The sequence below is a fragment of the Dryocola mayonis genome, assembly GCF_051307045.1.
Lineage (GTDB): Bacteria > Pseudomonadota > Gammaproteobacteria > Enterobacterales > Enterobacteriaceae > Dryocola.
This window is the reverse complement of sequence record NZ_CP150452.1, coordinates 2,125,709-2,183,379: the sequence shown is the minus strand read 5'-3', so window position 1 is coordinate 2,183,379 and position 57,671 is coordinate 2,125,709. Positions and strand designations below refer to the sequence as shown.

The following is a 57,671-nucleotide window of genomic DNA, read 5'->3' as shown; positions in this document are numbered from 1 at the left end:
GCCCATCCGTTATTTGTTTGACCAGAAGACATGCTTTTAATCCTTATGCGTTAATTTTCTTCATAAATTTACATCTATCTAGCTGGCCGGGCCAGCCCACATCCATCAGGAGAATGTATGCCACTTAAGTATCAGCTTACCGCTGAGGAATACGCTCAGCTCGATGAGGCTAAACAGGCGCTGTACGCGCTGCAGGGCGATGTTTATATCTGCCAGATCGAGGGGTTACCTCAGCAGGAAGATGTATCAGGCCTGAAGCGCCAGCGCGACGGACTGCTGGCCGAGAAGAAGGCGGAGCAGGAACGCCGCCGTCAGGCCGAGCTCGAGCGTCAGCGTCAGGGTCGCGCTGACCTGCAGCGCAGCATTGAGCAGCGCGATATCAACCTCGCAGCCACGCGCATTGCAACGGCCATCGCTGACGGCGACAACGCCGATATCCTGAAAGACTTTATCGCCCGGCGCCTGAAGGTGGCAGAAGGGCAGGTACGCGTAACGGACGATTCAGGGAATCTCACCGTTAGCAGTATCGCCGATCTTCAGAAAGAGTTTGAAAACGCTTCGCGTTACGCATCCCTCGTGTGCGGTAGTCAGGCCGGCGGCGGGCCGCGCCGAAAAGTGGTGACCGGGTTACCAAAACATGGGAGCAACTAACCGGCATGGAGCGCGTTGAGCTTCGCCGAAATAACCCCGCCGAGCATGCCCGCCTCAAAGCGGCGCATGAGGCATCTAAATAAGGATTTAAGCAATGCCAACCATTCTTTCTGACGTCGTATTCCGCGACGAGCTGCGCGACTATATGCAGGTGAATACCGCCGAGCGTACCGCGTTCTTTGAGTCGGTCATCCTGACTAACAACAGCGACATGTCCACACTGCTGGCTTCACCGTCCAACACCTTTACGATCCCGTGGTGGGTTGATCTGGATGCGTCTATCGAGCCGAACTACTCGAACGACGTGTATACCGACATCGCTGTGCCGCTGTCCGTCACCTCCGCCAGCATGCAGGCGCGCGCCGCGTACCTGAACGAAGGTTGGAACGCGATGAACCTGGTGAAGAACATCGCCAATCAGGATCCGCTGGAGTTCGTGGCCGGTCGCCTGACCAGCTACTGGCAGCGCCAGGCACAACGCCGAGCCATCGCCATCACCATCGGATCTATAACGACAACTTAGCTAGCAAGGGAAGCTATAAACGCGTGCGTCAGGCTATGACTCGTTAAATATCGTTGGCATGCATGAAAAAAGGCCACCGGATGTGGCCTTTTTACGTTTACGCATTAGTCTGTTTTGCTTTTCATCTCGCTCAGCAGCTCAGGCATCTGCTTGAGTGCGGTCTGTAAAACCTTTTCTCCATCTAACGAGGCGAAGGGGTAGCTTTCGATAATAGCGATGGGACGCGCCTCGCCAATCTCCTGTTTAAGTTCATCCAGCTTGTACTGAACGTGCGGCGCGACCAGAAAGCAGTCAAATGCCGGCGCGACGCTTGCGAAGTTATCTAACCCTACCGCGCTTATGAGCATCTGATAACCATGTTCATTGGCGGCTTTTTGCATCTTTTTTGCCAGCGCGTTAGCGGTATTGCCGAACAGACAACATATGAGTAGTTTTTTCATGGACCTGTCCTCGTGAAAACTGCTCATACACTATTCCTGCTGCCTGCCGGAAAATGAGGGCTGGCTCAATATTTATGAGTTAATCAGACGAATATTTAGCCTTTTTATCGGCTGGGGCGGTTTATCAACCGGCGTATTTTGCTGGCCGATTAAAGGAAGGGGAACTGATAATTATTAAACTGAATATCGATAACCATAGAACAAATAATATAAAGCCTCTCCCGCAGAATAATGACAGGAAAGGCTATTAAACTAATCTTGACTCTTTAAACGGCGGGCTTGCTATGACTTGCGTCCGCCGCCATGGCTGTTTTCACCGCCTTTTTTGCCAGCCTCTGAGGCGCGTTCGGGATCGTTTTTAAAGTTCCCGCCGCCGTGCTGACCGCCTTTTTTACCAGCGTCAGAAGCTTTTTCACGGTCTTCTGAGAAATTACCTGAACCACCACGATGTTCGGCCATATAAACCTCTTCGTTAAGTTGTAAATTTCACATTAAGCAGCTTTAAATAATGAAAAATTGCTGCCGCGTCATTAAATATAGCGCCTGCGCCGGGGTCTGCAAGTTTATTTATCTTGCGTCGCGCTTTGCGCCGGTTGCGATATGTTGCAAATGTGAATTAAATTGTTTACTTGTAACAGGATGATTTTTTACCCGCGGTTTCTCTTAACCCTTTTTTTGATTTTATTTTGTTGAAGATGAAAGGGTTATTGCTTTTTAATATTTTGCCGCTTCGTTAAGGATAAATAAACGCAGCGGCTGTTTTTCTTTGTGAAAATATTTTTTTGGCGACAAGGATTAATTATTTGATATTTTTGTGCGTTTTTAATGAGTAGTGAATTTAAGGGCGCTTAACCCATTGACAGGGCAAGGAGCTTTAGCTTTTATCCCGGTACAGGCGTGCGGCCAGCAAAAAATCCGTTACGTTTAAGCCAGCCATCCTGTTACCGATAGCCTCCGGCTCTGGTGAACCTGCGGTTAGTTATCGCAGCAATAGAGATAACCATCCTGTGTGAGGCTATCCGGTAGGTCTATTATCTGTGTGGGCTTTTTTCGGGAGCGCCAGGCATGGACATGGACAAATACAAGAATTTTTCGGCCTATTTGAAACTGCTTGTAAAAGACGAGCGTGAACTGTTTGTTATTGATAAAAAAGTTATTTTGACGGCCTCAGCCGTTATTGACGAGCTGCTGCTCAAGGCTTTTACAGCAAAAAGCGCATCCCCTGTGGATAAACTCGCTAACGAGCCGCCGGGGGCGGAGCATCTCACTCTTCCACCATAAACGAGTTTTGAGGGGCTACCTGGCGGGTAGCCCTTTTGCTTTCGCTCAGCTGTAAAAAAGGCAATGCCCGCTTTTGCGTCAGAAACCGTTGCGGATCTGACTATGTCGGATGATCGTCTGCTGTTTCTTTTTGCCAGGCATGCAATTCCTTTCCCCCAGACGTCGGTTGAAAATCTATAGCCCAGATTATTGGTCAGCGCGCCGTTGAGAGTGCGCACGCAGATGCCAGCAAACCCAATGATACGTTCGGGCTCGTCCCGCAAAGCAACCGGCCGGTTACCCTGGCCCGCTTCCCGCCGTTCGCCTAAGCTCATAGCCTTGTGCCATGGCGCGCTTAAAAAATTGTGCTAGTTTTTCTAGGGGCATTAAAAAGAGAGCAGGTGAATGAGCCAGGATGAAGAACGTGCGCAGCTGATAGGCTGCGCCATTGGGGCCGCGGTGGTCAGCCTGATAGCCGAAGGAACCATAATCAATCGCGACAACCTCATTGATGAGCTGCGCCGGCAGGGAAAAATAATCGGCGATGGGCTGGGAAGCATAATAAGTCACGAAGCGGCGAAGATTGTGATGCGGGGGCAATAAAAGAGGGCCCGGCTGAAATCCCCGCCGGCATGATGCTATCCTGTCAGGCGAATTTAAAAATGGAGCGAGCATGGGAAACCAGACCAAAGATGAAGAGCTGTACCAGGAAATGTGCCGCGTGGTAGGCAAGGTGGTGCTGGAGATGCGCGATCTGGGCCAGGAACCCAAACATATTGTTATCGCTGGCGTATTGCGCACCTCGCTGGCGAATCAAAAAATCAAACGCTCCGAATTAACAACCCAGGCAATGAGTAGCGTAATAAACGCCTTATCCGGCGATAAATGAGGGGATAAATGACCCTGCCAGCCGAAGCTGCTAGAATGCGCGCCAGTCGCTGACCGACAGCCCATTTATCGAGAGTATAATTGTGACCTCTTTTTCTACCTTAAACATTCTGCCTGCGGAACAACTCGCTAACCTTAACGAACTGGGCTATCACGCCATGACCCCCGTTCAGGCTGCCGCATTGCCCGCCATCCTCGCAGGAAAAGATGTCCGGGCTCAGGCTAAAACCGGCAGCGGCAAAACCGCCGCCTTCGGTCTTGGGCCTGCTGCAGCACATTGATGCCAGCCGGTTTATCACTCAGTCTCTGGTGCTCTGCCCGACGCGCGAACTCGCCGATCAGGTTGCCAAAGAGCTGCGCCGCCTTGCGCGCTATATGCCAAATATTAAAGTGCTGACGCTGTGCGGCGGGCAGCCGTTTGGCGTGCAGCGAGATTCGCTGACGCATGCGCCGCACGTCATTGTCGCAACCCCGGGCCGTCTGCTCGATCATCTGAAAAAAGAGACGGTAAAGCTGGACGCGCTGCAAACGCTGGTGCTCGATGAGGCCGACCGCATGCTGGATATGGGCTTTGCCGAAGCCATCGATGAAGTTATCAGCCACGCGCCCGCTAAACGCCAGACGCTGCTTTTTTCCGCCACCTGGCCGACCGCCATCGCCGCCATCAGCAAACGCGTGCAGCAGGATCCTCTGTCTATCGAAATCGATTCTGTAGACGAACTCCCGTCCGTGGAACAGCAGTTCTATGAGGTTTCCCGCGGCGGCAAAATCGGCCTGCTGCAAAAATTACTCAGCAAGCATCAGCCTGCTTCCTGCGTGGTGTTCTGCAACACCAAAAAAGATTGCCAGGCCGTGTGCGACGCGCTGAGCGAAAGCAATCAGAGCGTGCTGGCGCTGCACGGCGATATGGAACAGCGCGACCGCGACCAGACGCTGGTGCGCTTTGCCAACGGCAGCAGCCGCGTACTGGTGGCGACCGACGTCGCCGCGCGCGGCCTGGACATTAAAGCGCTGGAGATGGTGATCAACTACGAGCTGTCCTGGGATCCGGAAGTGCACGTTCACCGTATCGGGCGTACCGCCCGCGCCGGCGAAAGCGGTCTGGCCATCAGCTTCTGCGCGCCGGAAGAGGCGCAGCGCGCAAGCGTGCTGGCGGAGATGCTAAACCTTTCTCTGAACTGGCAGCAGGCGCCAACGGGCATCAGCATCAAGCCGCTGGAAGCGGAAATGGCGACCCTGTGCATCGACGGCGGCAAAAAAGCCAAGATGCGCCCGGGCGATATTCTAGGCGCGCTGACCGGCGATATGGGACTGGACGGGACGGATATCGGCAAAATCGACGTGCATCCGATTCACGTCTACGTTGCCGTTCGCCAGTCCGTTGCCCGCCACGCCTGGAAGCAGCTGCAGCAGGGCAAAATTAAAGGCAAATCCGTTAAGGTGCGTTTGTTGAAGTAACCTGCGGTAAAGGTCGGGCGGCGCTTCGCTTACCCGACTTACAAAACGGTAGGGTGGATGAGCGTAAGCGCCATCCACCTGTTTCAGGCAGAAAATCCTAAGCCGCATCCGCCAGCACAAACATCCCGTACGGGTGAATCTCCAGATAGTAATTATCCCCCACATCAGGCTGCAGACGCATAGCGTTCACCTGCAGCAGCAGCGCCTGGCCGTGCCACTCCACCGTTACCTCATACTGCGGCCCCATATAGGCGACGTGACGAACCACGCAGCGCTGGCTTTCCTCGCCGTGTTCGCTAAGCGTGATGGCCTCCGGGCGTACGCCGACGGTGCCTTCAGCAAGCGGGCTCTCCAGCTGCGGTGGCCGCGGCAGGCGATAGCCGTGTATCTCGACATAATCGCCGCCAAAGCGCGCCGGGAAGACGTTGGCGTCGCCCATAAAGCTCGCCATAAAGCGTGAGGCCGGCTGGCGATACAGCGTCTGCGGGCTGCCGATCTGCATAATCTCGCCCTTATTCATGACCAGCACGGTATCCGACACGGCGAACGCCTCGCTCTGATCGTGGGTAACGTACAGGGAGGTGATGTTGAACTGCTTTTGCAACTCGCGAATTTTATCGCGCATGCTGCGCCTGAGGTTGGCGTCGAGGTTGCTGAGCGGCTCATCGAACAGCAGCACTTTCGGTTTGAGAATTAACGCGCGGGCCAGCGCTACGCGCTGCTGCTGGCCGCCGGAAATCTGGTCCACGAAGCGGTCTTCGAAGCCGTCCAGATCGACCATCGCCAGCGCCTCTTTCACGCGGCTTTTAATCTCCGCCCGCGACGTGCCCAGCATTTTCAGGCCGTAGCCGACGTTATCGCCAAGCGACATATGCGGAAACAGGGCGTAGGACTGGAACACCATGCAGATGTCGCGCTGCTGAATAGAGCGATGGGTGACGTCTTCGCCGTCGATGAAAATCTGCCCTTCGGTCGGCTTTTCCAGCCCGGCCACCAGGCGCAGGATCGTGGTCTTTCCGCAGCCGGAAGGGCCGAGCAGGGTGACCATTTCGCCTTTGGGAATAGCGAGGTTAATGCCGCCAAGGACGGTATTATTGCCAAACCGTTTCGTGACGCCGCGCAGTTCTACAAAATGAGGTTGTGTCATGGTTTACTCCGTAATCACGCGTTGGTTTTGGCTTTAGAGCGTGAAATCCGCGCTTCGCCAATCAGCCAGTCAAAAATGAAGATAATCGTCAGCATGACGACGATCAGAATCGATCCGTAAGCGATCGCCACGCCGTATTCGCCATCCTCAACGCGGTTAAGGATGTAAGCCGTCGCTACTCGGGTGTCGGGCGTCACCAGGAAAACAATGGCGCTGACGGTGGTAATGGCGCGCACAAAGCTGTAGATCAGCGCTGACAGAATGGCCGGGCGCAGCAGCGGCAGCAGGATATTGATAATGGTGCGCATGGAGCCTGCGCGCAGGCTTAAGGACGCCTCGTCCAGGGACTTGTCAATCTGTCCCAGCCCGGCAATCCCGGCGCGGATCCCCACCGGCACGTTACGCATCACCATCGACATAATCACGATGGCGGCGGTGCCCGTCAGGTAAACCGGGGCGCTGTTAAAGGCGAGGATATAAGACACGCCCGCCACGGTGCCCGGAACCGCGAAGCACAGCATGGTGGTGAACTCAATGGTCTTCTTGCCGCGGAACTGCTGGCGCACCACGACCCAGGCAATCAGCAGGCCGAAGCAGGCGGTGATGGGGGCGGCGATCCCGGCGTAGAGCAGGGTATCGAGCAGCGAAGGCCAGGCGCCGTCGCTCATGCCCTGGCCGAACAGCTTGATAAAGTTATCCAGCGTCAGGGTGTAGTCCACGCCCCAGTTCACCGTAAAGCTGCCGTAGAAAATGCTGCCGTAAAGCAGGGCGTTAAACGCCACCCAGACCGCCAGCAGAGCGATAACCGCCCACACCAGCGTCACCGGCAGCGGCTGCACGTCGCCACGGTTGGATTTGCCGGACACCGTTACGTAGGAGCGCTTGCCAATCCACATGTACTGAATGCAGAACACCATCAGCGAGAACAGCAGCAGGAAGGCGCCGAGCGTGCTGGCGGCCTGATAATCAAGCTGCGAGCCGGTGATGTAGAAGTAGATTTGCGTGGCGAGCACGTCGAAGTTGCCGCCCAGCACCAGCGGGTTGCTGAAGTCCGCCAGCGACTGCACGATGACTATCAGGAAGGCGTTGGCCAGCGCCGGTTTTAACAGCGGCAGAAACACGTTTTTAAAGGTCTTCCAGCGCGTGGCGCGCAGGGTATAAGAAGCTTCTTCAAGCGACGGATGAATGGTTTTTATCGCCCCGTCGAGGATCATAAACGCCATTGGCGTAAAGGCCAGTACCTGAGCCAGCCAGATGCCGGTAAAGCCGTACAGCCAGTTGGTGTTGCTCAGGCCGAACCACTCCACCATCAGCTCGGTGATATAGCCGGAGCGGCCCATCATCAGCGTCACCCCGAGCCCGACCACGAACGGCGGCGTAACTATCGGCAAAATGGAGAAGATGCGGCCGATAACGGCGCTGCGTTTAGCGATGCGCGTGGTGTAAATCGCCAGCACCATGCCGAAGAAGGTGCAGCCAATCCCCACGGCGATCGACAGGCCGATGGAGTTAATAATCACCTGCACGATATGCGCCTGGCCGAGTACCGCCATAAACGCCAGCGGCGCGAAATCTCCGGCGTCGTTGGTGAACATCGGAATAAAGATAGCGATGCTCGGCCAGACGATAAACACGCTAATCAGGGCGACAATGGTGACCAGCGAGCCTATCACAAAGCGGTCGCCGCCCAGCCACTCCAGGCGCGTCAGCGCAAGGGTAATAACCATGCCCAGCGCGATAAACAGCACGATGGTGGCATAGCCCATGCCGCGTTCGGCGATCGTTGCGCTCACCACCACGAAAGCCATACAGAACAAGGCCCAGCCGGCATCGAAATAGTGGCGCTGTTTTTTCTCAGGTCCCGCTTCGTTAAACGGGCGCAGCAACAGCAGCGAAGGCAGGATGTACCACAGCAGGCTGACGTTGACCCCGGACCAGCCGTAGGCCGCGAGTATCTCATCAAAGGTGGATTCAGCAAGGCCATAGTCCAGGCTCCAGCTCGGCAGCAGGGCAAAAGCCAGCCAGCACAGCGCCACCCACCAGATAATAGCGTCCCGCTTTTGCGGGGTGCGCAAAAGTAAAGTTTCTGACATAAGTGCCTCATCGGCCAAAAGAAAGGAGAGGAGCAGGTGACGTGACGTTGTCACCTGCCGGCGGGTTAGTTACCCATCTTCACGTCGTTGACCCACTTGCTTATCAGCGCCTTACGCATGTCGGTCGCGCCGTACTTATCCATGTCGTAATTGATAAGCTTCAGGCCGTCGAGCTTCAGGGAAAGCGGCGAGGTTTCCGCGGTGGTGTTGGTCAGAATCTGATAGGACTTGCCTTTTTTCCAGGAAAGCTCCTGCGCTTCTTTCGACAGCACCCAGTCCACGAACAGCTTCGCGTTGTCCGTATTGCGCGCGCCTTTCAGAATGCTCACGCCGCCGATTTCATAGCCGGTGCCTTCGCAGGGGGAAATCAGCTCCAGCGGGGCGCCGTTTTCTTTTTCCAGCGAGTAATCGTGCAGGAAGCCAATGCCGATGGCCGTTTCGCCGCGCGCGGCGTTACGCGCCGGAGCAATGCCGGACTTGGTGTACTGGGAGATATTGCCGTTGAGTTTTTTCAGATAATCAAACGCCTGATCCTCGCCCCACAGCTGGGCAAAAGTCGCCAGCGCGGTATAAGCCGTGCCGGAACTTTGCGGATCGGCAATCTGGATTTCGCCTTTGTAGATCGGGTTAGTCAGATCCTTCCAGCATTTTGGCACCGGCAGGTTTTTCTCTTGCAGGCGCTGGGTATTGACGCCAAAGCCAAGAATGCCGACGTAGACCGCCGAAGAGTAGTTCCCTTTGCGCTTAGCCGGGTCGCGGAACTGCGGCATGATGTGTTCCAGGTTGGCCGATTTATAGGGCATCAGCAGGTCCATTTCACCCGCCTGCGACTGCGGATCCAGCGTGCCGCCGTACCACACGTCGGCCTGCGGGTTTTTCTTCTCGGCATCCACCTTCGCCAGCGTGCTGCCGGAGCCGTTACGGATAAACGACGTTTTTACATCGTACTTTTCGCCAAAGGCTTTGGTTTCCGTTTCGCACATTTCGTTGGTGGCGCTGCAGTAGACCACCAGACGGCCTTTGGCCTGGGCTGCGCCGGAAAGGGTGGCCAGCGCCACGCCCGCGGCGACCAGAGAAGAGAGCACGGTCAGTTTCATATTATTATCCTAAGTATCCTGAGGTAAGGTGATGGCCGAGTCCATGGCCCCAATACTCCTGTCCTGCGCGCTGATGCCGGCCATTAGCAGCGGCATCAGCAAAAAACCAATCAGCGCGGCGGCGATGGTTAACAGTACAAACATCCCCGACCAGCCGTAACGCTCAATCACCTGCGACAGCGGCCAGCCCGCAAGCGCCGCGCCCAGATAGGCAAACAGCCCTAAAAACCCGGTGACGCTGCCCGCCGCCTGCTTGTGGCTGCACTCCACCGCCGCGAGGCCAATTAGCATCTGCGGGCCAAACACGAAGAAGCCGATGGCGAAAAAACACATCGCCAGCAGCGCGTAATGGTGCACCGGCGAAAGCCAGAGGGCGGCGACGGAAATAAACAGCCCCAGGGCGAACAGCAAAATCATCGGCGCGCGCTGGCCGCGAAACAGCAAATCCGACCCCCAGCCGGCAAACAGCGCACCGAACAATCCGCCCACTTCGAACAGCATCACCGTGGCGTTGGCGCTGAGCAGATTCACGCCGTGGCTTTCCGCAAGCCAGATGTTGCCCCAGTCGTTCAGCGCGATACGAATCAGATAAACCAGCACGTAGCTTGCGCCGAGCAGCCAAATCATCGGGTTTTGCAGCACCGTGCTGCGAAACATCTGCCACAGCGGCATCGCGGGGCTTAGCTGCGTCTGGCGTATCTCCAGCGGATCATGCCGCCAGACGCCCACCGGCGGCAGTCCTGCCTCTTCCGGCGTGCCCGTCAGGCGGCGGCACAGCCAGATACCGGTCACTATGCCGATAACGCCCGGCACCAGCAGCGCCGCCTGCCAGCCAAACCACAGCGCCATCAGGGCGGAAATCAGCGGGACCGCCGCGCCGCCGAGGTTGATGGAGGTATTCCAGCATCCCCACCAGAAGCCGCGTTCGTTGCGCGAATACCAGTGCGTGAGCAACCTTGCGCAGGGCGGCCAGCCCCAGCCCTGGAAAAAGCCGTTCAGCGTCCAGATAATCAGCAGCACCGGCAGGTTGCTGCCGAAGGCAAACAGGATATTCAGCACGCCGGTGGCCAGCAGGGCCCACGCCCATAAACCAGCGCTCTCCGCGCCTGTCGTGCCAGAGTCCCGCGGCGAATTTCGACAGGCCGTACGCCAGATAAAACAGCGTGCCCAGCAGGCCGATATCGCTCTTGCTTAATCCAAGGTCGACCTGCATCGCCGGCAGAACAAAGCTCACGCTTTTTCGCGTCAGGTAAAAAGCGGCGTAGCCCACGACCATTGAAAACAGCAAACGCGGACGCCAGTAACGATAATCACGGCCAATGGTTTGCTCAGAAATCATGGGATTCCTCCGGGTTAAGACGACTATAGAAAACGGCGGCGCTCAGGGGATGAGACAAGGTTTTAGCCAGCTAAGACTTTTTCCTGGTTATCCCTGATTTTGTTGAAAAAGTGTGGACAGGTTAACAATTACGCGCGTTCCGGACCGGCCCTCAAGCGCGAAATCTCCCCCCAGGGCGCGAATGCGTTCCTCCATGCCCTGTAAACCAAAGCCGGTACGCATATCGCTGCTAAAGCCTACGCCGTCGTCTTTCACCTCAAGCCGCACGCCCTGCGGCTGCCGGGTAAGGGAAATATCGATCTGGCTTGCATCGGCGTGCTTGCAGATATTATTCAGCAGCTCCTGCAGCAGGCGATAAAGCGTGAACACCACGGTATCGCTGGCCGGCTGACCGGGGAGATCGTAAGTAAAGCGGCAGACGATGCCGCGCTCGGCAAAAGCAAATTCCTGCATCAGATGATACAGGGCTTTTTCAAGGGACATTTCGTCAAGCACGGGAGGGCGAAGCTGGCGCAGCAGCTGGCGAGTGGAATGATGGATGCGCTGGGCAAGCTGGTTGATTTGTTCGGCCGCCGCTGCCGCCCCATCGCCGCTGGTGCGTTTTACCAGCATGGACTGGATTTGGATGGCGGTAATATTCTGGCCAATCTCGTCGTGCAACTCACGGGCGAGATCTTTGCGCGTATCCTCTTCGGCGTGAACCAGCTGCTCCATCAGTTCGCGCCGGGCCTGCAGCTCGATTTCCAGCCGCTGGCGGTAGCGATGAAGGTTGTTCGCCAGATGCTGCTGGCGGCTGATGGCAATGCCCAGGCCAATCCCCAGCAGGGCCTGGGTCGACAAAAACAGCTCCATTTCCATCAGCCCGTTAAAACCGCTGCCGATCTGGCGTGCAATGGTAATCATCATGCTGCCGAGCAGCGCCGCCAGCACGCCGCCCTGCCAGCCGAATTTATACGCCATCACCACGTTAGGCAGGAACACCACAATCAGCAGCAGCCGCTCGATTTCCGGCGACAGCACTATCTGCGCGCCCACGCCGATAATAAAAAACAGGCTGCACCAGATAAGCAGCGAAGCACGCAGCGGAGGGTTGGGCGTTTCCTGCGCCAGCAGGCTTTCCAGATGCTGCTGGCGCAGGTATTCATAAATCAGATACACAAACGGCGTCAGCAGGATCCCGCCGGTAAAGGCGGCCAGCAAGATTTGCGAAGCGGAGCTGGCCAGAAAAGGCGCCAGCATCAGCGTGTGCAGCAGCGCATCGCCGGTAATGGCCGCCATCAGCAGCGAAAGACGCTGCCAGTAAAGCGTGAAGCGGTGCCAGTAAGCCTGCACCAGCAGCGCCGGAGCCGCGCTAAGCAAGGGTGAAAGCAGCATGACCGGTTCGGTCATCAGCTGCTGCTGCCACAGCCAGCAAAGCATGCCGATAACCGGGACAAAAAGAGCGGGCCAGTAGCGGCGCGTGAGCAGGATAAGCAGGGCAAGATGCACGCCCTGAGGCAAAAGCAGGGTGGCCTGCTGGCCGTTGCCGGTGAGATAAAAACTGACCGTCCACAGCGCCAGCCAGCCCAGCCCCCAGGCGAAAACGATAAACAGCGATAACAGCAGATGACGCCGCGAACGCCGCATTTAGCGCCCACTCAGCAGCTGATGGTCGAGAGCGAAATGCACCAGCTCGACGGTGCTTTCACACTGCAGCTTGCCGAGGATATTGGCCCGGTGCACGTGTACCGTTTTGTGGCTCAGGGCGAGCAGATCGGCGATATGCTTGACGCTTTCTCCCTTCACCAGAAGATTGAAGATTTCCCGCTCGCGGGGCGTTAAGCCCGCCAGAACTTTCGCCGGTTCCCCGGCGTGACGCAGCGCTCGCAGCGCGTCGGCGCATAAGTAGTGGCCGCCCATGCCAACGGTGCGCACGGCCTGTACCAGCTCTTCGGGGCCGCAGCGCTTGGTAAGATAGCCGCTGGCGCCGGCGTCCAGCGCGCTTTGCACAAACGCGGTGGTGTCGTAAATGCTCAGAATAATGGCGCGAAAGCCCGGGCGCTGCTGGCGCAGGCGCTTAAGCAGGCTGAGGCCGTTTTCGTCGGGCATAGCTACGTCAAGCACGGCGACGTCCGGAGGATTTTTGGTAAGTGCAGCCCAGGCCTCGGCGGCTGAACCGTATTGTCCGACAACCTGAATATCCGTTTCCAGGCTCAAAAGCTGGGCGAAACCGGAACGCACCACAACGTGGTCATCAACTAAAGCAACGGCAATCATCGTTTTGCTCGATTAGGGAAGGCAACAGGACATGATGAGGATGAATATATTCTTCGCAATGGCGTTGTTGGGAATATGTTACGGGGGTAGCAAAAAAAACGGCGCGTCGCGGGCTCAGCATCGCTATGTCCGGCAAAAGAAGCGCCAAAAGAAAACCCCGCCGGGCGGCGGGGTCTGAGGGTTACTCGCTACCGGCCTTTTCGGCTTTACCGGCCATCTGCGCCAGGAAGTCGTAGCGCTTTTGCAGGTCTTCGGCGGCGTCTTTCCAGAGCTGCTCTGCAACCTCCGGCTGCTGGGCGTTTAGGCGACGGAAGCGCTGCTCTTTCATCAGCGTATCCGCCAGCGCGTCTGACGGCGGACGGGAGTCCAGCGCCAGCGGCAGCTTGCCTTCATCCGCACGGCGCGGGTCGAAGCGGTACAGCGGCCAGAAGCCGGTCGCGGTGAGCTGGCGCATCTGATCGTGGCTGAGCGCCAGATCGTAACCGTGCTCTTCGCAAGGGCTGTAGGCGATAATCAGCGACGGCCCCGGATAGGCCTCCGCTTCCTGAATCGCTTTCACCGTCTGGTTTAGCTGCGCGCCAAGGGAAATCTGCGCCACATAAACATGCCCGTACATCATCATGCTGACGCCGAGATCTTTACGCGCCTTGCGCTTGCCGTGCTCGCCAAACTTGGTGACCGCGCCGAGCGGGGTAGCCTTCGACGCCTGTCCGCCGGTGTTGGAATAACACTGCGTATCCAGCACCAGAATATTGACGTTCTCGGTAAGGCTCAGCACGTGATCCAAGCCGCCGAAGCCGATGTCGTAGGCCCAGCCGTCGCCGCCAATCAACCAGATGGATTTCTCTACCAGCGCGTCGGCGTCGGTGAGTAGCTGACGGGCATCGGCTTCATCCACCCCAGCCAGATGCTTACGCAGCGCGACGACCTGCTCGCGGCGTACTTCCGGCGTGGCTTCCGCGTGCAGCTGCTCGTTGAGTTCGGCCGGTAGCCGGTCGGCGAATTTCTCCAGCAGGCGCATTACGCGCACGCGATGCTGATCCACCGTCAGGCGGAAGCCGAGGCCAAACTCGGCGTTATCTTCAAACAGCGAGTTGGCCCAAGCCGGGCCGCGCCCGTTGGCGTCGGTGGTGTACGGCGTGGAAGGGAGGTTGCCGCCGTAGATGGATGAGCATCCCGTAGCGTTGGCGATTAACAGACGGTCGCCATACAGCTGGGTCAGCAGTTTGATATACGGCGTTTCGCCGCAGCCGGAACAGGCGCCGGAGTATTCAAACAGCGGCGTCAGCAGCTGAGAGGTGCGGATATCGATGCGCTCCAGGCTGGTGCGATCCATGTCCGGCATGCTGAGGAAGAAATCGTAGTTCTCTTTTTCCTCCTCCACGTGCTCAAGGCGCGACATCATATTGATGGCCTTGATCTCCGGGTTCTGGCGATCTTTCGCCGGGCAGACCTCAACGCACAGGTTACAGCCGGTACAGTCTTCCGGCGCCACCTGCAGCACGTATTTCTGACCGCGCATATCGCGGGATTTCACATCCAGCGACTGCAGGGCGGCGGGCGCATCCGCCATCGCTTCCGGCTGCACGACCTTGGCGCGTATCGCCGAGTGCGGACAGGCCGCGACGCAGTGGTTGCACTGGGTGCAGATCTCCGGCTTCCAGATGGGGATCTCTTCGGCGATATTGCGTTTTTCCCACCGCGTGGTGCCCATCGGCCAGGTGCCGTCCGGCGGCAGCGCGGAAACCGGCAGCGCATCGCCAAGACCGGCAAGCATGGCGGCGGTCACGGTTTTGACGAAGTCCGGCGCGGCGTCGGAAACCACCGGCGGGCGCAGCGGGCTGCTGTCGAAGACCGGCTGCAGCGCAACCTCGGCCAGCAGTTCGCGGGACAGCGCCAGCGCCTGCCAGTTACGTTCGACCAGCTCCTGGCCTTTGCTGCTGTAGCTTCTGGCGATCGCGCCCTGCAGTTCAGCCAGCGCGCTGTCGCCCGGCAGAATATTGGTGAGATGGAAGAACGCCATCTGCATCACGGTGTTAATACGTGCGCCAAGCTGGCATTCGCGGGCGATTTTCGCCGCGTTGACCACAAAGAAGCGCGCTTTTTTCTGGTTAAGAACCGCCTGAACCTCCTGCGGCAGACGGTGCCAGACTTCGTCCGCGCCGTAAGGCGTGTTGAGCAGGAAAATGCCGCCCGGCTTCAGGCGTTCGGCCATCTGATACTTGTCGATAAACTGGAGCTGGTGGCAGCCGACGAAATCGGCGCGGTCGATAAGGTAGGTGGCGTTAATCGGATGCTCGCTGACGCGCAGGTGCGAAACCGTCAGGCCGCCGGCCTTTTTCGAGTCATAAACGAAATAGCCCTGGGTAAAGAACGGCGTGGCGTTGCCTATTATCTTGATGTTGTTTTTGGTCGCCGAGACGCTGCCGTCGCTGCCAAGCCCGTAGAACAAGGCTTCGAGCTTCGCGCGGGAAGGCAGAGTGTTTTCCGGCAGCGGCAGTGACAGGTTGGTGACGTCATCGTAGATGCCCACGGTGAAACGCGGGCGCGGCTTCGCTTCTTTTAGCTCGTTAAAGACCGCCAGCACGCAGTCCGGGCCAAACTCTTTCGAAGACAGCCCATAGCGCCCGCCGATCACGCGCGGCAGCGTTTCGCGGTCGCCGCGGTTGAAGGCCTCGGCAAGCGAGGTCATCACGTCCAGGTACAGCGGCTCGGCCAGCGCGCCCGGCTCTTTGGTTCTGTCCAGCACGGCAATCTGGCGCGCGCTTTCCGGTAACGCTTCCAGCAGATGATCCGCTGAGAAAGGGCGGAACAGGCGAACTTTCAGCACGCCGACCTTTTCGCCGCGGGTCAGCAGCTCGTCAACCACCTCTTCGCAGGTGCCGATGGCGGAACCCATCAGGATAATCACGCGCTCGGCCTGCGGATGACCATAATATTCAAACGGGCGGTAACGGCGGCCGGTTACGTTAGCGAAGTTTTCCATCGCCTGTTCAACATGCTCATAAACCGCGTTGTACCACGGATTTGTTGCTTCCCTTGACTGGAAATAGGTATCCGGATTGGCGGAGGTGCCGCGAATAACGGGATGCTCAGGGTTGAGCGCACGCGCACGATGTTCATCGATCTCTTTTTGCGGCAGCAGTTCAAGAATGGTGCTGTCCGCCAGCGGGACGATCTTATTGATTTCATGCGAGGTGCGGAATCCGTCGAAGAAATGAATAAACGGCACGCGGCTTTTGAGCGTGGCGATATGCGAAATCAGCGCGAAGTCTTGTGCTTCCTGAACGCTGCTGGCGCAAAGCATGGCGCAGCCGGTCTGCCGAATGGCCATCACGTCCGAGTGGTCGCCAAAAATGGACAGGGCGTGCGTAGCCACGGTGCGGGCCGCCACGTGCAGCACAAAGGGCGTGAGCTGTCCCGCCAGCTTGTAAAGCGTGGGGATCATCAGCAGCAGGCCCTGCGATGAGGTAAAGGAGGTGGAAAGGGCGCCGGTTTGCAGCGCGCCGTGCACGGTGGCGATCGCCCCGGCTTCGGACTGCATCTCTACGACGCGGGGCGTATCCCCCCAGACGTTCTTGCGTCCGTCGCCGGACCAGGCGTCGGCCTGCTCCGCCATGGTTGAGCTGGGAGTAATCGGGTAGATGGCAATAACTTCGCTGGCGCGAAACGCCACGGAAGCAACCGCACCATTACCGTCAATAACGATCATAAAGACACCCTTACATTGCGCAAAATGAAAGACTCACATCACAGCGGTGAGCCGAAGAATTATGTTTTAAGTTTAGCAAACCCCGGAATGGGCGATTTTCGCTTTTGTGTGCTGGGGAAGGGATGCGTAAAGGCAGCCGGCTGGGAATTATCTGAAGATTTATTCCAAAAAGTGATCCCGCTTGCAAAAACAAACACTTTTTCTTGCCTGTTCCCCTCGACGTAGCGCGGACCGGGCGCTTATGATTCCTCGGGTTTGCAACGTTCAGAGGGGAGAAGAGTAATGCGCGCTGCGTTTTTGGCAGGCTTTGCCGCCTTGTTGTTATCGACAACGCTGTTATCGGCATGCAGTAGTAATGAACCACCTCAACAGGCCACCGCCGCTCACGTTCCGCCGGGCATGCGTGCTGCTATGTCAAATCAGGGGCAGGCGAGTTGTGCAATGATTGGGGGCACGCTGAGCGTGGCTCGTCAGCTTGACGGTTCGGCGATCGGCATGTGCGCCATGCCCAACGGCAAACGCTGTAGTGAAAACGCGCTTGCCGCCGGAACCTGCGGATCTTTCTAGACCAATCAGTTGACCAGATCGGCCAGTTTATACACCAGGGTATGCTGGCTGGTTTTCAGCGTCAGCTGCTGCTGGCTGAGGTTCACCTTCGCGCCGGCGGTCAGCATATCGTTAATCATCCGATCGAGCTGGTTAAGCTGCGGTTCGACGCACAGCATCATGGTCATGCCCAGCCCCTTCGCCTTCAGGGTATTGTCGGCAAGCGTCGCCTGCCCCATAAAGCGGTTACACATGCTGCCTGCAATATGCATATTTTCCCCGAAGCTCAGCTCCGGCAGACGCTTGATGCCTGCCAGCGGCTTGCCGTCCACGCTTTGTAAAACGTAGCGGTGGTGCTGCAGATCCTGCGCGGTGACGTTTTCCCTGTCGCCGGACCGGGCGCAGCTGGCCAGTACCATGGTCGCCAGCAGCAGTGAGGCTAATTTTTTCATCTCTTCTCCTTAAGTTATTCGTTTCATCAATGAGTTGGCGCCACTGTGGCAAAATCCGCGCCCGACTACAAGCCCGTAAATCTTAAAAACAACGCCGATCCGCTGTCAGGCGAACCGGCGTGAGGCTTGCTATCAGTTTACCTGGTTTGCGCAGGGTTCGCCGTTTTCAAGCTGGCGCAGGTTTTCCAGCGTCGTCTCGGAGATGCTGGTTAGCGCTTCGGCCGTCAGGAACGCCTGGTGGCCGGTAAACAGCACGTTGTGGCAGGCGGACAGGCGACGGAACACGTCATCCTGGATAACGTCGTTAGACTTATCCTCAAAGAACAAATCGCGTTCGTTCTCATACACGTCCATGCCCAGCGAGCCGATTTTCTGCGTCTTCAGCGCTTCGATGGCCGCCTGCGAGTCGATCAGGCCGCCGCGGCTGGTATTCACGATCATCACGCCGTCTTTCATCTGTTCAAAGGCGGTGCGGTTTAACAGATGGTAGTTCTCCGGCGTCAGCGGACAGTGCAGGGAAATAACGTCCGCCTGCGAAAAGAGCGTCGGCAGGTCGACGTATTCCACGCCCAGCTCCAGGGCCCGCCGCGCTCGGATAGGGGTCAAACGCCAGCAGACGCATGCCGAAGCCTTTCAGTATGCGCAGCGCCGCAAGGCCAATTTTACCTGTACCGACGACGCCCGCGGTTTTACCGAACATGGTAAAGCCCGTCAGTCCTTCAAGCGAGAAATTGGCGTCGCGGGTGCGCTGGTAGGCGCGGTGAATGCGGCGGTTCAGACACATCATCATGCCCACGGCATGCTCGGCTACCGCTTCCGGGGAATAGGCCGGCACGCGCACCACCGGCAGGCCGAGCTCTTTCGCCGCGTCTAAATCCACGTTGTTGAAACCGGCGCAGCGCAGGGCGATAAACTTCACGCCCTGGTTTTTAAGCTCTTCAAGCACCGGGCGGCTGCCGTCGTCGTTGACGAAAATACAAACGCCGTCGCAACCGTGTGCGGTTTTGGCGGTTTTCTCAGTTAACAAAAAGTCATAAAATTCGAGTTCAAAGCCATATTCATGGTTAACATTCTCCAGATACTTTTTGTCGTACTGTTTTGTGCTATACACGGCCAGTTTCATAAGACTTTTCTCCAGAAAGATTTTAGAGTCAAATTACCACGCTTAAAATTTTCTTACAATTCTTAAAAAATAGTTTTCGCAAGCGGCGCAGGCCCGCTGTTTATCGCTCATCTAAGCTTAGACGATGGCGTTGACTTCACGCCCGGCCCGAATCGTGCCAGAATCATCGCATACTTCGGCATAAATTGTCGCTGAATCAGGATATTAACCACCCATGAAGGGTAAATATAAAGTCATTATCGCCCTCGCGTTGATTCTTATTTTGCTGCCGCTGGCGCTGCTGTTGACCATCGCCCACTGGCTGCCGACGCTTGCCGGTATCTGGCTTCCGCAGGGCACGCGCATCGCCATGGAGGCCAGCCCCCGCCTGAGCCGCGGGGCGATTATTATCCCCGATCTGCGCTATCTGGCAGGGGACTGCGAGCTGGCGAACCTGAAAAACGCGACGCTCAGCCACCCGAGCCGCTGGCGACTTCACGTGAACGAACTCACTCTGAATCCTGACTGCATCGGCAAAATCCCCGCAGCCAGTTCCGGCCCCGCCGCGCCGCGCACGCTCGCCGAATGGCAGGCGATGCTGCCCAATACGCTGCTGACCATCGATAAAATGAACGTCACGCCGTGGCAGCAGTTTGCCGGTGGGCTGCGCGTCTCGCTGACGCCAGACCAGCAGGAGGTGCATTATTCCGGACCGCTGCTCAGCCTTGACGCGAAGCTAAAAGGGCAGACGCTTGAGCTGCAGCAGCTGAAAATCGGCGCCTTTGAAGGCATGGACCCCGTTGAGCTGGTCGGCACCTTCACGCTGCCGCTGGTGCCGAACGGTTTGCCGGAGCAGGGGCGGGTGACTACCGCGCTGCGTATCCCGCAGGAGCCTGAGCTTATCAACGCGGTGCTTGACTGGCATGAAGACCAGGGCGCCTTAACGCTGCGCAAAGCGGGCGACGGCGAAACGCTGGTCTCTTTGCCCTGGACCCTCAGCCAGCAGATTTTCGAAATTAACGGCGGGCAGTGGTACTGGCCGTATCAGGGCTTCCCGCTGCGCGGCGGCATCGCCCTGCGCGTGGATAACTGGCAGCAGGGGCTGGAAAACGCCACCGTCAGCGGACGCATGAACGTGGTGACGCAGGGCAAAGCGGGCAAGGGCAACGCGGTGCTGAACATCGGCCCGGGCAGGCTGAGCATGACAAACAGCGCGCTGCCGCTACAGCTGACCGGCGAAGCCAAGCAGGACGCGCTCGTTTTCTATGCGGTACTGCCCGGCGAGCTAAGCGGCGCCCTGACCGACCCGCAGCTGCTGTTCCGTCCGGGCGCGCTGCTGCGCTCCCGCGGGCGGGCGGTTGACTCGCTGGATATCGACGAAATCCGCTGGCCGCTGGCGGGGGTGCTGCTCACGCAAAGGGGCGTGGACGGGCGCCTGCAGGCTATTATTCGTGCTCATGAAAATGAAATGGGCAATTTTGTCTTACATCTTGACGGCAAAGCCGACAATTTTCTGCCTGACGCGGGGCTGTGGCAGTGGCGCTACTGGGGCAGCGGCGCCTTCACGCCGATGAACGCCCGCTGGGACGTGAGTGGCAAAGGCGAATGGCGCGACAGCGTTATCGAACTGACCTCGCTGTCAACCGGCTTCGATAAACTGCAGTACGGCTCCATGCTGATGAACAAGCCGCGTCTGGCGCTGGAAAAACCCGTGCGCTGGCAGCGGGCGCAGGGACAGGCTTCATTTAGCGGCGCCCTGTCGCTGGATGCAGGAAGCACGACCTTTACCGGCGGCAGCGTTTTACCCGCCTCAACCCTGAAGTTCAGCCTTGAGGGCGAAAATCCCTCTTCGTTTCAGTTTAAGGGCGACCTCCATGCGGGAGACATTGGCCCGGTGCGCGTTATGGGCCGCTGGGACGGAGAGCGTCTGCGCGGCAACGCCTGGTGGCCGAAACAGACGCTGACCGTTTTCCAGCCGTTGATCCCGCCTGACTGGAAGATGGATCTGAAAGACGGCGATCTCTATGCGCAGATCGCCTTTTCCGCCGCGGGCGACCAGGGCTTTGAAGCCGGCGGGCACGGCGTAGTGAAGGGCGCAAGCGTCTGGCTGCCGGATAATCAGATCAACGGCGTTGATTTTGTATTGCCGTTTCGTTTTAGCCACTCAACCTGGCATCTTGGCACGCACGGCCCGGTAACCCTGCGCATCGGCGAAGTAAAAAACCAGGTCACCGCGCAAAATATTACCGCCGACCTTGAAGGCTGGTATCCGTGGAGCGATACGCAGCCGCTGACGCTAAGCAACGTCAGCGTTGACGTGCTGGGGGGCAAAATCATCATGCAGCAGCTGCGTATGCCGCAGCGGGACGCCGCGCTGCTCCGGCTTGAGGATATTTCCTCAAGCGAGCTGGTCAGCGCGGTGAACCCCAAGCAGTTTACGATGTCCGGACGCGTCAGCGGCGCGCTGCCGCTGTGGCTGAACCATCCGCAGTGGATTATCAAAGACGGCTGGCTTACCAACCCGGGCGCCCTGACATTCCGCATGGACAAAGATATGGCGGACGCCATCGTCGCCAATAATATGGCGGCGGGCGCGGCCATAAACTGGCTGCGCTACATGGAGATTTCGCGCTCGTGGACGAAAATTAACCTGGATAATCTGGGCGTGGTGACGATGAGCGCAAGCGTAACGGGGATAAGCCACGTGGAAGGCAAGAAAAATACCGTCAATCTCAACTATACCCATCAGGAAAACCTTTTTACGCTGTGGCGCAGCCTGCGCTTTGGCGACAATTTACAGAACTGGCTGGAACAACACGCCGCGCTGCCCGGTTCGCGCTGTCAGACACCCGACGAAGCATGTGAGGAAAGACCATGAAAATTTTTATCGCCGCAGGGCTCGCGGCCGCAACGCTGACGCTTTCGGGCTGCACGCCGCGCATTGAGGTCGCCGCGCCGAAAGAGCCCATCACCATTAATATGAACGTGAAAATAGAGCACGAAATTCATATCAAGGTGGATAAGGACGTGGAAAGCCTGCTTAAAAGCCGCAGCGATCTGTTCTGATGAGGAATAAGCAATGAAAACCTTACTCAAAGGCGCGCTGGCCTTGACCCTGCTTGTTAGCCAGCCGCTGTTGGCCATTACGCTAAACGAGGCCCGCCAGCAGGGGCTGGTAGGGGAAACGCTAAGCGGCTACATCGCGCCGATTAAGCAGGATAAAGAGACGCTGGCGCTGGTGAAAAGCATCAACGACGCAAGGGCGGCGCACTATCAGCAGCTGGCCGACAACAACAATATTTCGGTGGATGAAGTGGCGAAGCTCGCCGGACAAAAGCTGGTGACGCGCGCGCCGCCGGGGGAATATGTGCGCGGCATCAACGGGCAGTGGATGAAAAAGTAGCGGTAAACACGCGGCGTTAATCCTCTTTCCAGGGAGAGCCTGGCTTCCGGCAGAGGATATCGCGGACAATTTACTCTTCGCTAAACCAGTCGCTGTTTTCCTGGCGGATCAGCAGGATCGACTGGCTGATCTCGTGCAGATGGCGGTGCATGGCCTGATCCGCCTCGTTTTCATCGTGCTTTTTAAGCCCTTCGAAAATAGCGTAATGCTGCGCCAGCAGCATGTCCGGCGGCGAAACGTGGTCAAGGCTCATATAGCGCACGCGGTCCATGGTCGCTTTAATGTTTTCAATGGTATCCCACGCCAGGCGGCAGTCGGCCACCAGCGCCAGCCGCTCATGGAACTCATCGTCAAGCTGGAAGAAATCGTCAAGCTGCGCGCGTTCAATGGCGACGCGCTGCTGGCTTAACAACTGCTCAAGCATATACAGGTCGCCGTCCGTCACCCTGCCTGCGGCGCGTTTCACGACGGCGCGCTCAATGGCTTCGCGAATAAAGCAGCCGTTCTTCACGTGGGTAACGGAGATTTTATTGACGTAGGTGCCGCGCTGGGGGCGAATCTGCACCAGCCCCGTTTCCGCAAGCTTAATAAAAGCTTCCCGTACGGGCTGGCGGGAGACGTCAAAGCGAACGGAAACTTCTTTCTCCGAAAGCGGGGTGCCGGGCGGAATCAAACAATGAACAATGTCACTACGCAAAATGCGATAAATTTGCTGGTTAACAGGCTGCGTAGGGTTAAGAACCGAAGATGAAGGCATGACTTTGTTTCTTATTTAGAAAAACCTAAGCAAATTTAACACTTTTTTACCCAATCTCCCATACCCGGACGCCACAGCCGGGTATGGGAAGGCCGTTATTCTTCGCGGTGCACGCTAAGGCCGGCGAAGGTCTGGCTGACGGGCATCATTTCAAGGGTGTTGATATTGACGTGTTTTGGCAGCGTCGCCACCCACCAGACGGCTTCCGTCACGTCTTCCGGGGTCAGCGGATTGGCGTTTTCATAGGTTTTATCCGCCTTGCCGTCGTCGCCTTTAAAGCGCACGTTGGAAAACTCGGTGCCGCCGACGAGGCCGGGTTCGATATCGGTTACGCGAATGGCCGTCTTATGCAGATCGGTGCGCAAATTCAGGCTGAACTGGCGTACAAAGGCTTTGGTCGCGCCATAAACGTTGCCGCCGGCGTACGGCCAGCTGCCCGCGGTGGAGCCAATATTAATGATGTGCCCGCGGTTGCGTTCTACCATCCCCGGCAAAACGGCGCGGGTCATATACACCAGGCCTTTATTATTGGTGTCGATCATCGTTTCCCAGTCGTCGGGGTCGGCCTTATAAGCCGGCTCCATCCCCAGCGCCAGGCCGGCGTTATTCACCAGGATATCGATGCTGCGCCATTCGGCCGGCAGCTGTGCGATAGCCTGCTCGATAGCGGCGCGGTCGCGAACGTCAAGCTGCAGCGTCAGCACGCTGTCGCCCAGCTCGTCTTTCAGCTCCCGCAGGCGCTCCTGACGACGGCCGGTGGCGATAACCTGATGACCATTTTGCACAAAACGACGGGTGATGCTTTCACCAAAGCCAGCGGTGGCGCCGGTTACCATAATAATCATGTCACTGTTCCTCAACGCTTTTATGTCGTAACACCTTAGCACGCTAGCCGGGACTTACAACACTGATGTTGCAAGCGCCGCGCGCTGTACGCTTCTGGTGCAGCGGTAGGGCGAAATTGCCACTTTCAGGTGCAACAAACGTAGCGTATTTCTCGCTCGGCCATGTTTATGCGCCCAGGCAACCGATTGCTGAGAAAAGCAACCGTTTGCATCGGCCAAATCTTTCTTTCGGCGGGCAAATAGCCGTCTTTAAGTATTCAAGTGATTGTTTATTAAGGATTTAAAGTTAAATCAAAGATTGGCATCAACATTGCTATAACTAAATAACTCCTTCCGAATTTATAAACAGGTGCTGCGATGGTGGTTAATTACACGCAAGCGATACGCGGGCAGTTCTTCGATATTACCCAGGTGTGCGCATCGGCGGAAAATCTGGCGGCCAGCGCCCGCCATATTGCCGATGGCCTGCTGTTTCTGAATGAGGGCGTCATTGCAGCGCTCGTGCCGTGGCAGGAAGGACGCCTGCTGCTGCGTAGCGAAAGGGACTATCTCGATTATCGCGGCAGGCTCATTCTGCCGGGTTTTGTTGATTGCCATATCCACTATCCGCAGGCGGAAATGATTGGCGCCTACGGCGAACAGCTTCTCGACTGGCTGCAAACCTACACCTTCCCCGTGGAAAGCCAGTACGTCAGCCACGACCACGCCGTGCGGATGTCGGACTTTTTCCTCAGCCAGCTGCTCAGCAACGGCACCACCAGCGCGCTGGTGTTTGGCACCGTGCATCCACAGTCTGTAGACGCGCTGTTTAACGCGGCGGAGCAAATCGGCATGCGCATGATCGCCGGCAAGGTGATGATGGACAGAAATGCGCCGGACTATCTGACCGAAACCCCGGAGGAAAGCTACCGGCAGACGCGTGAGCTGATTTTACGCTGGCATAAACGCGGCCGCCTGAATTACGCCTTAACGCCGCGCTTCGCGCCGACCTCCACGCCGGAACTGCTGGCCGTCGTGCAAAAGCTGCGGGAAGAGTTTCCGGATATCTGGGTTCACACGCACCTGAGTGAAAACCGCGACGAAGTGGAGTGGGTGAAAGCGCTGTGGCCCGAGCACGACAGCTATCTGGACGTTTATCATCACTACAGCCTTACCGGCAAACGCAGCGTGTTTGCCCACGGCGTGCACCTGCAGGAGTGCGAGTGGGATTGCCTGCATCGCACCGGCTCCTCGCTGGCTTTTTGCCCGACGTCCAACCTGTTTTTAGGCAGCGGCCTGTTTAACTTAAAACGCTGCCGGCAGAAGGGCGTGCGCATGGGGATCGGCACCGATATCGGGGCGGGCACGACCTTCAATATGCTGCAGACCCTGGCCGAAGCGTACAAGGTCGCGCAGCTGCAAAGCTACCGCCTGTGCGCCAGCGAAGCCTTCTACCATGCCACGCTGGGCGGCGCGCACGCGCTGGATCTGGACGCAAAAATCGGTAATTTTCAGGCCGGGAAAGAGGCGGATTTTGTGGTGATCGATCCCGCCGTGACGCCGCTGCAAAAGCTGCGCTACGCCAACAGCAGCGATATCTACGAAAAGCTGTTTGTGCTGATGATGCTCGGAGACGACCGCAATATCTGGCAGACGTGGGTAGATGGCAAACGCGTCTGGCAGCGCGGCGCGCTGGAGGTGGCCGCATGATCCGCTTCCTGCTTAATCAAACGCTGAAAACCCTTGCCGATGTCGATCCGAACACCACCGTGCTCAACTGGCTGCGGGGAACTGAACACCGCTGCGCAAGTAAAGAAGGCTGCGCCTCCGGGGATTGCGGAGCCTGCACCGTAGTGCTGGGCCGCGTCGACGGCGATAAGCTGCGCTACGACACGGCAAACAGCTGTATCACGCTTATCAGCCAGCTCGACGGCAAGCAGCTGCTGACGGCGGAAGACCTTGAGGAAAACGGCGAGCTGCATCCGGTGCAGCAGGCGATGGCGGACTGCCATGCTTCCCAGTGCGGCTTCTGCACGCCGGGCTTTGTCATGTCGGTCTTCGCGCTGCAGAAAACGCAGGCCGCGGCAGAACGCCACGACATTGAACAGCATCTTGGCGGAAATCTGTGCCGCTGTACCGGCTATCGCCCGATTATCGAGGCCGCAGGCATAGCCTGCAATACGCACGAAGATCGCTTTACCCGCGCCGAGCCGCAAACCGTCGCCCGCCTCAAAGAGATAGCCAGCCGCGATACGGCAACCTTAGCCGCCGCCGACAGGAGCTGCCTGCTGCCAAAAAACCTTCCGGCGCTGGCGCAGCTTTACGCGCAGCATCCACAGGCCAGGCTGCTGGCAGGCGGAAGCGATCTGGCCCTGAGCATCACCCAGCAGTACCAGCAGCTTCCCTTGCTGATTGGCTTAGGTCAGGTTGAGGAGCTCAAAACCATCGCCGTCAGCGAGGAGGAAATTCGCATCGGCGCCGCGGCCACGCTGCAGGAATGCGGACGGGCGCTGGAAACTGCGCTGCCCGCGCTGGCGAAAGCGCTGGAGCGATTCGCCTCGCGGCAGGTGCGCAACCACGCAACCATGGGCGGCAATCTCGCCAACGCTTCCCCCATCGGCGACTGCGCGCCGATGCTGCTGGCGCTGGATGCCGAGCTGGAGCTGCGCAAAGGCGATGCCACCCGCAGGCTGCCGCTGGATAACTTTTTCCTCGGCTATCGCCAGACCGCTCTGGAAGCGGGGGAGTTTATCACCCGCATCATCATTCCTCGCGTGACAGTGTCACACGAATTTGCCGCATGGAAAGTGTCTAAACGCCGGGAGGACGATATTTCTACCGTCTTCGGCGCGTTTAACCTGCACGTCAGCGAAGGCGTAGTGAAGAGCGCGAGAATCGCCTTCGGCGGAATGGCCGCGACGCCCGCGCGTGCCGTTCGCTGTGAACAGGCGCTTTCCGGGCAACCGCTAAACGAGCAGACGCTGGCGGCGGCTAACCTGGCGCTGGCGGCGGACTTCCGGCCCCTGAGCGATTTTCGCGGCAGCGGAAGCTATCGCCTCGCCGTTGCGCAAAATCTGTTACGCCGCCTGATGCTGCGGCAGACCAACACCGGCCAGATGCTGGAGGTAGAAGACTATGTCCGTTAACCCCGCCCGCCTCACGGAGCAGGCACTGATCGAACAGTTCTCCCGGCAGCTGAACGGCGGCGCGGGGCGCAGCCGCAAGCATGAAAGCGCCGATAAGCACGTGAGCGGCAAGGCGGAATATATCGACGACAAGCCCACCTTGCCCGGCCTGCTGCATCTGTGTCCGGTGCTGAGCGAGCACGCCCACGCGAAAATAGTGAATATCGACATCAGCGCGTGCCTGGCGGTGCCCGGCGTGGTTCGCGTCTTCAGCTGGCGGGACGTGCCGGGCGAGCTGGATATCGGGCCGCTGGCGCCCGGCGATCCGCTGTTTGCCGCAGATATCGTGGAGTACCACGGGCAGGTTGTGCTGACCGTCGCCGCCGACACGCAGCAGGCCGCGCGCGCCGCGGCGCAGCTTGCCAGAATCGACTATGAGATCCTGGAGCCGGTGCTCGACGTCGAAGAGGCGCTAAAGCGCGAAAGCTATGTTGAAGCGCCGCACGTTCACCAGCGCGGCGATGCTAAAAATGCGCTGGCCGTGGCGAAGCACCGCATTCGCGGGCAGTTCCATATCGGCGGCCAGGAGCACTTCTACCTGGAAGGGCAAATCGCCATGGCGCAGCCGGGCGAAGACGGCTGCGTGCTGGTCTGGTCGTCCACCCAGCATCCGACGGAGGTGCAAAAGCTGGTGGCTTCGGTGCTCGGGGTGACGATGAACAAAGTCACCGTGGATATGCGCCGCATGGGCGGCGGCTTCGGCGGTAAAGAGACCCAGGCCGCAAGCTTTGCCTGTCACGCCGCGCTGGCGGCGACGCTGACCGGACGGCCGGCCAAAATGCGTGTTTCCCGGCGCGACGATATGCGCATCACCGGTAAACGGCACCCGTTCTTCGTGCGTTACGACGTAGGTTTTACCGACGAAGGCCTGCTCAACGGCGTCATTATCGATCTGGCGGCAAACTGCGGCTATTCGCTGGATCTCTCCGGATCGATTTGCGACCGCGCCATGTTCCACGCCGACAACGCCTACTACCTTGGGGACGCGCTGATTACCGGCTATCGCTGTCGCACAAACCTTGCCTCCAACACGGCCTACCGGGGTTTTGGCGGCCCGCAGGGCATGATGGCCATTGAACAGATCATGGACCACATAGCGCGCGAGCTGGGTCTGGACCCGCTGGAGGTCCGCAAACGCAATTATTATGGCGACGGCGAACGCAACGTCACCCATTACCATCAGAGGGTCGAACATAACCTGCTGGCGGAAATCACCCGCCAGCTTGAGCAAAGCGCCGATTATGCCTTGCGGCGCGCCGAGATTGCGGCGTTCAACCGCCGCAGCCCGGTGCTGAAACGCGGGCTTGCGCTGACGCCGGTCAAGTTCGGCATCTCTTTTACCGCAGGCTTCCTCAACCAGGCCGGGGCGCTGATTGTGATTTATACCGACGGTACCGTGCAGCTCAACCACGGCGGCACCGAGATGGGGCAAGGGCTGAACACCAAAGTGGCGCAGGTGGTCGCGGAAGTGCTGCAAATTGCGCCGGAGCAGATTCAGGTATGCGCGACCAGCACGGGCAAAGTGCCTAACACCTCGCCGACGGCGGCGTCTTCCGGCGCGGATCTGAACGGGAAAGCCGCTGAAATCGCGGCGCTAACCATTAAAGAGCGTCTGAGCGAGATGCTCGCCCGGCTGCATAACTGCGAGGCCGAACAGGTGCAGTTCCGCAACGGCGTGATAAAGGTGCCCGGACATCATTTCAGCTTTGCTGAAGTGGCCAACATGGCCTGGCTTAACCAGGTGCCGCTTTCCGCGACGGGCTTTTACAAGGTGCCGGGCGTTCACTACGACCGCGCCGCCGGGCGCGGCCAGCCGTTTTATTATTTTTCCTACGGCGCGGCCTGTTCGGAAGTGATAGTGGACACCCTGACCGGCGAATATCGCCTGCTGCGTACCGATATTCTTCACGATGTCGGCCGCTCCCTGAACCCGGCGCTGGATATCGGGCAGATAGAAGGCGGCTTTGTACAGGGCGCAGGCTGGCTGACCTGCGAGGAGCTGGTGTGGAGCGAGAAAGGAAGGCTGCTGACCGACAGCCCGATGAGCTATAAAATTCCGGCGATCGGCGACGCGCCGCCAGACCTGCGCGTAAGCCTGCTGGCCAACCACGCCAATCCGCAGCAAACGGTCTACCGCTCAAAGGCGGTTGGCGAGCCTCCCTTTATGTTAGGCATTTCCGTGTGGTGCGCCCTGCAGGACGCGGTCGCCAGCGTTGGCGCTTATCGGAAACATCCGCTGCTGGACGCGCCGGCTACGCCGGAGCGCGTCTTCTGGGGCTGCCAGGAGGCCACATGAACGACGAGTGGATTAGCGTTCTGATGCAGCTGCGCGAGCGCCGCGAACCCTGCGTGCTGTTAACCCTGCTGGAGGATAAAGGCTCGGTGCCGCGTAACGGCGGCACAAAAATGGTGGTCGGGCTGGAACAGGCCTGGCTGACGCTTGGCGGGGGAAACCTGGAATTTCAGTGCATCGCCATAGCGCGTGAAATGCTGGCGGATGGCGCCGCCCCGCGCACCGAACATTTCAACCTCGGCGCCCGTCTGGGCCAGTGCTGCGGCGGCATGACCGCGGTGCTGTTTGAACCGCTGATTCAGCCGCAGCCGCAAATTATCGTCTTCGGGGCAGGCCACGTCGGCAAAGCGCTGGTCTCGCTGCTGGCAACGTTACCCTGTCACGTCACCTGGGTGGACGAACGCCAGGAGCAGTTCACCCAGGTGCCGGCGGGCGTTAAAGCGCTACATGTGGAAGATCCCCTGGATGCCGTTACCGCCGCCGCGGCGCAGAGCTATTTTATCGTTATGACCCATCACCATCCGCGGGATTTAGAGTTAGCTGAAGCCATTCTGAAACGCGGCGACTACCGCTATTTCGGCCTGATTGGCTCCCGCACCAAACGCCAGCGTTTCGAGTATCGCCTGGCGGGTAAAGGCATCGATGCCCGGCAATTAAGCACCATGCGCTGCCCGGTCGGGCTGCCCGATGTCAAAGGAAAACTGCCGGCGGAAATCGCCGTGGCCATCGCGGCGGAGATTATTGCCGTGTACCAGGGGGCGGCATAAGCTATAAAAGGAAACTTTTCTTATTCGGGAGTGAAGCATGCAGACGGACAACCCGTTTTACCACGTCAGTTTATTGCCGTACCAGGCCCCGCCTTTCGATCGGATCGATGATCACCATTACCGGCCGGCGTTTGACGAAGCGAAACGCCGGCGGCTCGGGGAGGTGGCGCTTATCACTCAGAATCTTGACGCGCCGACCTTTGAAAACACTATTCTCGCGCTTGAGCAAACCGGACAAATGCTCGCGCGCGTCACCAGCGTCTTTTTTGCCATGACGGCGGCGCACACCAACGACTATCTGCAACAGCTGGATGAAGAGTTCGCCAGCGAACTGGCGGAGCTTAATGATGAAATTCGGCTCAACGAGGCGCTTTTTACGCGCATCGACGCGGTTTACCAGCAGCGTGATGCGCTGGATCTGGACGCCGAATCCCTGCGCCTTGTGGAGGTTGTCTGGCAGCAGTTCAAGCTTGCCGGCGCTACCTTAAATGACCGGCAAAAAAACCGTCTGAAACAGCTTAATAAAGAAGCGGCGCAGCTAAGCAGCCAGTTTAATAACCGCCTGCACGCGGCGGGCAAGGCCGCAGGGCTGGTGGTGGATTACGCCCATCAGCTTGAAGGCTTAAGCAGCAGCGAAATCGCCGCGGCAAAACAGGCGGCGGTTGATAAGGGCCTTGCCGATCGCTGGCTGATCCCGCTGCTGAACTTCACCCAGCAGCCCGCTCTGCAGTCGCTCACCGACCGCCAGACGCGTGAAAACCTCTTTAATGCGGGCTGGGAACGCACGCAGCGCAACGACGAGCACGACACCCGCGCCATAGTGGCAAGGCTGGCAACGCTGCGCGCGGAGCAGGCGCAGCTGCTGGGCTTTGAGAATTACGCGGCCTGGAAAATTGCCGATCAGATGGCGAAAACGCCGGACGCCGCGCTCGCCTTTATGCGCAATATCGTGCCTGCGGCGACGAGCCGTGCGCTGCGCGAGCTGAAGGATATTCAGCAGGTTATCGACGAGCAGCAGGGCGGATTTAAGGCCGAAGCCTGGGACTGGGCCTTTTACGCCGAGCAGGTCCGGCGCGCGAAATACGATCTCGACGAGGCGCAAATCAAACCCTATTTCGAACTCAACGGCGTGCTGGAGAACGGCGTGTTCTGGGCGGCAAGCAGGCTGTTCGGCCTGAGCTTTGTCGAGCGGTTTGATATCCCGATCTACCATCCTGACGTGCGCGTGTGGGAGATTTTCGACCGCGACGGGCGCGGTATGGCGCTATTCTACGGCGACTATTTCGCCCGCGACAGCAAAGGCGGCGGCGCCTGGATGGGCAACTTTGTCGAACAATCGACCCTGTTTGAAAACGCCCCGGTGATTTACAACGTCTGCAACTATGTGAAACCGGCGGCCGGCGAACCGGCGCTGATCTCCTGGGACGAAGTAGTGACGCTGTTCCACGAGTTCGGCCATACGCTGCACGGCCTGTTTGCTACCCAGCGTTACGCCACGCTTTCCGGCACCAATACGCCGCGCGATTTTGTCGAATTCCCGTCGCAAATCAACGAGCACTGGGCGCGCCAGCCCGAAGTCTTCGCCAACTACGCCCGTCATTACCAGACGGGCGAACCCATGCCTGAAGCGCTGCGTGAAAAACTCTTCACCGCCGCGCAGTTCAACAAAGGCTATGACATGACGGAGCTGCTGGCCGCAGCGCTGCTGGATATGAACTGGCACAGCCTGGCGCCGGGCGCGGACGTAACCGACGTGACGCGCTTTGAAACCGCAGCGCTGGAAAAAGAGCGCATCAACCTGCCGGAGGTGCCTCCTCGCTACCGCAGCAGCTATTTTGCGCATATCTTTGGCGGCGGCTACGCGGCGGGCTATTACGCCTATATCTGGACGCAGATGCTGGCCGACGACGGCTATCAGTGGTTCGTGGAGCAGGGCGGCTTAACCCTGCAGAACGGGCAGAGATTCCGCGAAGCGATTTTGTCGCGGGGAAACAGCAGCGATCTCGCGCAGCTTTATCGCGACTGGCGTGGGCACGATCCTTACAGCGAACCGATGCTGAAAAACCGTGGATTAAGCGAGTAGTTTGCAGGCTAAAAAGAAACCGGGCGCAGTGCCCGGTTTTGCGTTTAGAGATCAGCGCTTGCCGGAAGCGTTACTCAGCAGCCCACGTAATTTCTCACGATGCAGATCGCTGACGTCGTGCGGATGGCGATAGCCGATATTCTCCACCGCGCGGGTATACAGCGCCACCAGCCAGTCGTAAACGTAGCTTGCGTTGCCGCGCGCGGGCGTTTCACCAAGCTTCGTCAGGCGCCTGGACGCCTGCGCCTGGGCCGCCGGAGCAAACACCGCCGCGCCTTTGTTCACGCGGCTTGCCGGGCGCTCAGCCTGCGGAACGCCGGCATAGCCGAGCCAGTTGACGAAGTCCCCCAGCACGTTGCCGGCGCAGGTGATTTCCTGGGCCATGCTTCCATCGCCGGCCTGCAAAGAGGTTGCAAGCACGCCCGGCAGATCCAGACGGTAGCTCGTCACGATCAGCAGATCGCAAAGGGCGTGAAGCTGGGCGTTATCCAGCCCGAAAAGCTGCGCGACTTCCGTCCGCTGCGCCAGCTGACGCAGATGCGTGACCCACAGCTGATGAACCTCAGAGGCGTAGCTCAGGGTATGAACGTTGCCCGCATCTTCGCCTGCATCGTCGGCAAACAGATCGATATCCAGCTGGAAGCCGGCCGGCTTTTTCGCCAGCTGCTGCTGATGGCGCTGCCAGCGCTGCTGCAGGGCGTGACGCTCCGGCACCAGGCCTGCCAGCAGTTCGCCGTGCAGCGCCGCTTTTGCCTGCAGCGCCCGCACTAACTCTTCGGCCCGCCGGCGCGCCGTTTCGGGCGTAACCTCATCCGGCGCGCTGAACCGCAAGAAGACCTCAAGAGTTTGCGCCTCAAGCTCGCTTTGCAGCAGCGCTGCGCGCTGGGCGCGGCGTTCGCCGTTGACCGCATCGGTCAGCCACTCCAGCAGACGATGCATATTACGGCTGTCCAGCGCCTGCAGTGTGCCCCAACGTTTTCCGGCCTGGCCGATTAAACGCTGCACGCCGTCGTCCATGCTTACCCCGCTGGTAAAACGGGCGTCGAACGGGGTGATCGTCCAGATCAGGCCCGGCAGGGTGGCCTGAGCGCCCTGGGTCGTATCTACCCAGCGGGCAAGCGCTTTGCCCGCGGATTTCACCTCCGCCCGCCCGGCAGCGGCGTTGCACACCAGCAGCGTATCCGGCAGCAGGCGGTCGGTATAGTAGTCAAGCTGCGCGAGCGGGATATCGATGATGTCCACGTCGCCGAGGGCCGGGGCATTGCTTAACGTCAGGCAAACCTCCGCGCAAAGCGCCAGCAAATCCTGCTGCGCGAGGCTTACGGGCGAGCCCGCCTCGTTACCCGACAGCGGGCAGATCATCACGTCGGCCTGCGGCTCCGGCTCCTCGGGCGTGGCCGGGATCAGAAAACCCTCGGCGGGCAGCAGGAAAGTGTCGACCAGCAGGCTCGCGGGTGCGAGGAAGCGCGTCGTTTCGCCAATGTGGTGCAGCGTGTCGCTAAGGTGCTGCCAGCGGGCCGTCAGGCTGGCGTCATCGCCCCACAGCATGGCCAGCAGCGAAACGCGGTCGGAGGCGGTAAGCCAGGGGAGCAGGTCGGCCATTTGCTGCCAGAGCGCGCCGTCAAGATGGTGCTGACGACGCAGCTGCCCGTGATAACAGCGGGCAATATCGGCGACCTGCTGGCTGGACATGCCGGCCACGGCCTGCGCCTGGCGCCTGCTTTGCAGCTCGGCGATGCGCGCCGCTATGGTGCTGGATTGCGCGACGCGCGGTTCCGGCTGCGCGTGATATTCGCGGATTAGCCGCTGCGCCACGTCACTTTCGCTAAACAACGTCAGCAGCAGCGGGAAATTCTCGGCGGCCGGAGCCTCTTTCGTGGTAAAGCGCACGGCAGGCGTCGCGGCGCAGTGCCCCGGATGAATATGCGTCAGGTAATCGAGGGTTTTTTCACCCAGCGTAACCTCAATGCGCCCGGCGTGATTGGCCAGCAGCGCGCTGAGCAAATGGTGCTTGCCGGCAATGGAATGCCCGTATAAACCCAGGGTTAACGGCCGGGCGGACAACGCCGCAAGCCGATGCTGGCGGCGCTGCAAAGGCAGCAGCTGCGCTAAAAGGCCGTCGGCCTCGTTGTCTAATAGCGGGGCATGAGCACGCGTATCCTGGATCCAGTCCGCCAGCTTATGCAGCAGCGCTTGTTGTCGGCTCGGGGTTGGCAGATTCATTTTTGGTAGACGCTCCCGCTGTCAATCCAGTAGTGGCTGGCGCCGCTGTAGCTGCCGGCCAGGGTATTGAGTTTAAAACTTAGCTGGTTGAGCGGCACCTTGCTGCCGTCCTGCAGCCAGGCTTCCGCCAGCACGAAGGCGTCGGCCTCGCGCGTTTGCTGCAAACGCACGTTCAGCACGCCGTCGCCCGCGATGGACTTGGCCAGGGAGGCGGAGTTGATCGCCAGCGTATAAAGCGGCGTGGCGGGCCAGCGGGCGTTATCCAGCTGGCGAAAGCCGAGGCAGGCATTGCCGCGTAGCGGGAAGTGCAGGCGGGTGTCCAGCGTGGCCTTCGGATTGTCGAGGTCGATATCGCGATACCAGACGTTTTCTTCGCTCAGCACGTTATTCCCGTCGAGCATCCCGAGGTAGCGCACGGTAGAATAGGCCTGAATATCAGCGGCCTTGAAGTTAAAGCCCGGCAGCCGCAAATCCATCGCCAGGCTGCACAGCATGGCGCCTACGGCCGCGGTCGATTTCGGGTTGCCGATGCGCCCCTGCTGGCTGAACGGATACCATTCATGCGTCTGGTAGTTATCGAGCCAGACGATACGGTTTACCGGCACCGGCTGAAGATGGCGCAGCAGCGCCTGCACGCCCGGCAAGCAGGCGGGACGGCCCGTCACCAGCAGCACGTCGCAGCAGTAGTGGCCGATAACTTCGCACAGCGCCTGCAGCGGCGCGGTGAGCGTGAACTGCCCGGCCATCAGCGCTTCGCGCAAAGAGGCAAACTCCACCTGCATCGGAACGCTGAACAGATCGAACGCCGGAGCGTCGGCCGGCAGCGCGTGCTGTACGGCCTGCTGCACGTAGTTGATAACGTTGTCGGTTGGGCGCGCGCTCAGCAGCTCGCCGAAGGTGGCCTCAAGGCCCGCCTGGCGATCGTCAGGATCGCTGTTTTCCCAGGCGTTAAGTATGGCGTGGCCGAGCGGAATAAACAGCTGCAGGGCGGTTTGCTGACGTAGCGTACCGCGGGTGTCCATGCGTCCTGATTCGCCAAACAGCGTGGTCATTAAGCCGGTGACGTCGGCAACCCCCGCCTGGTGAATTTTCGCCTGCAGAGCCGGCAGCACGCAGCGCTGGATGACGTCCAGCAGAATGTCGTCTCCGGCGACCTTGAACCCTTCGCGGAACAGCAGGCGCGGGGCGATCTTCACGTTGCTGCCCACGCCGTCATCGAGCTGGTACTGGGTGATGGCCATATCCGTGGTGCCGCCGCCAATATCAATGGAGGCGACGCGCAGGGTTTTTCCTGCGGGTTCATCTTCGCCGAGCAGGCGATCCGGGCGCGCCAGGCTTTTGAAGAAGACGCCGCTTTGTCCGGCGTAATTCACAATAGCTTCGTTATACAGCCAGACGAGCTGGCCGCAGGTGGCTTCGTCCCACTCCATATGCACATCCGGCACCGGCACGACGCTTTTTTCTTTGTCGCGCGCAAGGTCGAAACCTTCGTCCGCCGGATGCCATTCCATCGCTTTCCATACCAGGCCTACGGCTTCGCGCATTCTCTGGCTGAACAGCTCGCGCTCCTGTTTTGGCATGGCGGAAGGCAGGGTGAGGATCAGGTTGCGCAGCTGGCGGGGAGCGTTTAGGTGGCCCATGCTCTGGCGCGAGCCGACGCTGTTAATTTGCATCAGCGCCTGGGACAACAGTTCGCAGAGCATCAGCGTCATCAGCGAGCTGCGGCTGTACTGCGGCGAGAACACCGGCAAACGTTCCTCCATCGGCAGGCTGTAGAGCGGCTGGCCGTCGTCGTTCATCAGGTTCATCAGCGGGAAGGCGGTGGCGAGCGGCTCGCGCTGGGTTTTTACCCCCATCTGGCTAAAGCGCCAGTCCTGGCCTGCCGGGGTTTCGTCCCACAGATAGCGGCGCGGGCTGGAAATGCCGCTGGCGCCTTCCGTACCAAGACGTTCGCTGGCCATGCGCCGCGCTTCGCTGCCCACGCGGGCGATGGACGGCCAGACGAAGGCGTCGTCGCGGCCGCTTTCCACCGAGAAATGCTGCTTGCCGAATTTGGCCTCCGAGAACTCAAGGCGGCTGGTAAACATCGCCTCGTTGATAAACTGCGGCTCGCTCAGGGAGCGGATTTGCAGCTCCGCCGTCTGGCGCAGGCCGTCGTTGGCTTCGCCGTGGTCTTCAATAAGCACGCCGCAGGTATGGGTGTTGCCCACGTCCAGCACCAGATCCACGGGGATCGCCGGGGACTGCAGGGTCGCGGCGACAATTTTCACTTCCGGCACGGCGAGCTGCGCGCCCAGCATTTCAAGAATATTCAGGTAGTGCGCCTGGTATTCGAACATCTTCATGGCGCTGGCGATTTCGCGCTCGCTGCGCGATTCATGGCGCGTGACGTACTGCGTGAAGACCTCGCGCAGCCAGCCGTCCACCCAGGTCTGATCGAGGAAATCGTGGATCTCCTGGTTCTGCCAGGCCAGAGCGAAGCGGGCGCCGTTGCGCACGTCGTTTTGCGTCGGCGCAAGGTGGGCCGCCGGGCTGTCGTCCGGGTAAGTTTTGGTGTCCAGCGCGATGCTGATGCGCACCGTGTTGCCCGCGGAGTCCGGCGTTTCAAGGCTGCGGATCTGCACCCGCGCCCAGTTGTCCGGCCCGCCGACAAAGGTGCGCGGCGGGTTGAAGCGCAGGAACGGCAGCGGCAGCCAGGTTTTATCCAGCACTTTCAGCGAGTGGCCGAGGGTCAGGGTGCTTTCGGGCCTGACCACTTCCGGCGCGCCGCCTGCGGTATCGGAGAGGGTAAATTTACCGGGCACCACGTCGTAATCGAGACGCAGCAGCGGGCCGTTAGCGGTTTTACGCACAAAACGCCCGGTGTGCGGGGCGTTTGGCTGGGGAGCGAGGCCGAAGTCCAGGAACTGGATGCCGCTGTCTTTAATGAGCGTAACGCTCGGCTTGTAGTGGAGCAGGTTGGCAAGCATAGGGTTAATCACTCACTTTTTTAAACGTCATCGGCACCACGGTGTCGCCTTCGTAGCGTCCGCTGCACTCGGCCACGCCGTTATCGCCCGGCCTGCAGGAAATCTCCGGCATCGGGTAGCGGGAGCCGTCGCTGCAGCGCGCGCTGCCGCGGGTTTTAATCATCAGCGTACCGGACTGCTGCAGGCCGGAGAATACCTCCACCTTACAGACAACGTTGTCGCCGTGCACCAGACGCGCGCTGCCTTTATTGTTGGCAATCTGATAGCGCAGGGTTGGCGGCTTGCCGGTCACGGGATCTTTCACATCAATCATTACGCGCCATGCGCCGTTGAGGAATTTGGTCGAACCGACTTTTAAGGCGTCGGCAGGCAGGACCAGCGCGTTTTTCGGTACGCTGACCGGCGCGGCGGGAGCTGCTTCAACCACAGGCTCGGGAGCCGTCACCACGGCGGCCTCGGTTAACGGCAGCTTCGATTTTTCAACCGCGGCGACGGGGGCGGCATTAACTGCCTGAATGACGGCGGGCTCAATCGGCTTTGGTTCAGGTTGCGCTTTCGCCACGGTTAAGGGTTGCGCAGCGGGAGCCGCCAGGTATTTGTAAGCCACGGGGGCGGCGATAAGCGCCAGCGCGGCGGCGGCCACGGGCAGTAGCCAGAGGCGCGCTTTCGGACGCGGGGCAGCCGGCTGCGGCGCCGGATTAGCCTGCGCGACTCTTCTTTCCGGCTCAGGCACGACCACGCGAGGCTGGGCGGTATAAACAAGAGGTTCGTCCGGTTCGCTAAGGACGATCTCTTTTATCGCGGCAGGCTCTGGCGCCAGCACAGGTTCGGCTTCCGGCAGCGCTGGTTCCGGAATAAAAGCAATTACCGGTTCCGCCGGCTCAGCGACGCGCAGGCAGTCCAGCACGTCTTCGCGCGCGCCCTGGTTGAGGTTTACAAAGCCCCAGAAGGTGATAACCGGCTTGCCGTCCACCAGATACACATGCTGGCTGCCGGGAAACTGCAGGGCGTTGGCGAGCAGCGAGCCGAATAGCTGAATGGCGGTTTTTTCCGCCTGCTGGCAGCGCTGAATAAGCGCGGCGACGTTCGCCTGGCAGTTATCCAGATAGCGCAGCGCTTTTTTACGCTGTTCGTCGCTTGCGGCGGCCCAGCTCAGCACGCTGCCTTCAAACGGCGCATACCAGTCGACCCGGTCGCCTTCATCGTCAGGCTGTGGAATGGCGAGGCTTTCCGCCACCGCATGCTGTTTCCGCAGGCGTAAGGTTTCGCGTATCTGCAGCGCCGAATCGAATACCGTCTGTCCGTTTTCGCCCAGCGCCAGGAAATCATCCAGGCATCCGCTGCGCAGTAATGTTTTTGCCACTTCAGTCATCCTGCCGTAACGACTCATTTCGAGCCATCTTCACGCGTTACATTCTACCGCCGCGTGCAGTAAGCAAACGGCGGAAGAGACGGCAAATTTTTCTAATTATTGGGGGATTGCGGTAACGACGCTGGATTTTGTGCTAATCATAAATCTCTTTCCCGATGTAAAGGACGCCGCAGAGATGACAGATCAACTCCCGTTATTACTGGTTCAGATGGGGCATCCGCCCGCGGATATTCGTGCGGCGGTGGGCGAGCAGCCGCAGTGGTTTCGCGCCGCCCTCGGCGATGCGTGCCCGGTGCGGGTCGTTTGCCCGTTTGAAGGCGAACCGCTGCCGGCAGCAGGCACATTCCGTGCGGCGGTGATTACCGGCTCCTGGGCGATGGTCACCGACCACGAAGAGTGGAGCGATCGCACGGCCGAATGGACGCGGGAAATGGTGCAGGCCGGCGTGCCGGTGCTGGGCGTATGTTACGGCCATCAGCTGATGGCCTGGGCGCTGGGAGGCGAGGTGGCTTACCATCCGCAGGGAAGCGAAGTGGGGCAGCTTGCCGTTTCGCTTAACGCGGCGGCGCGGCGCGACCCGCTGTTACAGGACCTGCCGGACAGCTTCGACGTCTTTCTTAGCCACGAGCAAAGCGTCATTACGCCGTCCCCCGGCGCAGTGGTGCTTGGTGTCTCCGGCCACGATGCGCACCAGATCATCCGCTATTCCCCGACGGCGCTGTCGGTGCAGTTTCATCCGGAATTTACCGCGCCGGTAATGAATAAAATCATCACCAGCCGCAGCGAAAGGGTCGCCATGAAGGGCAAAGACCGGGACGCGCTGCTGGCAAACGTCAGCGATACGCCGTTTTCGCGCGCCATTTTGCAAAGGTTTGAGCAGCTGACGCGTTGATCTGCGCTGGCCCGGCCAGAGAACGGTTTGCCGGAGATAAGCGGTGGCTGCCAGCCGTTTATCCCGCAGTCGCCGTCTTAATGAGCAAATTTCGCTAAAAATGAATAACATGATAGCCGTTTGTTATTTGCCGATGGCTTTTGGCTGTGCTGTTATTAATGCTCAAATAATAAGTGCACAAACCATTTGGCAAGCAAATAAAAGGCAAAACCATGACCACAGGGAAAACACTCCTCGCGCTGCTGCTTAGCACCCTGCTACCCGCAGGCGCTGCGACGGCGGCGGCCGGCAGCACCATCGTCTACTGTTCCGAAGCCTCGCCGGAATCCTTCAACCCGCAGATCGCAAGCTCGGGCCCAACCTTTGTCGCCAGTTCGCAAACGCTGTATAACCGCCTGGTTGATTTTCGCCAGAGCGACAACCTGCCGGTGCCGTCACTTGCCACCGGGTGGAAAATCAGCCCGGACGGTAAAACCTACACCTTTACCCTGCGCCAGGGCGTGAAGTTCAACAGCAACAAATATTTCAAGCCAACGCGCGATTTCAACGCCGACGACGTGATTTTCTCCGTAATGCGTCAGAAGGACCCCAACAACCCGTATCACAAGGTTTCGCAGGCTAACTACGAATACTTCAACGACGTCGGCCTCGACAAGCTGATAACCGACGTGAAAAAAATCGACGATTACCACGTTGAGTTTAAGTTGAGCGAGCCGAATGCGGCGTTCCTCGCCGACTGGGGGATGGATTTCGCGTCGATTCTTTCCGCGGAATACGCCGACGCCATGCTGAAAAAAGGCACGCCTGAACTGGTGGATACCCAGCCAATCGGCACCGGTCCTTACGCTCTGCAGGAGTACAAGGTGGACTCGCTGATCCGCTACGTGGCGAACCCGAACTACTGGAACGGCGAAGTGCCGACTAAGCACCTGATCTTCTCGATTACGCCAAACGTGCAGACCCGCCTGGCAAAACTGCAGAAAAACGAGTGTCAGATCATCCCGGCCCCAAGCCCGGTACAGTTTGACGCCATCAAGGCCAATAAAGACCTTACGCTGCATACCGTTGACGGCCTGAGCGTCGGCTATCTGGCGTTTAACACCGCCAAAAAACCTTTTGATAACGTGCTGGTGCGCCAGGCGCTGAACTACGCGGTGGATAAAAAGGCTATTATCAACGCCGTGTTTATGGGCACCGGCACGGTGGCGAATTCGCCGATTCCGCCGACCATGATGGGCTATAACAAAAACCTGAAGGATTACTCTTACGATCCTGAAAAAGCTAAGGCGCTGCTAAAACAGGCGGGGCTGGAAAAAGGCTTCGATACCGATCTGTGGTCCATGCCGGTACAGCGTCCGTACAACCCTAACTCCCGCCGCATTGCCGAAATGATTCAGGCGGACTGGGCGAAAGTGGGCGTGAACGCCAAAATCGTAACCTTCGAATGGGGCGAGTATCTTTCCGGGATGCGTAAAGGCGAGCACTCCTCGGCGCTGTTTGGCTGGATGTCCGACAACGGCGATCCGGATAACTTCGCCGACACCCTGTTAGGCTGCGGCAGCATCGAAAGCGGCTCTAACGCCGCGCGCTGGTGCGATAAATCGTATGACGCGCTGACCCAGAAGGCGAAGCTTACCAGCGATCCGGCCGCGCGCGCTAAGCTCTACGAGCAGGCGCAGGAGATCTTCTACCAGCAGGCGCCGTGGATCCCGCTGGCAAACGGCAAAACCTTCTACGCCACGCGCAGCAACGTGACGGGATACAGCGTGAGCCTTAGCGGCAGCGATTTCTCAAAGGCTAAGCTGAATTAAAACCCGCGGGACGGCGCTGCGTTTAACTTATCCCGAATGGATAAACGGGGCGCCGCCCGCTAAAAAAGGAGAAACATATGGCACATCTGGACGAGGTCACCGCACGCGTAGACGCAACCATCAGCGAAAACGTTATCGAACACATGAACGAGCTGCTGATTGAACTGAGCGACGATGCGCAGCTAAGCCGCGAAGATCGTTACGCCCAGCAGCAGCGCCTGCGCAATGCCATCGTGCACAAAGGCCATCATCAAAGAGAAGAGGCGGAAGAGCGTCGTCAGGCCCTGACGAAGGGCGGCACCATTTTGTAAGCAAGCCGGAGTGATTATGCGTATTGGATTTATCGGGCTGGGCGGCATGGGCCAGCCAATGGCTGAAAACCTGCTCAAAGCAGGCTACGAAGTCGCCGTGTGGAACCGCTCGGCGGCGCCGGTGGAAGCGTTGAAAGCGCAGGGCGCGCGAATTTGCGCGGCCCCGGCCGACTTTACCGATAGCGACGTGCTGATCACCATGCTGGCCGATGACGACATCAGCCGCGAGGTGGTCATCGCTCAGGGCGCACTCGCCGCGCTGCCGCAGGGCGCTATCTGGATCAATATGGCGACCGTTTCGGTTGCTTTCACCGAGGAAATGGCGAAAAAAGCCAGCGAGCGCGGCTGCCGCTATATCGCCGCGCCGGTTTTAGGGCGCGTCGACGTCGCCGCGGCCGGAAACCTGAACATCCTGACCGCCGGCAGCGACGATTTGCTCGCTAAGGCGCAGCCGCTTTTCGACGTGCTGGGCAGCAAAACCTGGCGCTTTGGGCCGCGGCCCCGAGCAGGCGGCGGCGGTAAAGCTTGCGGCAAACTTTATGCTGGCAAGCGCCATTGAAGCGATGGGCGAATCCGCGGCGCTGGTGGATGCCTATGACGTCGCGCCCGCTGACTTCCTCGGCATGCTGACCAGCACGCTGTTTGCGGCGCCCGCCTATAAAAATTACGGCGCGATGATTGCGGAAAACCGCTATACCCCGGCCGGCTTCACCATGAAGCTGGGGCTAAAAGACGTGCGTCTGGCGCAGCAGGCGGCGGAAAGCAAACATGTGCCGATGGGCATTGCGGGCGTATTACGCGATAACTATCTCGATGCGCTGGCGCACGGCGATGAAAATCTCGACTGGGCGGCGCTGGCTACGGTTTCCGCACGCCGCAGCGGTAAAGCCTGAATTATTTTTCATCTTGATGACGGATAGCCTTTTCGCTTATCCGTCATTTGCACCATCGCGGAAATATTTACGTCTGTTCCGCGCCGCGGCGGTGCAAATATACAATAAGAAAATATTATACTTATTTTAACCCACTGAAATGCATCCCAATTAAATAACTGGCACCGGAATTGCTTTATTTCCTCCATCTTGTATACCAGATGGGATGCCAGTTTATGTCAGTATTCACCCTGTCCGAATGGATCTTAAATTACCTCCGGCAGCCTGAAGGGCTCATTGCTGCCTATCAGCGCCTGGAGGCTAATTTATCCCGCGACGATAATGCCTGGATATATATTGCCGGCCGCCATGAAATTGAGGCGCAATTAGCCGCAATTTTTCACGCGCTCAATTCTGGCGAGAAACAGGTCGGCGATTTCCCGTTATTAGGCGTACCTTTCGCCGTAAAAGATAATATTGATGTGGCAGGCATGCCGACCAGCGCCGGCTGCCCGGCATTTACCTTCACGCCGGAACAGGACGCAACGGTGGTCGCCCGTTTGAAGGCGGCCGGGGCGGTGGTCGTGGGCAAGACCAACCTCGATCAGTTCGCCACCGGCCTGGTCGGCACCCGCTCCCCGTTCGGCGCGGTAAAAAATACTTTTAACCCGGCTTACGTAAGCGGCGGCTCCAGCTCCGGCTCGGCCTCCGTTGTGGCGCGCGGGCTGGTTTGCTTTTCCCTGGGTACGGATACCGCAGGCTCCGGCCGCGTGCCCGCCGGCTTTAACAATATCGTTGGCCTGAAACCGACCAGGGGCTGGCTATCCAACAAAGGCGTGCTGCCCGCCTGTCGGCTGAACGACTGCGTTTCCGTGTTCGCCTTGACCGTTGCCGACGCGCAGGCCGTGGCGGAGGTGGCCGGCGGCTACGATCCGCAGGATCCTTACTCCCGGCAAAATCCAAAGACCGCCCCGGCACGCTTTAGCGAAAGGCCGCGTTTTGCGATCCCTGACAGGCTGGAATTTTTTGGCGATAGCCTGAGTAAAACCGCCTTCGCCAGCACGCTGGCGCGCCTTGAGCAGCAGGGCGCGGAGCTGGTGCCGATAGATTTCACCGCCTTCACCGAGCTTGCCGAACAGCTTTATCACGGCGCCTGGGTTGCTGAGCGCACCGTGGCGGTGGGTGAGATTTTCGCCCGCCAGCCGGAAGCTATGGATCCAACGGTACGCGGCATCGTGGCAAACGGCCTGAACTACACGGCCTGCGACGCCTGGCAGGCGGAATATACCCGCGCCGAACTGGCGCAGAAAATTAACGCGCAGCTCGCGGGCTTTGATGCGCTGGTGGTGCCGACATCGCCCACGATTCACACCATCGCGGAAATGGCGCAGGAGCCGGTACGGTTTAACTCGCAGTTCGGCACCTACACCAACTTTACCAACCTTGCCGATCTTTGCGCGCTGGCGCTGCCGGGCGATTTTCGCGCTGACGGTTTGCCTGCGGGCATCACGCTGGTGGCCCCGGCCTGGCACGACCAGGCGCTGAGCCGGTTCGGCGCGGCCTGGCAGGCCGCCGTCAATCTGCCGTTAGGCGCAACGGACAAATTACTTCCGGCGCCCGGCGCAGAAAATATTTCGCCGAATCACGTGCGCGTCGCCGTGGTTGGCGCGCATCTGCGCGGCATGCCTCTTAACCACCAGCTCACCGCGCGAAATGCGGTGTTTATCGAAGAGACGCGCACCGCCGCCTGCTATCGGCTTTACGCCCTGGCGAACACCCAGCCTGCCAAACCGGGTCTTGTCCGCGGCCAGGAAGGCCAGCCGATCGTCGTTGAGCTCTGGGATATTCCGCAGGCGCGCTTTGGCGAGTTCGTCGCCGAAATTCCGGCTCCGCTTGGGATTGGCACGCTAACGCTGGCAAACGGCGAGAGCGTGAAAGGATTTATTTGCGAACCGTCAGCGCTTGCCGATGCGACGGACATTACCGCCTGGGGCGGCTGGAAAGCCTGGCTTGCCCGCCACCACAGCGCCTGAGGAGGGAGTATGTTTAGCTCAGTGTTAATTGCTAACCGCGGCGAGATTGCCGTCCGTGCGATCAAAACGCTTAAAAAAATGGGCATCGCCAGCGTGGCGGTCTATGCCGATCCCGACGCCGGCGCGCAGCACGTTACGGACGCGGATATCGCCATCGCTCTGGGCGGCGAAAAGGCGGCGGACAGCTATCTTGACATGGCAAAGATTCTGGCCGCCGCAAAAGAGAGCGGCGCGCAGGCGATTTTTCCCGGCTACGGCTTTCTTTCCGAACGCGCTGAGTTTGCGCAGGCCTGCGAAGAGGCGGGCATCGTCTTTATCGGCCCGAGCGCCGATCAGATCCGCGATTTCGGTCTTAAACATCGCGCACGCGAACTGGCGTTTAAGGCCGGCGTGCCGATGACGCCGGGGACGGGTTTGCTGCTGACCCTGCAGGAAGCGCAGCTTGCCGCGGCGGAGATCGGCTATCCGGTGATGCTGAAAACCACCGCGGGCGGAGGCGGAATAGGGCTTACGCGCTGCGATGACGAAGCCGCGCTGCTGGAGGCGTGGTCAAGCGTAAAGCGCATGGGGCAGCAGTTTTTCAGCGACGACGGCGTGTTTATCGAGCGTTTTGTTGACCGCGCCCGCCATCTCGAAGTGCAGATCTTTGGCGACGGCGAAGGCAAGGTTGTGGCGCTGGGCGAACGGGATTGCTCTTTGCAGCGCCGCAACCAGAAGGTGGTGGAGGAAACGCCTGCGCCAAACCTGCCGCAGTCCACACGCGAAGCGATACACGCAGCCGCCGTCGCGCTCGGCGAATCGGTAAATTACCGCAGCGCCGGCACCGTGGAATTTATCTACGACGCCGCGCGCGATGCGTTCTATTTCCTGGAAGTGAATACCCGTTTACAGGTGGAGCACCCGGTAACGGAAATGGTCACCGGGCTCGATCTGATTGAATGCATGCTGAAGGTGGCCGCAGGCGCGCCTCTCGACTGGCAGCGGCTTGCGCAGCCGCCCAAAGGCGCCGCTATCGAAGTGAGGATCTATGCCGAAGACGCGCTGAAAAATTTCCAGCCGAGCCCGGGCGTGCTGACCGATGTCGCCTTTCCGGACGGCGTGCGCGTGGACGGCTGGGTCAGTACCGGCAGCGAGGTGAGCGCGTTTTACGATCCGATGATCGCCAAAGCGATCGTTTACGGTGAAGATCGGCAGCAGGCGTTAAGTAAACTGAACGCCGCGCTGGCGGCCACGCGTTTGCACGGCATCGCCACCAACCTCGACTATCTGCGTCAGATTGTGCAACTCGCCGAATTTAAAGCGGGCGTGATGTGGACGCGCCTGCTGGACGGCGTTGTCTATCAGGCGCACGCCGTCGAGGTGCTGGATCCTGGCACCTGGAGCAGCGTGCAGGACTACCCCGGCCGTCTGGGTTACTGGGATATCGGCGTGCCGCCGTCCGGGCCGATGGACGACTTTGCTTTTCGCCTGGCGAACCGCATCGTCGGCAACCATCCTTCTGCCGCCGGGCTGGAGTTCACGCTGCAGGGGCCAACGCTGCGTTTTCACAGCGCGGCCACTATTGCGCTGACGGGCGCGCCTTGTCCGGCGACCCTTGACGATGCGCAAGTGCCTTACTGGCAGCCGATTATCGTTAAAGCCGGCCAGACGCTGAAGCTTGGCCGCGCGACGTCCGGCTGCCGTACTTATCTCGCCGTGCGCAACGGTTTTGACGTGCCGGTTTACCTCGGCAGCCGCTCCACCTTTGCCCTCGGGCAGTTCGGCGGTCACGCCGGCCGCACCCTGCGCGTGGCGGACGTGCTGGCGATTTCCCAGCCCGGCCTGCCCGCCTGCACCACGCCCGCGCCGATTTCGCTGCCGCAAACGCCGGAGCCTGCGGTTATCCCGCAGTACGGCGATCTGTGGGAAATCGGCGTGCTGTATGGACCGCACGGCGCGCCTGATTTCTTCACGCCGGAATCCATGCAGACGTTTTTTGACGCCGAATGGCAGGTTCACTACAACTCTAACCGCCTTGGCGTAAGGCTTGTCGGCCCGAAGCCGGAATGGACGCGCGCCGACGGCGGCGAGGCCGGACTGCATCCTTCCAACGTTCACGACTGTGAGTACGCTATCGGCGCGGTGAACTTCACCGGCGACTTCCCGGTAATTCTGACGCGCGATGGCCCAAGCCTTGGCGGATTTGTCTGCCCGGTCACCATTGCGAAAGCTGAACTGTGGAAAGTCGGGCAGGTGAAGCCCGGCGACCGCATCCGCTTCCACGCTATTACCTTTGAGCACGCCCAGTCGCTGGAGATTGCCCAGCAGGTGGCGGTGACCAATCTGCTGCACGTCGCCACGCTGCCCGATCTGCATCCTGCGATAACGCCAGGCTCCACCTCCAGCGCGGCGATTCTGGCGGAGCTGGCCGCGGAAGGCGAGCTGCCGGCGGTGGTTTATCGCCAGGCGGGCGATAACTACGTGCTGATCGAATACGGCGACAACGTGCTGGATCTGGCGCTGCGCCTGCGAATTTACCTGCTGATGAAGGCCATCGGGCAGGCCGGCATGAACGGCATCGAGGAGCTTTCTCCCGGCGTGCGTTCGCTGCAGGTGCGCTATGACAGCCAGCGTATTTCCCAGTCCCAGCTTCTGACACTGCTGCTGAGCCTTGAGAAACAGCTGGGCGACGTGACGCAGCTGAAAATTCCTTCGCGCATCGTGCATCTGCCGATGGCCTTTGAAGACAGCGCCACGCTTGCGGCGGTGGAGCGCTACAAAGAAACCGTGCGCGCCGACGCGCCCTGGCTGCCAAATAACGTCGATTTTATCCAGCGCACCAACGGCCTTGCGCACCGCGACGAGGTGAAACAGATAATCTTCGACGCCAGCTATCTGGTGCTGGGCCTGGGCGACGTTTACCTCGGCGCGCCCTGCGCGGTGCCGCTCGATCCGCGTCACCGCCTGCTTAGTTCGAAATACAACCCGGCGCGCACCTGGACTGCCGAAGGCACCGTCGGCATCGGCGGCATGTACATGTGCATCTACGGCATGGACTCTCCGGGCGGCTATCAGCTGGTCGGGCGCACGGTGCCTATCTGGAACAAATTCCTTAAAAACGAGCAGTTCGCCGACGAGCCCTGGCTGCTGAAGTTCTTCGACCAGGTACGTTTTTATCCGGTTACCGAAGAGGAGCTGTCCGGGTTCCGCACGGCGTTTCGTGAAGGGCGGGCTCAGGTTCGCATCGAAGAGGTGGAGTTTGATTTCGCCGCCTATAGCGCATTCCTCGCGCAACACGCCGACGACATCGCCCGCTTCCGCGAGCGGCAAAAAATCGCCTTTAACAGCGAAGTCGCTCACTGGCAGGAGCAGGAAGGCGCGGCGGTCGAAAGCGCCATGCTGGCGCAAGAGGAGGCTTGTGAAGATCAGGCTGGGCATCTGGTGAGCGCGGATCTGAACGGCAATATCTGGAAGATCCTCGTCGCTGCGGGCCAGACGGTGAAGCGGGGCGAACCGCTTATCGTGGTGGAGGCGATGAAAATGGAGCTGATGGTTTCCGCGCCCTGCGACGGCACCGTTCTCCGCATCGGCTGTCAGCAGGGTCGTCCGGTTGGGCCCGGAGACGCGCTGCTGTGGCTGGATGTGATGTAACCAACCGGATAAGCGCGGCGCCATTAGCGCGGGGAATAAATGAAAATCACTGAAAAACCAGAAGGCATAGCCGAACGCATTTACCGGCAGCTCAAACAGGAAATCTTCGATTTCCAGCTGCTGCCCGGCGACCGCTTCAGCGAAAACGACGTCGCGGTGCGTATGGAGGCGAGCCGCACGCCGGTCCGTCAGGCGCTGTATGCGCTGGAGCAGGAAGGCTACGTCGAGGTACAGCCGCGCAGCGGCTGGCAGATTAAAGCGGTGGATTTCGACTACCTGGAATCGCTTTACGATCTGCGCATTGTGCTGGAGCTGGAGGCGGTGAAACGGCTCTGCGCGCGGCCGCAGGAGGTGCGGCCGCTGCCCTTACAGCAGTTAAAACAGTTCTGGATTGATTCGCCGCGGCTGCAGAACGGCGGGGAGGTCGCAGGCCATGATGAGGTTTTTCATATGACGCTGGTCGAGGCGGCGGGCAACCCGGAGATGGCGCGGGTGCACCGCGATATCACCGAAAAAATTCGTATCGTGCGGCGGCTGGACTTTACCCAGCGGCCGCGCGTGAGCGCGACTTACCACGAGCACGGGCAGATTTTGCTCGCCGTTTTGGACCGACAGCTTCAGGAGGCGCAGACCCGTTTACACGACCATATAGCCGCAAGTCAGAAAGAGGTTCGTTTGATAACGCTTCATATGTTGCACCTGGCACGAAACACACAGCGTCTTTAACTTTCAGGAGTGAGAATTATGCAACGTCTTACCTTTATTAAAGCTTTTGCGCTTTCCGCGTCGGTTATCAGCATGGGGCTGGCCTTCAGCGCGCAGGCGGCCGATACCATCAAAGTGGGCATTATGCATTCGCTCTCCGGCACGATGGCCATTTCCGAAACGCCCCTGAAAGACGTGGCGCTGATGACCATCGCTGACATCAACGCCAAAGGCGGCGTGCTGGGCAAACAGCTTGAGCCGGTGGTGGTCGATCCCGCCTCCAACTGGCCGCTGTTCGCTGAGAAGGCGCGGCAGCTGCTAAGCCAGGACAAGGCGGCGGTGGTGTTCGGCTGCTGGACATCGGTTTCGCGTAAATCCGTGCTGCCGGTGTTTGAGGAGCTAAACGGGCTGCTGTTCTATCCGGTGCAGTACGAAGGCGAAGAGATGTCGCCAAACGTCTTCTATACCGGCGCTGCGCCAAACCAGCAGGCGATCCCGGCGGTGGAATACCTGATGAGCGAAGACGGCGGGGCGGCGAAACGCTACTTCCTGCTGGGCACCGACTACGTTTATCCGCGCACCACCAACAAGATCCTGCGCGCCTTCCTGCATTCCAAAGGCGTACAGGATAAAGATATCGAAGAGGTCTACACCCCGTTTGGCTACAGCGACTATCAGACCATCGTCTCCAACATCAAGAAGTTCTCCGCCGGCGGTAAAACGGCGGTCATATCCACCATTAACGGCGATTCCAACGTGCCGTTCTACAAAGAGCTGGCCAACCAGGGGCTGAAGGCTACGGACGTGCCGGTGGTGGCCTTCTCCGTGGGCGAAGAAGAGCTGCGCGGCATCGACACCAAACCGCTGGTGGGCAACCTGGCCGCCTGGAACTACTTCGAATCCGTGGATAACCCAACCAACAAGCAGTTCGTCGCGCAATGGAAGGCTTATGCGAAGGCCCACAAGCTGCCGAATGCCGATACTGTCGTAACCAATGACCCCATGGAAGCGACTTACGTCGGCATCCACATGTGGGCGCAGGCGGTTGAAAAAGCGGGCACTACGGATGTGGATAAAGTCCGTGCGGCCATGGCCGGGCAGACCTTTAAAGCGCCTTCCGGCTTCACCCTGACGATGGACGCCACCAACCACCATCTGCATAAGCCGGTGATGATCGGCGAGATCGAAGGCAACGGCCAGTTCAACGTGGTGTGGCAGACCGAAGGGCCGGTTCGCGCCCAGCCCTGGAGCCCGTTTATTGCCGGGAACGACAAGAAGTCTGACGAGCCGGTGAAGACGGCCAGCAACTAAACCAGACGGCGGGCGGCGCTACGCTTACCCGTCCTGCAATTCGACGCGCAGGGCGGGTAAGCCCCTGCGCCTCCGTCCCTGCAAGCAGGAGAAGCCCATGAAACTCATAAGATGGCTGCTGATCGTCGCCTGGCTGCTGCCGTGCTTCGCCCGCGCCGGAGACGCCGAGGAGTTCGCTGCGGCTAACCGCTCCGCCCAGGCGAAGCTGCTGCAAAGCTGGGCGGCCGCGCCTGACCCGGCTCGCCTCCCGTTGCTGAGCGCGCTTAGCCAGGAAAATCTCTATACCGACGAACAGCATCACGCCTTCGCGAAAACGGATGCAAAAGTTACGCCTCTCGGCGCGGCCGGTACGCCAGCCGGGGAGCTGAAAAAGGTGCGTCTCACCAACCGCTTGCGCATTCTGGCCGCAGGCGCGCTGGCCAGCCATCGGCTGGTAAGTGACAACGTCACCGTCCGCCTGCAGGCGGCAAAAGATTTACAACGGGATGCGGAACCTGACCTGCTTCCGCTGCTTGAAAAAAGGCTTAAAACCGAGCCGGACGCAGACGTGCGCGCCGCTCTTGCAGGGGCGCTGGCTCGTCTCCAGCTCGCCAGCCCTGACGCCAGAGTGCGCCTCAGCGCGGTCGAGCTTCTTGGCCATTCCGCCGATCCGGATACCCAGGCGTTGCTGAAGCCGCTGACCGATGCGCAAAACGAAGCCGACGCTCAGGTGCGCGAGGCGGCAGGCGAAGGGCTGCAAAAAATCCAGCACCGGCTGATGCTCGGCGACATCCTCGGCCAGGCGTTTATGGGGCTTTCTTTAGGATCGATCCTGCTGCTCGCCGCGCTGGGACTGGCGATAACCTACGGCCTGCTGGGCGTTATCAATATGGCGCACGGCGAAATGCTGATGCTCGGCGCCTACTCGGCCTGGCTGGTGCAGGCCGGTTTTCAGCAGTATGCCCCCGCCTGGCTGACCTTCTATCCGCTTGTGGCGCTGCCGGTCGCCTTCGCCATTACCGCCGGGATCGGCATGGCGCTTGAGCGCACTGTTATTCGCCATCTTTACGGACGCCCGCTGGAAACGCTGCTGGCGACCTGGGGCATCAGCCTGATGCTCATCCAGCTTGTGCGCATGACCTTTGGCGCGCAGAACATGGAGGTGGCGAATCCGGCGTGGCTTTCCGGCGGCGTGCAGGTGCTGCCGAACCTTATCCTGCCGTGGAACCGTCTTGTGGTGCTGGGCTTTGTCATGCTGGTGCTGCTGTTTACCTGGCTGCTGCTCAATAAAACCCGCCTGGGCATGAACGTGCGGGCCGTTACGCAAAACCGCGCGATGGCGGCCTGCTGCGGCGTGCCGACCGGGCGCGTGGATATGCTGGCCTTTGGCCTCGGCTCCGGCATTGCCGGACTGGGCGGCGTGGCGCTCTCGCAGCTTGGCAACGTCGGCCCGGAGCTGGGTCAGGGCTACATTATCGATTCGTTCCTCGTGGTGGTGCTGGGCGGCGTAGGGCAGCTTGCCGGCAGCGTGGCCGCCGCGTTCGGGCTGGGCATTTTCAACAAAATACTGGAGCCGCAAATCGGCGCGGTGCTGGGCAAAATCTTCATCCTTGTGCTGATTATTCTGTTTATCCAGAAGCGTCCGCAGGGCCTGTTTGCGCTAAAAGGGAGGATCCTTGACTGATGAGCCAGCCGCTGACGTTAACCCTGACCCGCAAAGCGCCGCGCCTGAGCGTCGCGCTGGGCATTCTCCTGGCGGCGGCGATGCTGACGCTGCCGTTTTTGACGCTGCTGCCGGCCGGCCACCCCTGGGCGTTATCCACCTATACGCTGACGCTGGTCGGCAAAATCCTTTGCTACGCGACCGTCGCCGTGGCGCTGGATCTGGTGTGGGGATATGCGGGCCTGCTTTCGCTGGGGCACGGCATTTTCTTCGCCCTCGGCGGCTATGCGATGGGCATGTATCTGATGCGCCAGGCCGCGGGCGACGGGCTTCCCGAATTTATGTCTTTCCTGTCCTGGAGCGAGCTGCCCTGGTTCTGGCGGGGCACCCAGCATTTCGCCTGGGCGATGGCGCTGGTCGTCCTCGTCCCGGGACTGCTGGCGCTGATATTCGGCTTTTTTGCCTTCCGGTCAAAAATCAAGGGCGTGTACTTCTCGATTATGACCCAGGCGCTGACCTACGCCGGCATGCTGCTGTTCTTCCGCAACGAAACCGGCTTTGGCGGCAATAACGGTTTTACCGGCTTTACCACCATTCTGGGAATGCCCATTACCGCGACGGGCACGCGCATCGGGCTGTTTATCGCCACGGTGTTACTGCTGGCGGCGAGCCTTGTCGTTGGTGCCGCTCTTGCGCGCAGCAAGTTTGGCCGCGTGCTGACCGCCGTGCGCGATGCGGAAAACCGTCTCGTCTTCTGCGGCTACGATCCGCGAGGATTCAAACTCCTCGTCTGGACGCTGTCCGCCGTGCTCTGCGGGCTGGCGGGCGCGCTTTACGTGCCGCAGGTCGGGATCATCAATCCCGGCGAGATGTCGCCGACCAACTCCATCGAGGCGGCGATTTGGGTGGCGCTTGGCGGGCGCGGCACGCTGATTGGCCCGATCCTTGGCGCAGGCCTCGTGAACGGCGCAAAAAGCTATTTCACCATGGCCGTACCGGAATACTGGCAGCTGTTCCTCGGGCTGATTTTTATCCTCGTGACGCTGTTTCTGCCGCGTGGGGTCATAGGCCTGCTGCGGAAAGGAGAGAAATGATGCAACCAGGCGAGCCGCTGTTTACCCGTCAGCATCTGACGGACAGATACCGCGAGCAGACGGATCCGGTGCTGATGCTGGAGAACATCAACGTCAGTTTCGATGGTTTTAAGGCGCTGACGGATCTGTCGCTCAACATTGGCGTGGGGGAGCTGCGCTGCGTGATTGGCCCGAACGGCGCGGGCAAAACCACGCTGATGGACGTGATAACCGGCAAAACCAGGCCGCAAAGCGGCAGGGCGTTTTACGATCAGTCCACGGATTTGCTGCGTCTTGAACCCGCAGAGATCGCCAAAAAGGGAATAGGGCGCAAATTCCAGAAGCCCACCGTTTTTGAAGCGCTGACGGTGTTTGAAAACCTTGAGATCGCCCAAAAGGCGGATAAATCCGTTTGGGCGAGCCTGCGGGCAAAGCTTGATTCTGAGCAGCGCGACCGCATCGACGACATGCTGGCCACGCTGCGCCTTGGCGCAGAGCGCCACCGCCGGGCGGGCCTGCTGTCGCACGGACAAAAGCAGTTTCTGGAAATAGGCATGCTGCTGGTGCAGGAGCCGCATTTACTGCTGCTCGATGAGCCCGCGGCAGGCATGACCGATGCGGAAACCGAGTACACGGCCGAGCTGTTCCGCCGGCTTGCGGGCAGGCATTCCCTGATGGTGGTGGAGCACGACATGGGCTTTGTGGAAACCATCGCGGACCACGTCACGGTGCTGCACCAGGGGCAGGTGCTGGCGGAAGGCTCGCTGCGCGATGTGCAGGCTAACGAGCAGGTCATTGAAGTTTATCTGGGGCGTTAGGAACTTACAGGCGGACGGGCAGAGCGCCCTGCGCCGGGAGGAGCAAAATATGCTGATGGTCCATGAGCTAAACCAGTACTACGGCGGCAGCCACATCCTGCGCGGCGTCTCGTTTGAAGCCAGAATTGGCGAAGTGACCTGCCTGCTGGGGCGTAACGGCGTGGGGAAAAGCACCCTGCTGAAATGCCTGATGGGGCTTATTCCGGCGAAGTCCGGCAGCGTGAGCTGGCAGCAGAACAATATCACCGCGCGTAAACCTCACCAGCGCGTGCAGGCCGGCATTGCCTATGTGCCGCAGGGGCGAGAGATTTTTCCGCGCCTTACCGTTGAAGAAAACCTGCTGATGGGGCTTTCGCGGTTTTCCGGAAGCGAGGCAAAACAGGTGCCGGAGGAGATTTATCAGCTTTTCCCGGTGCTAAAAGAGATGCAGCGCCGTCGCGGCGGCGATCTTTCCGGCGGGCAGCAGCAACAGCTGGCGATAGGCCGCGCGCTGGCCTGTAAACCGCAGCTGCTGATTCTGGACGAGCCTACCGAAGGCATTCAGCCTTCGGTGATTAAGGAGATAGGCGAGGTCATCCGGCAGCTGGCGGCAAAAGGCGATATGGCCATTTTGTTGGTCGAACAATTTTATGATTTTGCTGCGGAACTGGCGGACAGCTATCTGGTGATGTCGCGAGGTTCGGTTATTCAGCGTGGCAGGGGGAAGGATATGGAAGCGGACGGGGTTCGGGGCCTGGTGGCGATTTAAAGTTTTTAACCTGCCGGCGAACGGGCGCTTTTTGCCGGGTTGCATCATGACTTATAGTAAGGCTCCCGTTCGTATCCTTCCCGGAGGTTTGCTTTGACTGGTGCAACAAACGAATACCTGCAGCCGACTGGCGCTGCGTTACCTGACTGGCAGCCTCGTCCGCGCCCGCAGCGTGTGATTCTGCAAGGACGCTACTGTCGCCTTGAGCCGCTTAATCCCGCAGGCCATACAAAATCGCTGTGGAAAGCCTGGAGCAAAGCGGAAGACGGCCGCGACTGGACCTATCTGTCCGCCGGCCCTTTTAGCAGCGAGCAGCAGTTTGCCGACTATATCGCCGCCGCCGCGGCGAGTACGGATCCGCTGCACTATGCGGTTATCGACCAAAAATCGGGCCATGCGCTGGGCACCCTTTCGCTGATGCGCATCGATCCGGCGAACGGCGTTATTGAGGTGGGCTCCGTGGCCTTTTCGCCGGAGCTCAAGCGTACCCTTCACGCCACCGAAGCCCATTTTCTGCTGATGAGATACGCGTTTGATGAGCTGGGCTACCGCCGCTACGAGTGGAAGTGCGACAGCCTGAACGGCCCGTCGCGTCGCGCCGCTTTGCGTCTTGGCTTTCGTTTCGAGGGGCTGTTTCGCCAGGTCGTGGTTTATAAAGGCCGCAGCCGCGATACCGCCTGGTTTTCAATTATCGACGGCGACTGGCCGCTTATAAAGGCTACGTTCGCGGCCTGGCTGAAAGATGAAAATCTGCCGGCGGGCAGGCAGGTGCAAAGCCTGGCCAGCCTGCGCAAAGAGCGGGCGGCTAACGGCGCGAAGGCGGCGAAAGTCCTCGATGTTCGCCCGCTTGTTGAGAGCGACTATTGCGCGTGGCTTACGCTGTGGCAGGGCTATTTAACGTTTTATGATGTTCAGCTCAGCGAGCAGGTAAGCCTGCTGACCTGGCGGCGCATGTTGTCGCAAGCCGAGCCGATGTACGCGCTGGGAGCCTTCGATGAGCAGCAAAAGCTCCTCGGCTTCGCGCACCTGATCTACCACCGCGGCACCTGGTCCGCGGGCGATTGTTGCTATCTGGAAGATCTGTTTACCGCGCCGGCATCACGCGGCAAAGGCGTTGGCCGGGCGCTGATCGAAGAGGTTTACCAGCACGCGCAGGCAAAAGGCGCGACGCGGGTTTACTGGCACACGCATGAAACGAACGTGGCCGCGCAAACGCTTTATGACAAGCTTGCGGATAAATCCGGGTTTATACAGTACCGTAAAAATATGGCGTGATTGCGGGGCGGGAGAGCAGCCGTCCGGGGCTCTCCCTTGCGGCTTAGCGGTTTTGCCCCGCCATCAGAACGTATTTTACATGTACGTATTCTTCGATGCCGTAATGGCCGCCTTCACGCCCGTAGCCAGAATGCTTGATGCCCCCGAAAGGCACGGATGCGGTGCCGACAGAGCCGGAGTTTATTATCACCATGCCGGCCTCCAGCCGTTTCGACAGACGGAAAGCGCGGCCCAGGTCCCGGGTCCAGGCGTAGGCCACAAGGCCATATTCGGTGTCATTCGCACAGCGGATGACTTTCTCTTCTTCGCTGAAGCGATAAACCGCAAACACCGGCCCGAAGATTTCGGTGTTATGCACGGCAAAAGTATTATCCAGATCGCAAAGAATGGTCGGTTCGTAGAACAGGCCTCCTTTCGCATGGGTTTTCCCGCCGAGCCTTACGCTTGCTCCTTTTCGTACCGCGTCGTTTACCAGAGAGGAGACTTTATCCAGCGCCGTCTGGTTAATGAGCGGACCGACGACAAACTCCTGCTGCATCCCCTGATCCACCGGTATTTCGGCAACCGCGGCGGCTAAGCGTTTGACAAACTGCTCGTAAACGCCGTCCTGAATGAAAATACGGTTCGGGGAGATGCATACCTGGCCTGAGTTACGCAGCTTGGCGCCGATCAGGCCGTTTATCGTCTCTTCCACGGGGCTGTCGTCGAAGACGATGAACGGCGCGTTGCCGCCCAGCTCCATGGTCATCTTTTTTAGCGTTTCGCCACAGCTTTTCGCCAGCAGCTTGCCCACGCGGGTAGAGCCGGTAAAGGAGATTTTTTGGATGCGCGGATCCTGCGTGAAGGCTTCGCCAATGGCTTTAGCATCGCCGGTCACCATCTCAAACACGCCCTGCGGAATGCCCGCCTGGCGGGCGTATTCCAGCAGCCTGTAGGCGGTTAACGGCGTCTCTTCCGCGGGCTTGATAATCATGGTGCAGCCCGCAGCAAGGGCGGTGGCGATTTTGCGGGTGATCATCATAAACGGGAAGTTCCACGGCGTGATGGCGGCCGTCGGGCCGACCGGCTCTTTCACGACCAGCACCGAGGCGTGCGGGTCGTGGGAAGGGATAATCTCGCCGTTTAAGCGTCTGGCCTCCTCGGCGTACCATTCGATGAATCCCAGACCGTATTCGATCTCCCCCATGGCTTCGCTCAGGCATTTGCCGTTTTCTTTTACCATCAGCTCGGCAAAAAGGTGCTTATCCGCGCGAACCAAATCGTACCATCTGCGCAGCAGGTCTCCGCGTTCCCTTGCGGTCCTGGATGCCCAGGCCGGAAATGCATTACAGGTGCGGTCAATGGCCGCTGTCACTTCTTCGGCGGACATATAAGGGGCCTGGCCGACAACGGTGCCATCCGCAGGGTTAATCACTTTAATCATTGGGCTTGCTTCCTTAAAAAGTAATGCTGAACGGAAGACGGGCGCGTAACCTTTTACCCGCGGTCGTTTGACGCCGTTTATGATGCGGCGTTAGCTTTTTCCCCACAATCGATTAAAATTGCTGAACCGTTGAGAAAAACTAAATGATTGTCAGCCATGCGCGAACTCCCGCCGTTAAACGCCCTGTTAGCTTTTGAAACCGTCGCCAGAAGCGGCAGCGTGCGCGCCGCCGCAGAAAAATTGTCGGTAACGCCGGGTGCGGTGAGCCGACAGATTCGCCTGCTTGA

44 protein-coding genes and 5 pseudogenes (2 of these 49 running past the window's edge) are annotated in these 57,671 nt (G+C 59.4%); 30 read left to right on the top strand and 19 right to left on the bottom strand.

The features are described 5' to 3' along the window. On the bottom strand, positions 1–32 hold the 5' portion of the coding sequence (locus WLO32_RS10585) for a hypothetical protein (protein WP_435945157.1). The gene continues 502 nt to the left of window position 1, outside the view; only the first 32 of its 534 coding nucleotides appear in the window; its start codon is at positions 30–32; its stop codon lies beyond the left edge, outside the window. An 85-nt stretch (positions 33–117) separates the two neighbouring features. Here WLO32_RS10585 and WLO32_RS10580 point away from each other — a divergent pair, with 85 nt between their 5' ends. Further along, a complete protein-coding gene (locus WLO32_RS10580; protein ID WP_435945156.1) occupies positions 118–651 on the top strand; it encodes a hypothetical protein in 534 nt (177 codons plus the stop codon). 94 nt (positions 652–745) lie between these two features. After that, complete coding sequence (locus WLO32_RS10575; protein WP_435945155.1) at positions 746–1,174, top strand: hypothetical protein; 429 nt, start codon at positions 746–748, stop codon at positions 1,172–1,174. 104 nt (positions 1,175–1,278) lie between these two features. On the opposite strand, the gene WLO32_RS10570 is transcribed toward WLO32_RS10575, so the two are convergent. Both WLO32_RS10570 and WLO32_RS10565 read right to left on the bottom strand, forming a co-directional pair. Continuing rightward, a complete protein-coding gene (locus WLO32_RS10570; protein WP_435945154.1) occupies positions 1,279–1,614 on the bottom strand; it encodes a PTS sugar transporter subunit IIB in 336 nt (111 codons plus the stop codon). Between the two features lie 282 nt (positions 1,615–1,896). Beyond that, positions 1,897–2,073, bottom strand: a complete 177-nt coding sequence (locus tag WLO32_RS10565; protein ID WP_435945153.1) for a general stress protein — start codon at positions 2,071–2,073, stop codon at positions 1,897–1,899. 606 nt (positions 2,074–2,679) lie between these two features. Here WLO32_RS10565 and WLO32_RS10560 point away from each other — a divergent pair. Beyond that, positions 2,680–2,895 (top strand): hypothetical protein, encoded by a 216-nt coding sequence (locus WLO32_RS10560; RefSeq protein ID WP_435945152.1) that lies wholly within the window; start codon positions 2,680–2,682, stop codon positions 2,893–2,895. A 276-nt stretch (positions 2,896–3,171) separates the two neighbouring features. Here the strand turns inward: WLO32_RS10560 and WLO32_RS10555 are convergent, their stop codons facing one another. Then, positions 3,172–3,549, bottom strand: a complete 378-nt coding sequence (locus tag WLO32_RS10555) for a hypothetical protein (RefSeq protein ID WP_435945151.1) — start codon at positions 3,547–3,549, stop codon at positions 3,172–3,174. Here WLO32_RS10555 and fumD point away from each other — a divergent pair. Further along, the gene (fumD, locus tag WLO32_RS10550; RefSeq protein ID WP_435945150.1) at positions 3,548–3,763 is read left to right on the top strand and encodes a fumarate hydratase FumD; all 216 of its coding nucleotides are present in this window, start codon (positions 3,548–3,550) and stop codon (positions 3,761–3,763) included. The two genes, WLO32_RS10555 and fumD, sit on opposite strands and share 2 nt — an antisense overlap. Positions 3,764–3,845: 82 nt before the next feature. Beyond that, positions 3,846–5,220, top strand: a pseudogene (gene dbpA / locus WLO32_RS10545) (ATP-dependent RNA helicase DbpA). 97 nt (positions 5,221–5,317) lie between these two features. On the opposite strand, the gene fbpC reads toward dbpA, so the two are convergent. From fbpC to nifJ, 7 genes and pseudogenes are all read right to left on the bottom strand, one after another. Further along, complete coding sequence (gene fbpC / locus WLO32_RS10540) at positions 5,318–6,367, bottom strand: ferric ABC transporter ATP-binding protein (RefSeq protein WP_435945149.1); 1,050 nt, start codon at positions 6,365–6,367, stop codon at positions 5,318–5,320. A gap of 14 nt (positions 6,368–6,381) precedes the next feature. Next, complete coding sequence (locus WLO32_RS10535; protein WP_435945148.1) at positions 6,382–8,460, bottom strand: ABC transporter permease; 2,079 nt, start codon at positions 8,458–8,460, stop codon at positions 6,382–6,384. A gap of 65 nt (positions 8,461–8,525) precedes the next feature. Continuing rightward, positions 8,526–9,557, bottom strand: coding sequence for an ABC transporter substrate-binding protein (locus WLO32_RS10530; RefSeq protein WP_435945147.1), 1,032 nt, complete (start codon positions 9,555–9,557; stop codon positions 8,526–8,528). Between the two features lie 9 nt (positions 9,558–9,566). Further along, a pseudogene (gene uhpC, locus WLO32_RS10525) lies at positions 9,567–10,896 on the bottom strand (MFS transporter family glucose-6-phosphate receptor UhpC). Positions 10,897–10,983: 87 nt separating this feature from the next. After that, entirely contained in the window at positions 10,984–12,522 is a 1,539-nt protein-coding gene (locus WLO32_RS10520; RefSeq protein ID WP_435945146.1) for an MASE1 domain-containing sensor histidine kinase, read from the bottom strand. Continuing rightward, complete coding sequence (locus WLO32_RS10515; protein ID WP_435945145.1) at positions 12,523–13,152, bottom strand: response regulator; 630 nt, start codon at positions 13,150–13,152, stop codon at positions 12,523–12,525. Between the two features lie 181 nt (positions 13,153–13,333). Then, positions 13,334–16,864: a pyruvate:ferredoxin (flavodoxin) oxidoreductase gene (nifJ, locus tag WLO32_RS10510; protein WP_435945144.1), complete on the bottom strand. Its 3,531-nt coding sequence runs from the start codon at positions 16,862–16,864 to the stop codon at positions 13,334–13,336. A gap of 282 nt (positions 16,865–17,146) precedes the next feature. Here nifJ and WLO32_RS10505 point away from each other — a divergent pair, with 282 nt between their 5' ends. Then, a complete protein-coding gene (locus WLO32_RS10505; protein ID WP_435945143.1) occupies positions 17,147–17,431 on the top strand; it encodes a putative hemolysin in 285 nt (94 codons plus the stop codon). Between the two features lie 5 nt (positions 17,432–17,436). Here WLO32_RS10505 and hslJ read toward each other — a convergent pair whose 3' ends face one another. Together hslJ and WLO32_RS10495 are read right to left on the bottom strand one after the other, a co-directional pair. Continuing rightward, complete coding sequence (gene hslJ / locus WLO32_RS10500) at positions 17,437–17,862, bottom strand: heat shock protein HslJ (protein WP_435945142.1); 426 nt, start codon at positions 17,860–17,862, stop codon at positions 17,437–17,439. Between the two features lie 132 nt (positions 17,863–17,994). Beyond that, positions 17,995–18,985, bottom strand: a pseudogene (locus WLO32_RS10495) (2-hydroxyacid dehydrogenase). A gap of 214 nt (positions 18,986–19,199) precedes the next feature. Here WLO32_RS10495 and WLO32_RS10490 point away from each other — a divergent pair. The 3 genes from WLO32_RS10490 to WLO32_RS10480 are packed head-to-tail and all read left to right on the top strand — an operon-like array spanning position 19,200 to position 22,367. Next, a complete protein-coding gene (locus WLO32_RS10490; RefSeq protein ID WP_435945141.1) occupies positions 19,200–21,842 on the top strand; it encodes a YdbH family protein in 2,643 nt (880 codons plus the stop codon). Continuing rightward, complete coding sequence (locus tag WLO32_RS10485) at positions 21,839–22,030, top strand: YnbE family lipoprotein (protein ID WP_121268278.1); 192 nt, start codon at positions 21,839–21,841, stop codon at positions 22,028–22,030. The genes WLO32_RS10490 and WLO32_RS10485 overlap by 4 nt, the downstream gene beginning before the upstream one ends. A 13-nt stretch (positions 22,031–22,043) precedes the next feature. Further along, positions 22,044–22,367, top strand: a complete 324-nt coding sequence (locus WLO32_RS10480; protein WP_435945140.1) for a YdbL family protein — start codon at positions 22,044–22,046, stop codon at positions 22,365–22,367. A 70-nt stretch (positions 22,368–22,437) separates the two neighbouring features. On the opposite strand, the gene WLO32_RS10475 is transcribed toward WLO32_RS10480, so the two are convergent. Both WLO32_RS10475 and ydfG read right to left on the bottom strand, forming a co-directional pair. After that, positions 22,438–23,124, bottom strand: a complete 687-nt coding sequence (locus WLO32_RS10475) for a GntR family transcriptional regulator (RefSeq protein ID WP_435945139.1) — start codon at positions 23,122–23,124, stop codon at positions 22,438–22,440. A 95-nt stretch (positions 23,125–23,219) separates the two neighbouring features. Further along, positions 23,220–23,969: a bifunctional NADP-dependent 3-hydroxy acid dehydrogenase/3-hydroxypropionate dehydrogenase YdfG gene (gene ydfG / locus WLO32_RS10470; protein ID WP_435945138.1), complete on the bottom strand. Its 750-nt coding sequence runs from the start codon at positions 23,967–23,969 to the stop codon at positions 23,220–23,222. A 357-nt stretch (positions 23,970–24,326) separates the two neighbouring features. Here ydfG and guaD point away from each other — a divergent pair, with 357 nt between their 5' ends. From guaD to dcp, 5 genes are read left to right on the top strand one after another with little or no spacing between them, the layout of a single operon-like run. Next, positions 24,327–25,658, top strand: a complete 1,332-nt coding sequence (gene guaD / locus WLO32_RS10465) for a guanine deaminase (protein ID WP_435945137.1) — start codon at positions 24,327–24,329, stop codon at positions 25,656–25,658. Further along, entirely contained in the window at positions 25,655–27,094 is a 1,440-nt protein-coding gene (gene xdhA, locus WLO32_RS10460; RefSeq protein ID WP_435945136.1) for a xanthine dehydrogenase small subunit, read from the top strand. The genes guaD and xdhA overlap by 4 nt, the downstream gene beginning before the upstream one ends. Next, the gene (gene xdhB, locus WLO32_RS10455) at positions 27,084–29,429 is read left to right on the top strand and encodes a xanthine dehydrogenase molybdopterin binding subunit (RefSeq protein WP_435945135.1); all 2,346 of its coding nucleotides are present in this window, start codon (positions 27,084–27,086) and stop codon (positions 29,427–29,429) included. The genes xdhA and xdhB overlap by 11 nt, the downstream gene beginning before the upstream one ends. Further along, positions 29,426–30,193 carry a xanthine dehydrogenase accessory protein XdhC gene (xdhC, locus tag WLO32_RS10450; RefSeq protein ID WP_435945134.1) on the top strand — a complete coding sequence of 256 codons (768 nt, stop codon included), beginning with the start codon at positions 29,426–29,428 and terminating at the stop codon, positions 30,191–30,193. The genes xdhB and xdhC overlap by 4 nt, the downstream gene beginning before the upstream one ends. A 37-nt stretch (positions 30,194–30,230) precedes the next feature. Continuing rightward, positions 30,231–32,276, top strand: coding sequence for a peptidyl-dipeptidase Dcp (gene dcp / locus WLO32_RS10445; RefSeq protein ID WP_435945133.1), 2,046 nt, complete (start codon positions 30,231–30,233; stop codon positions 32,274–32,276). Between the two features lie 51 nt (positions 32,277–32,327). Here dcp and WLO32_RS10440 read toward each other — a convergent pair whose 3' ends face one another. From WLO32_RS10440 to WLO32_RS10430, 3 genes are read right to left on the bottom strand one after another with little or no spacing between them, the layout of a single operon-like run. Next, positions 32,328–34,499: a virulence factor SrfC family protein gene (locus WLO32_RS10440; protein ID WP_435945132.1), complete on the bottom strand. Its 2,172-nt coding sequence runs from the start codon at positions 34,497–34,499 to the stop codon at positions 32,328–32,330. Continuing rightward, the gene (locus tag WLO32_RS10435; protein ID WP_435945131.1) at positions 34,496–37,468 is read right to left on the bottom strand and encodes a virulence factor SrfB; all 2,973 of its coding nucleotides are present in this window, start codon (positions 37,466–37,468) and stop codon (positions 34,496–34,498) included. Before WLO32_RS10435 ends, WLO32_RS10440 begins: the two co-directional genes overlap by 4 nt. A gap of 4 nt (positions 37,469–37,472) precedes the next feature. After that, positions 37,473–38,831: an SrfA family protein gene (locus tag WLO32_RS10430; protein WP_435945130.1), complete on the bottom strand. Its 1,359-nt coding sequence runs from the start codon at positions 38,829–38,831 to the stop codon at positions 37,473–37,475. Positions 38,832–39,015: 184 nt separating this feature from the next. Here WLO32_RS10430 and WLO32_RS10425 point away from each other — a divergent pair, with 184 nt between their 5' ends. The 15 genes and pseudogenes from WLO32_RS10425 to WLO32_RS10355 all read left to right on the top strand — a co-directional run bounded on the left by WLO32_RS10425 (position 39,016) and on the right by WLO32_RS10355 (position 55,961). Next, on the top strand, positions 39,016–39,732 hold the full coding sequence (locus WLO32_RS10425) for a glutamine amidotransferase (protein ID WP_435945129.1): 717 nt from the start codon (positions 39,016–39,018) through the stop codon (positions 39,730–39,732). Positions 39,733–39,775: 43 nt separating this feature from the next. After that, complete coding sequence (locus WLO32_RS10420) at positions 39,776–39,982, top strand: hypothetical protein (RefSeq protein WP_435945128.1); 207 nt, start codon at positions 39,776–39,778, stop codon at positions 39,980–39,982. Beyond that, positions 39,945–41,543: an ABC transporter substrate-binding protein gene (locus WLO32_RS10415; RefSeq protein WP_435945127.1), complete on the top strand. Its 1,599-nt coding sequence runs from the start codon at positions 39,945–39,947 to the stop codon at positions 41,541–41,543. The genes WLO32_RS10420 and WLO32_RS10415 overlap by 38 nt, the downstream gene beginning before the upstream one ends. 77 nt (positions 41,544–41,620) lie before the next feature. Beyond that, positions 41,621–41,854 (top strand): DUF2526 family protein, encoded by a 234-nt coding sequence (locus tag WLO32_RS10410; protein WP_435945126.1) that lies wholly within the window; start codon positions 41,621–41,623, stop codon positions 41,852–41,854. A gap of 16 nt (positions 41,855–41,870) precedes the next feature. Then, positions 41,871–42,747, top strand: a pseudogene (locus WLO32_RS10405) (NAD(P)-dependent oxidoreductase). A gap of 215 nt (positions 42,748–42,962) precedes the next feature. Further along, positions 42,963–44,759 (top strand): allophanate hydrolase, encoded by a 1,797-nt coding sequence (atzF, locus tag WLO32_RS10400; RefSeq protein ID WP_435945125.1) that lies wholly within the window; start codon positions 42,963–42,965, stop codon positions 44,757–44,759. Between the two features lie 9 nt (positions 44,760–44,768). After that, positions 44,769–48,389 carry an urea carboxylase gene (uca, locus tag WLO32_RS10395; RefSeq protein WP_435945124.1) on the top strand — a complete coding sequence of 1,207 codons (3,621 nt, stop codon included), beginning with the start codon at positions 44,769–44,771 and terminating at the stop codon, positions 48,387–48,389. Positions 48,390–48,428: 39 nt separating this feature from the next. Beyond that, positions 48,429–49,115, top strand: a complete 687-nt coding sequence (locus WLO32_RS10390) for a GntR family transcriptional regulator (RefSeq protein ID WP_435945123.1) — start codon at positions 48,429–48,431, stop codon at positions 49,113–49,115. An 18-nt stretch (positions 49,116–49,133) separates the two neighbouring features. Next, positions 49,134–50,405, top strand: a complete 1,272-nt coding sequence (urtA, locus tag WLO32_RS10385) for an urea ABC transporter substrate-binding protein (RefSeq protein WP_435948223.1) — start codon at positions 49,134–49,136, stop codon at positions 50,403–50,405. Between the two features lie 97 nt (positions 50,406–50,502). After that, on the top strand, positions 50,503–52,068 hold the full coding sequence (gene urtB / locus WLO32_RS10380; RefSeq protein WP_435948222.1) for an urea ABC transporter permease subunit UrtB: 1,566 nt from the start codon (positions 50,503–50,505) through the stop codon (positions 52,066–52,068). Further along, positions 52,068–53,141 (top strand): urea ABC transporter permease subunit UrtC, encoded by a 1,074-nt coding sequence (gene urtC, locus WLO32_RS10375; protein ID WP_435948221.1) that lies wholly within the window; start codon positions 52,068–52,070, stop codon positions 53,139–53,141. Before urtB ends, urtC begins: the two co-directional genes overlap by 1 nt. Next, complete coding sequence (gene urtD / locus WLO32_RS10370) at positions 53,141–53,938, top strand: urea ABC transporter ATP-binding protein UrtD (protein ID WP_435948283.1); 798 nt, start codon at positions 53,141–53,143, stop codon at positions 53,936–53,938. Before urtC ends, urtD begins: the two co-directional genes overlap by 1 nt. A 49-nt stretch (positions 53,939–53,987) precedes the next feature. Further along, on the top strand, positions 53,988–54,686 hold the full coding sequence (gene urtE, locus WLO32_RS10365) for an urea ABC transporter ATP-binding subunit UrtE (protein ID WP_435948220.1): 699 nt from the start codon (positions 53,988–53,990) through the stop codon (positions 54,684–54,686). A 93-nt stretch (positions 54,687–54,779) separates the two neighbouring features. Beyond that, positions 54,780–55,478, top strand: a pseudogene (locus tag WLO32_RS10360) (GNAT family N-acetyltransferase); the annotation flags it as partial. A 159-nt stretch (positions 55,479–55,637) separates the two neighbouring features. After that, a complete protein-coding gene (locus WLO32_RS10355; protein ID WP_435948282.1) occupies positions 55,638–55,961 on the top strand; it encodes a GNAT family N-acetyltransferase in 324 nt (107 codons plus the stop codon). Positions 55,962–56,004: 43 nt separating this feature from the next. On the opposite strand, the gene WLO32_RS10350 is transcribed toward WLO32_RS10355, so the two are convergent. Then, entirely contained in the window at positions 56,005–57,384 is a 1,380-nt protein-coding gene (locus WLO32_RS10350; RefSeq protein ID WP_435948219.1) for an NAD-dependent succinate-semialdehyde dehydrogenase, read from the bottom strand. A 156-nt stretch (positions 57,385–57,540) separates the two neighbouring features. Here WLO32_RS10350 and WLO32_RS10345 point away from each other — a divergent pair, with 156 nt between their 5' ends. Continuing rightward, positions 57,541–57,671 carry the beginning of a LysR substrate-binding domain-containing protein gene (locus tag WLO32_RS10345; protein ID WP_435948218.1) on the top strand. Its footprint extends 736 nt past the window's final position, so the window shows 131 of its 867 coding nt (coding positions 1–131); the start codon lies at positions 57,541–57,543; the stop codon falls past the right edge of the window.

Excerpts from the sequence above, each read along its gene's own strand:
- WLO32_RS10580 (WP_435945156.1), top strand. The coding sequence starts at position 118 with ATGCCACTTAAGTATCAGCTTACCGCTGAGGAATACGCTCAGCTCGAT.
- WLO32_RS10575 (WP_435945155.1), top strand. The coding sequence starts at position 746 with ATGCCAACCATTCTTTCTGACGTCGTATTCCGCGACGAGCTGCGCGAC.
- WLO32_RS10570 (WP_435945154.1), bottom strand. The coding sequence starts at position 1,614 with ATGAAAAAACTACTCATATGTTGTCTGTTCGGCAATACCGCTAACGCG.
- WLO32_RS10565 (WP_435945153.1), bottom strand. The coding sequence starts at position 2,073 with ATGGCCGAACATCGTGGTGGTTCAGGTAATTTCTCAGAAGACCGTGAA.
- WLO32_RS10560 (WP_435945152.1), top strand. The coding sequence starts at position 2,680 with ATGGACATGGACAAATACAAGAATTTTTCGGCCTATTTGAAACTGCTT.
- fumD (WP_435945150.1), top strand. The coding sequence starts at position 3,548 with ATGGGAAACCAGACCAAAGATGAAGAGCTGTACCAGGAAATGTGCCGC.
- WLO32_RS10555 (WP_435945151.1), bottom strand. The coding sequence starts at position 3,549 with ATGCTCGCTCCATTTTTAAATTCGCCTGACAGGATAGCATCATGCCGG.
- fbpC (WP_435945149.1), bottom strand. The coding sequence starts at position 6,367 with ATGACACAACCTCATTTTGTAGAACTGCGCGGCGTCACGAAACGGTTT.
- WLO32_RS10535 (WP_435945148.1), bottom strand. The coding sequence starts at position 8,460 with ATGTCAGAAACTTTACTTTTGCGCACCCCGCAAAAGCGGGACGCTATT.
- WLO32_RS10530 (WP_435945147.1), bottom strand. The coding sequence starts at position 9,557 with ATGAAACTGACCGTGCTCTCTTCTCTGGTCGCCGCGGGCGTGGCGCTG.
- WLO32_RS10520 (WP_435945146.1), bottom strand. The coding sequence starts at position 12,522 with ATGCGGCGTTCGCGGCGTCATCTGCTGTTATCGCTGTTTATCGTTTTC.
- WLO32_RS10515 (WP_435945145.1), bottom strand. The coding sequence starts at position 13,152 with ATGATTGCCGTTGCTTTAGTTGATGACCACGTTGTGGTGCGTTCCGGT.
- nifJ (WP_435945144.1), bottom strand. The coding sequence starts at position 16,864 with ATGATCGTTATTGACGGTAATGGTGCGGTTGCTTCCGTGGCGTTTCGC.
- WLO32_RS10505 (WP_435945143.1), top strand. The coding sequence starts at position 17,147 with ATGCGCGCTGCGTTTTTGGCAGGCTTTGCCGCCTTGTTGTTATCGACA.
- hslJ (WP_435945142.1), bottom strand. The coding sequence starts at position 17,862 with ATGAAAAAATTAGCCTCACTGCTGCTGGCGACCATGGTACTGGCCAGC.
- WLO32_RS10490 (WP_435945141.1), top strand. The coding sequence starts at position 19,200 with ATGAAGGGTAAATATAAAGTCATTATCGCCCTCGCGTTGATTCTTATT.
- WLO32_RS10485 (WP_121268278.1), top strand. The coding sequence starts at position 21,839 with ATGAAAATTTTTATCGCCGCAGGGCTCGCGGCCGCAACGCTGACGCTT.
- WLO32_RS10480 (WP_435945140.1), top strand. The coding sequence starts at position 22,044 with ATGAAAACCTTACTCAAAGGCGCGCTGGCCTTGACCCTGCTTGTTAGC.
- WLO32_RS10475 (WP_435945139.1), bottom strand. The coding sequence starts at position 23,124 with ATGCCTTCATCTTCGGTTCTTAACCCTACGCAGCCTGTTAACCAGCAA.
- ydfG (WP_435945138.1), bottom strand. The coding sequence starts at position 23,969 with ATGATTATTATGGTAACCGGCGCCACCGCTGGCTTTGGTGAAAGCATC.
- guaD (WP_435945137.1), top strand. The coding sequence starts at position 24,327 with ATGGTGGTTAATTACACGCAAGCGATACGCGGGCAGTTCTTCGATATT.
- xdhA (WP_435945136.1), top strand. The coding sequence starts at position 25,655 with ATGATCCGCTTCCTGCTTAATCAAACGCTGAAAACCCTTGCCGATGTC.
- xdhB (WP_435945135.1), top strand. The coding sequence starts at position 27,084 with ATGTCCGTTAACCCCGCCCGCCTCACGGAGCAGGCACTGATCGAACAG.
- xdhC (WP_435945134.1), top strand. The coding sequence starts at position 29,426 with ATGAACGACGAGTGGATTAGCGTTCTGATGCAGCTGCGCGAGCGCCGC.
- dcp (WP_435945133.1), top strand. The coding sequence starts at position 30,231 with ATGCAGACGGACAACCCGTTTTACCACGTCAGTTTATTGCCGTACCAG.
- WLO32_RS10440 (WP_435945132.1), bottom strand. The coding sequence starts at position 34,499 with ATGAATCTGCCAACCCCGAGCCGACAACAAGCGCTGCTGCATAAGCTG.
- WLO32_RS10435 (WP_435945131.1), bottom strand. The coding sequence starts at position 37,468 with ATGCTTGCCAACCTGCTCCACTACAAGCCGAGCGTTACGCTCATTAAA.
- WLO32_RS10425 (WP_435945129.1), top strand. The coding sequence starts at position 39,016 with ATGACAGATCAACTCCCGTTATTACTGGTTCAGATGGGGCATCCGCCC.
- WLO32_RS10415 (WP_435945127.1), top strand. The coding sequence starts at position 39,945 with ATGACCACAGGGAAAACACTCCTCGCGCTGCTGCTTAGCACCCTGCTA.
- WLO32_RS10410 (WP_435945126.1), top strand. The coding sequence starts at position 41,621 with ATGGCACATCTGGACGAGGTCACCGCACGCGTAGACGCAACCATCAGC.
- atzF (WP_435945125.1), top strand. The coding sequence starts at position 42,963 with ATGTCAGTATTCACCCTGTCCGAATGGATCTTAAATTACCTCCGGCAG.
- uca (WP_435945124.1), top strand. The coding sequence starts at position 44,769 with ATGTTTAGCTCAGTGTTAATTGCTAACCGCGGCGAGATTGCCGTCCGT.
- WLO32_RS10390 (WP_435945123.1), top strand. The coding sequence starts at position 48,429 with ATGAAAATCACTGAAAAACCAGAAGGCATAGCCGAACGCATTTACCGG.
- urtA (WP_435948223.1), top strand. The coding sequence starts at position 49,134 with ATGCAACGTCTTACCTTTATTAAAGCTTTTGCGCTTTCCGCGTCGGTT.
- urtB (WP_435948222.1), top strand. The coding sequence starts at position 50,503 with ATGAAACTCATAAGATGGCTGCTGATCGTCGCCTGGCTGCTGCCGTGC.
- urtC (WP_435948221.1), top strand. The coding sequence starts at position 52,068 with ATGAGCCAGCCGCTGACGTTAACCCTGACCCGCAAAGCGCCGCGCCTG.
- urtD (WP_435948283.1), top strand. The coding sequence starts at position 53,141 with ATGCAACCAGGCGAGCCGCTGTTTACCCGTCAGCATCTGACGGACAGA.
- urtE (WP_435948220.1), top strand. The coding sequence starts at position 53,988 with ATGCTGATGGTCCATGAGCTAAACCAGTACTACGGCGGCAGCCACATC.
- WLO32_RS10355 (WP_435948282.1), top strand. The coding sequence starts at position 55,638 with ATGTTGTCGCAAGCCGAGCCGATGTACGCGCTGGGAGCCTTCGATGAG.
- WLO32_RS10350 (WP_435948219.1), bottom strand. The coding sequence starts at position 57,384 with ATGATTAAAGTGATTAACCCTGCGGATGGCACCGTTGTCGGCCAGGCC.